The organism is Virgibacillus sp. CM-4 (assembly GCF_000445495.1).
Classification (GTDB): Bacteria; Bacillota; Bacilli; order Bacillales; family Amphibacillaceae; genus Virgibacillus; species Virgibacillus salexigens.
Genome location: NZ_AUQA01000002.1, coordinates 1,211,102 through 1,268,772 on the forward strand (window position 1 = coordinate 1,211,102; position 57,671 = coordinate 1,268,772).

55 protein-coding genes (2 of these 55 running past the window's edge) are annotated in these 57,671 nt (G+C 37.8%); 22 read left to right on the top strand and 33 right to left on the bottom strand.

The features are described from left to right. On the bottom strand, window positions 1-3,489 hold the 5' portion of the coding sequence (gene gltB, locus M948_RS29155; RefSeq protein WP_021289973.1) for a glutamate synthase large subunit. It extends 1,119 nt beyond the left edge of the window; 3,489 of the gene's 4,608 nt are visible here — the first part of the coding sequence; the start codon lies at window positions 3,487-3,489; its stop codon lies beyond the left edge, outside the window. A gap of 436 nt (window positions 3,490-3,925) precedes the next feature. Between gltB and M948_RS29160 the strand changes: the two genes are divergently transcribed. Continuing rightward, the gene (locus tag M948_RS29160; protein WP_021289974.1) at window positions 3,926-4,939 is read left to right on the top strand and encodes an LLM class flavin-dependent oxidoreductase; all 1,014 of its coding nucleotides are present in this window, start codon (window positions 3,926-3,928) and stop codon (window positions 4,937-4,939) included. Between the two features lie 61 nt (window positions 4,940-5,000). Here M948_RS29160 and M948_RS29165 read toward each other — a convergent pair whose 3' ends face one another. The 3 genes from M948_RS29165 to wrbA all read right to left on the bottom strand — a co-directional run bounded on the left by M948_RS29165 (window position 5,001) and on the right by wrbA (window position 8,036). Next, window positions 5,001-5,786 carry an ion transporter gene (locus M948_RS29165; RefSeq protein ID WP_021289975.1) on the bottom strand — a complete coding sequence of 262 codons (786 nt, stop codon included), beginning with the start codon at window positions 5,784-5,786 and terminating at the stop codon, window positions 5,001-5,003. A gap of 273 nt (window positions 5,787-6,059) precedes the next feature. Then, entirely contained in the window at window positions 6,060-7,316 is a 1,257-nt protein-coding gene (locus M948_RS29170; RefSeq protein WP_021289976.1) for a cytochrome P450, read from the bottom strand. 117 nt (window positions 7,317-7,433) lie between these two features. Further along, a complete protein-coding gene (gene wrbA / locus M948_RS29175) occupies window positions 7,434-8,036 on the bottom strand; it encodes an NAD(P)H:quinone oxidoreductase (RefSeq protein WP_031335223.1) in 603 nt (200 codons plus the stop codon). Between the two features lie 338 nt (window positions 8,037-8,374). Here wrbA and htpX point away from each other — a divergent pair, with 338 nt between their 5' ends. Further along, a complete protein-coding gene (gene htpX, locus M948_RS29180) occupies window positions 8,375-9,250 on the top strand; it encodes a protease HtpX (protein ID WP_021289978.1) in 876 nt (291 codons plus the stop codon). Between the two features lie 41 nt (window positions 9,251-9,291). On the opposite strand, the gene M948_RS29185 is transcribed toward htpX, so the two are convergent. From M948_RS29185 to M948_RS29195, 3 genes are all read right to left on the bottom strand, one after another. Then, complete coding sequence (locus M948_RS29185; protein WP_021289979.1) at window positions 9,292-9,891, bottom strand: response regulator transcription factor; 600 nt, start codon at window positions 9,889-9,891, stop codon at window positions 9,292-9,294. Next, a complete protein-coding gene (locus M948_RS29190; RefSeq protein WP_021289980.1) occupies window positions 9,892-11,022 on the bottom strand; it encodes a sensor histidine kinase in 1,131 nt (376 codons plus the stop codon). It lies immediately after the preceding gene. 115 nt (window positions 11,023-11,137) lie between these two features. After that, window positions 11,138-12,178, bottom strand: a complete 1,041-nt coding sequence (locus M948_RS29195) for a fatty acid desaturase (protein WP_021289981.1) — start codon at window positions 12,176-12,178, stop codon at window positions 11,138-11,140. Window positions 12,179-12,529: 351 nt separating this feature from the next. Here M948_RS29195 and M948_RS29200 point away from each other — a divergent pair, with 351 nt between their 5' ends. After that, complete coding sequence (locus M948_RS29200) at window positions 12,530-13,162, top strand: undecaprenyl-diphosphatase (RefSeq protein WP_021289982.1); 633 nt, start codon at window positions 12,530-12,532, stop codon at window positions 13,160-13,162. Window positions 13,163-13,379: 217 nt separating this feature from the next. On the opposite strand, the gene M948_RS29205 is transcribed toward M948_RS29200, so the two are convergent. After that, window positions 13,380-13,922, bottom strand: coding sequence for a D-glycero-alpha-D-manno-heptose-1,7-bisphosphate 7-phosphatase (locus tag M948_RS29205; protein ID WP_021289983.1), 543 nt, complete (start codon window positions 13,920-13,922; stop codon window positions 13,380-13,382). A 211-nt stretch (window positions 13,923-14,133) separates the two neighbouring features. On the opposite strand from M948_RS29205, the gene M948_RS29210 reads away from it, so the two are divergent. The 3 genes from M948_RS29210 to M948_RS29220 all read left to right on the top strand — a co-directional run bounded on the left by M948_RS29210 (window position 14,134) and on the right by M948_RS29220 (window position 17,867). Beyond that, complete coding sequence (locus tag M948_RS29210; protein WP_021289984.1) at window positions 14,134-14,835, top strand: polyphosphate polymerase domain-containing protein; 702 nt, start codon at window positions 14,134-14,136, stop codon at window positions 14,833-14,835. A gap of 23 nt (window positions 14,836-14,858) precedes the next feature. Beyond that, the gene (locus M948_RS29215) at window positions 14,859-15,548 is read left to right on the top strand and encodes a DUF4956 domain-containing protein (RefSeq protein WP_021289985.1); all 690 of its coding nucleotides are present in this window, start codon (window positions 14,859-14,861) and stop codon (window positions 15,546-15,548) included. A gap of 69 nt (window positions 15,549-15,617) precedes the next feature. Beyond that, window positions 15,618-17,867 (top strand): carbohydrate-binding domain-containing protein, encoded by a 2,250-nt coding sequence (locus M948_RS29220; RefSeq protein ID WP_021289986.1) that lies wholly within the window; start codon window positions 15,618-15,620, stop codon window positions 17,865-17,867. A 452-nt stretch (window positions 17,868-18,319) separates the two neighbouring features. Here the strand turns inward: M948_RS29220 and M948_RS29230 are convergent, their stop codons facing one another. From M948_RS29230 to M948_RS29240, 3 genes are all read right to left on the bottom strand, one after another. Continuing rightward, window positions 18,320-19,726 (bottom strand): HAMP domain-containing sensor histidine kinase, encoded by a 1,407-nt coding sequence (locus tag M948_RS29230; RefSeq protein ID WP_021289988.1) that lies wholly within the window; start codon window positions 19,724-19,726, stop codon window positions 18,320-18,322. Beyond that, window positions 19,716-20,390 carry a response regulator transcription factor gene (locus tag M948_RS29235; RefSeq protein ID WP_021289989.1) on the bottom strand — a complete coding sequence of 225 codons (675 nt, stop codon included), beginning with the start codon at window positions 20,388-20,390 and terminating at the stop codon, window positions 19,716-19,718. The genes M948_RS29230 and M948_RS29235 overlap by 11 nt, the downstream gene beginning before the upstream one ends. 68 nt (window positions 20,391-20,458) lie before the next feature. Further along, complete coding sequence (locus M948_RS29240) at window positions 20,459-20,992, bottom strand: DUF6944 family repetitive protein (protein WP_021289990.1); 534 nt, start codon at window positions 20,990-20,992, stop codon at window positions 20,459-20,461. Window positions 20,993-21,535: 543 nt separating this feature from the next. Between M948_RS29240 and M948_RS29245 the strand changes: the two genes are divergently transcribed. Further along, on the top strand, window positions 21,536-22,597 hold the full coding sequence (locus M948_RS29245; protein ID WP_021289991.1) for an NAD(P)/FAD-dependent oxidoreductase: 1,062 nt from the start codon (window positions 21,536-21,538) through the stop codon (window positions 22,595-22,597). A gap of 66 nt (window positions 22,598-22,663) precedes the next feature. Here the strand turns inward: M948_RS29245 and M948_RS29250 are convergent, their stop codons facing one another. The 6 genes from M948_RS29250 to M948_RS29275 form a co-directional block, all read right to left on the bottom strand. Then, the gene (locus M948_RS29250; RefSeq protein WP_021289992.1) at window positions 22,664-23,353 is read right to left on the bottom strand and encodes an LrgB family protein; all 690 of its coding nucleotides are present in this window, start codon (window positions 23,351-23,353) and stop codon (window positions 22,664-22,666) included. After that, the gene (locus M948_RS29255; protein WP_021289993.1) at window positions 23,346-23,717 is read right to left on the bottom strand and encodes a CidA/LrgA family protein; all 372 of its coding nucleotides are present in this window, start codon (window positions 23,715-23,717) and stop codon (window positions 23,346-23,348) included. The genes M948_RS29250 and M948_RS29255 overlap by 8 nt, the downstream gene beginning before the upstream one ends. Before the next feature lie 228 nt (window positions 23,718-23,945). Further along, a complete protein-coding gene (gene argH / locus M948_RS29260; RefSeq protein ID WP_021289994.1) occupies window positions 23,946-25,379 on the bottom strand; it encodes an argininosuccinate lyase in 1,434 nt (477 codons plus the stop codon). Continuing rightward, window positions 25,376-26,635, bottom strand: a complete 1,260-nt coding sequence (locus M948_RS29265) for an argininosuccinate synthase (protein ID WP_021289995.1) — start codon at window positions 26,633-26,635, stop codon at window positions 25,376-25,378. The genes argH and M948_RS29265 overlap by 4 nt, the downstream gene beginning before the upstream one ends. A 421-nt stretch (window positions 26,636-27,056) precedes the next feature. Further along, the gene (locus M948_RS29270) at window positions 27,057-27,722 is read right to left on the bottom strand and encodes an SDR family oxidoreductase (protein ID WP_255326115.1); all 666 of its coding nucleotides are present in this window, start codon (window positions 27,720-27,722) and stop codon (window positions 27,057-27,059) included. A gap of 78 nt (window positions 27,723-27,800) precedes the next feature. Continuing rightward, complete coding sequence (locus tag M948_RS29275) at window positions 27,801-28,445, bottom strand: endonuclease III domain-containing protein (protein ID WP_021289997.1); 645 nt, start codon at window positions 28,443-28,445, stop codon at window positions 27,801-27,803. A 277-nt stretch (window positions 28,446-28,722) separates the two neighbouring features. Between M948_RS29275 and M948_RS29280 the strand changes: the two genes are divergently transcribed. The 4 genes from M948_RS29280 to pstB all read left to right on the top strand — a co-directional run bounded on the left by M948_RS29280 (window position 28,723) and on the right by pstB (window position 32,487). Beyond that, entirely contained in the window at window positions 28,723-29,700 is a 978-nt protein-coding gene (locus tag M948_RS29280; protein WP_021289998.1) for a PstS family phosphate ABC transporter substrate-binding protein, read from the top strand. Window positions 29,701-29,794: 94 nt separating this feature from the next. Continuing rightward, window positions 29,795-30,751 carry a phosphate ABC transporter permease subunit PstC gene (pstC, locus tag M948_RS29285; RefSeq protein ID WP_021289999.1) on the top strand — a complete coding sequence of 319 codons (957 nt, stop codon included), beginning with the start codon at window positions 29,795-29,797 and terminating at the stop codon, window positions 30,749-30,751. Between the two features lies 1 nt (window position 30,752). Then, entirely contained in the window at window positions 30,753-31,637 is an 885-nt protein-coding gene (gene pstA / locus M948_RS29290) for a phosphate ABC transporter permease PstA (RefSeq protein ID WP_021290000.1), read from the top strand. 16 nt (window positions 31,638-31,653) lie between these two features. Further along, window positions 31,654-32,487: a phosphate ABC transporter ATP-binding protein PstB gene (gene pstB, locus M948_RS29295; RefSeq protein ID WP_021290001.1), complete on the top strand. Its 834-nt coding sequence runs from the start codon at window positions 31,654-31,656 to the stop codon at window positions 32,485-32,487. 91 nt (window positions 32,488-32,578) lie between these two features. On the opposite strand, the gene M948_RS29300 is transcribed toward pstB, so the two are convergent. Both M948_RS29300 and M948_RS43460 read right to left on the bottom strand, forming a co-directional pair. Continuing rightward, window positions 32,579-34,288, bottom strand: coding sequence for a methyl-accepting chemotaxis protein (locus M948_RS29300; RefSeq protein WP_021290002.1), 1,710 nt, complete (start codon window positions 34,286-34,288; stop codon window positions 32,579-32,581). Between the two features lie 187 nt (window positions 34,289-34,475). Then, window positions 34,476-34,613 (bottom strand): hypothetical protein, encoded by a 138-nt coding sequence (locus M948_RS43460; RefSeq protein ID WP_021290003.1) that lies wholly within the window; start codon window positions 34,611-34,613, stop codon window positions 34,476-34,478. A gap of 212 nt (window positions 34,614-34,825) precedes the next feature. Here M948_RS43460 and M948_RS29305 point away from each other — a divergent pair, with 212 nt between their 5' ends. Together M948_RS29305 and M948_RS29310 are read left to right on the top strand one after the other, a co-directional pair. Next, on the top strand, window positions 34,826-36,307 hold the full coding sequence (locus M948_RS29305) for a potassium/proton antiporter (protein WP_021290004.1): 1,482 nt from the start codon (window positions 34,826-34,828) through the stop codon (window positions 36,305-36,307). A gap of 208 nt (window positions 36,308-36,515) precedes the next feature. Beyond that, complete coding sequence (locus M948_RS29310) at window positions 36,516-37,313, top strand: N-acetylmuramoyl-L-alanine amidase (RefSeq protein WP_021290005.1); 798 nt, start codon at window positions 36,516-36,518, stop codon at window positions 37,311-37,313. A 50-nt stretch (window positions 37,314-37,363) separates the two neighbouring features. Here M948_RS29310 and M948_RS29315 read toward each other — a convergent pair whose 3' ends face one another. After that, on the bottom strand, window positions 37,364-37,585 hold the full coding sequence (locus tag M948_RS29315) for a hypothetical protein (protein WP_021290006.1): 222 nt from the start codon (window positions 37,583-37,585) through the stop codon (window positions 37,364-37,366). Between the two features lie 565 nt (window positions 37,586-38,150). Between M948_RS29315 and M948_RS29320 the strand changes: the two genes are divergently transcribed. Next, window positions 38,151-38,420, top strand: a complete 270-nt coding sequence (locus M948_RS29320; protein WP_021290007.1) for a hypothetical protein — start codon at window positions 38,151-38,153, stop codon at window positions 38,418-38,420. A 60-nt stretch (window positions 38,421-38,480) separates the two neighbouring features. On the opposite strand, the gene M948_RS29325 is transcribed toward M948_RS29320, so the two are convergent. From M948_RS29325 to M948_RS29340, 4 genes are all read right to left on the bottom strand, one after another. Then, on the bottom strand, window positions 38,481-39,458 hold the full coding sequence (locus M948_RS29325; protein WP_021290008.1) for a ring-cleaving dioxygenase: 978 nt from the start codon (window positions 39,456-39,458) through the stop codon (window positions 38,481-38,483). A 340-nt stretch (window positions 39,459-39,798) separates the two neighbouring features. Then, a complete protein-coding gene (locus tag M948_RS29330) occupies window positions 39,799-40,221 on the bottom strand; it encodes a DUF1801 domain-containing protein (RefSeq protein WP_021290009.1) in 423 nt (140 codons plus the stop codon). 178 nt (window positions 40,222-40,399) lie between these two features. After that, the gene (locus M948_RS29335) at window positions 40,400-40,825 is read right to left on the bottom strand and encodes a pyridoxamine 5'-phosphate oxidase family protein (protein WP_021290010.1); all 426 of its coding nucleotides are present in this window, start codon (window positions 40,823-40,825) and stop codon (window positions 40,400-40,402) included. 71 nt (window positions 40,826-40,896) lie between these two features. Then, window positions 40,897-42,273: a DUF2254 domain-containing protein gene (locus M948_RS29340; protein ID WP_021290011.1), complete on the bottom strand. Its 1,377-nt coding sequence runs from the start codon at window positions 42,271-42,273 to the stop codon at window positions 40,897-40,899. 231 nt (window positions 42,274-42,504) lie between these two features. On the opposite strand from M948_RS29340, the gene M948_RS29345 reads away from it, so the two are divergent. From M948_RS29345 to M948_RS29380, 8 genes are all read left to right on the top strand, one after another. After that, the gene (locus tag M948_RS29345; protein ID WP_021290012.1) at window positions 42,505-43,509 is read left to right on the top strand and encodes an ABC transporter ATP-binding protein; all 1,005 of its coding nucleotides are present in this window, start codon (window positions 42,505-42,507) and stop codon (window positions 43,507-43,509) included. Next, entirely contained in the window at window positions 43,506-44,486 is a 981-nt protein-coding gene (locus M948_RS29350; protein ID WP_021290013.1) for an ABC transporter ATP-binding protein, read from the top strand. Before M948_RS29345 ends, M948_RS29350 begins: the two co-directional genes overlap by 4 nt. Before the next feature lie 63 nt (window positions 44,487-44,549). Beyond that, the gene (locus tag M948_RS29355) at window positions 44,550-46,187 is read left to right on the top strand and encodes an ABC transporter substrate-binding protein (protein WP_031335227.1); all 1,638 of its coding nucleotides are present in this window, start codon (window positions 44,550-44,552) and stop codon (window positions 46,185-46,187) included. 107 nt (window positions 46,188-46,294) lie between these two features. After that, a complete protein-coding gene (locus tag M948_RS29360) occupies window positions 46,295-47,299 on the top strand; it encodes an ABC transporter permease (RefSeq protein WP_021290015.1) in 1,005 nt (334 codons plus the stop codon). A gap of 145 nt (window positions 47,300-47,444) precedes the next feature. Then, window positions 47,445-48,362: a nickel transporter permease gene (nikC, locus tag M948_RS29365; RefSeq protein ID WP_021290016.1), complete on the top strand. Its 918-nt coding sequence runs from the start codon at window positions 47,445-47,447 to the stop codon at window positions 48,360-48,362. A 119-nt stretch (window positions 48,363-48,481) separates the two neighbouring features. After that, window positions 48,482-49,072: a DUF6305 family protein gene (locus M948_RS29370; RefSeq protein WP_021290017.1), complete on the top strand. Its 591-nt coding sequence runs from the start codon at window positions 48,482-48,484 to the stop codon at window positions 49,070-49,072. Between the two features lie 45 nt (window positions 49,073-49,117). Next, window positions 49,118-50,512, top strand: a complete 1,395-nt coding sequence (locus M948_RS29375; protein ID WP_021290018.1) for a sensor histidine kinase — start codon at window positions 49,118-49,120, stop codon at window positions 50,510-50,512. Then, the gene (locus M948_RS29380) at window positions 50,484-51,095 is read left to right on the top strand and encodes a response regulator (RefSeq protein WP_021290019.1); all 612 of its coding nucleotides are present in this window, start codon (window positions 50,484-50,486) and stop codon (window positions 51,093-51,095) included. The genes M948_RS29375 and M948_RS29380 overlap by 29 nt, the downstream gene beginning before the upstream one ends. Window positions 51,096-51,135: 40 nt before the next feature. Here the strand turns inward: M948_RS29380 and hxlA are convergent, their stop codons facing one another. The 9 genes in view from hxlA to M948_RS29425 are tightly spaced (at most 27 nt apart) and all read right to left on the bottom strand, a layout consistent with a single transcriptional unit that may run on beyond the window. Further along, window positions 51,136-51,765, bottom strand: a complete 630-nt coding sequence (gene hxlA, locus M948_RS29385) for a 3-hexulose-6-phosphate synthase (protein ID WP_021290020.1) — start codon at window positions 51,763-51,765, stop codon at window positions 51,136-51,138. A 15-nt stretch (window positions 51,766-51,780) separates the two neighbouring features. Beyond that, a complete protein-coding gene (locus M948_RS29390) occupies window positions 51,781-52,731 on the bottom strand; it encodes a sugar kinase (protein ID WP_021290021.1) in 951 nt (316 codons plus the stop codon). Window positions 52,732-52,755: 24 nt separating this feature from the next. Further along, window positions 52,756-53,442, bottom strand: a complete 687-nt coding sequence (gene rpiA, locus M948_RS29395; RefSeq protein WP_021290022.1) for a ribose-5-phosphate isomerase RpiA — start codon at window positions 53,440-53,442, stop codon at window positions 52,756-52,758. Window positions 53,443-53,456: 14 nt separating this feature from the next. Beyond that, window positions 53,457-54,731: a TRAP transporter large permease gene (locus M948_RS29400; RefSeq protein ID WP_021290023.1), complete on the bottom strand. Its 1,275-nt coding sequence runs from the start codon at window positions 54,729-54,731 to the stop codon at window positions 53,457-53,459. Continuing rightward, entirely contained in the window at window positions 54,731-55,216 is a 486-nt protein-coding gene (locus M948_RS29405; RefSeq protein WP_021290024.1) for a TRAP transporter small permease, read from the bottom strand. The genes M948_RS29400 and M948_RS29405 overlap by 1 nt, the downstream gene beginning before the upstream one ends. Before the next feature lie 10 nt (window positions 55,217-55,226). Beyond that, the gene (locus M948_RS29410; RefSeq protein ID WP_021290025.1) at window positions 55,227-56,252 is read right to left on the bottom strand and encodes a TRAP transporter substrate-binding protein; all 1,026 of its coding nucleotides are present in this window, start codon (window positions 56,250-56,252) and stop codon (window positions 55,227-55,229) included. 27 nt (window positions 56,253-56,279) lie between these two features. Then, a complete protein-coding gene (locus tag M948_RS29415; protein WP_021290026.1) occupies window positions 56,280-56,909 on the bottom strand; it encodes a bifunctional 4-hydroxy-2-oxoglutarate aldolase/2-dehydro-3-deoxy-phosphogluconate aldolase in 630 nt (209 codons plus the stop codon). An 18-nt stretch (window positions 56,910-56,927) separates the two neighbouring features. After that, window positions 56,928-57,485, bottom strand: a complete 558-nt coding sequence (gene hxlB, locus M948_RS29420) for a 6-phospho-3-hexuloisomerase (RefSeq protein ID WP_021290027.1) — start codon at window positions 57,483-57,485, stop codon at window positions 56,928-56,930. A gap of 25 nt (window positions 57,486-57,510) precedes the next feature. Further along, window positions 57,511-57,671, bottom strand: the 3' end of a protein-coding gene (locus tag M948_RS29425; RefSeq protein WP_021290028.1) for a LacI family DNA-binding transcriptional regulator. 841 nt of this gene lie beyond the right edge of the window; the window shows 161 of its 1,002 coding nt (coding positions 842-1,002); the start codon falls outside the window, past its right edge; it ends in the stop codon at window positions 57,511-57,513.

Consider the following 57,671-nt stretch of genomic DNA (forward strand, 5'->3'; position numbering starts at 1 on the left):
AACCACGTGATCTGGATCTCCCATGAATTTTTTTCGAAGTTCTGGGTTTTGCGTAGCAATCCCAACCGGACACGTATCTACATGACAGACGCGCATCATTACACAACCTAGTACCACGAGTGGCGCAGTAGAAAAACCATATTCCTCTGCCCCTAGTAAACTAGCAACAATAACATCTCTTCCTGTCATCATCTTACCGTCTGTTTCTACAACAATTCGATCCCTTAAACCATTTAATAATAGGGTTTGATGTGTTTCTGCAAGACCTATTTCCCAAGGCAATCCAGTATGTTTTAAACTAGTACGAGGAGCAGCACCTGTACCACCATCATACCCACTAATTAATACTAGGTCGGCACGCCCTTTTGCTACGCCAGCAGCAATTGTACCAACACCTACTGCAGAAACGAGCTTGACACTTATACGAGCTTTTGGATTCGTATTTTTTAAGTTATGGATTAATTCTGCCAAATCCTCAATCGAATAAATATCATGGTGTGGCGGTGGAGAAATAAGTTCAACCCCTGGAGTAGAACCACGCACTTCAGCTACCCATGGATATACTTTCTTCCCTGGCAAGTGCCCACCTTCTCCAGGTTTAGCTCCTTGTGCAATTTTGATTTGAATTTCGTCCGCATTCACTAAATAATGACTATTCACACCGAATCTACCTGACGCAACCTGTTTAATAGCACTTCTTCTTAATTCGCCATTTTCATCCCTGGTAAATCGGTCGGTTGATTCGCCGCCTTCTCCACTATTGCTTCGACCGCCAATCCGATTCATCGCAATTGCTAACGATTCATGTGCTTCTTTACTAATAGATCCGAAAGACATTGCACCTGTCTTAAACCTATGACAAATCGATTCTACTGATTCTACCTCCTCAATAGGTACAGGTTTTCTGTCTTTAAATGAAAGTAGACCACGAAGGGATTGCAGGTTTTCTTTTTCATCTGTTAATAGCTGAGAGTATTCTTTAAACAATTCATAATTTCCTGTTCGACAAGCATGTTGCAGTTTGTGAATTGTTTTTGGATTATACTGATGATCTTCTCCGTCTTTGCGGTATTGATAATCGTCACCTGCTTGCAAGGTGTTATTTCCTCCACGATTTTCAACAAATCCAGCTTGGTGACGCATACGTGTTTCTTGTTCTATTAAATCTAACCCGATACCACCAAGTCTTGATGCTGTATTTGTAAAATACGTATCTATTACATTTTGTTGAATGCCAATCGCTTCAAAAATTTGCGCCCCACGATAACTCTGAATCGTCGATATACCCATTTTAGACAAAATCTTAATAATACCGTCGGTAACCGATTTAATATACTTTTCAATGGCTTGCTTCTCTGATAAGCCTTCAATTTCTTGGCGCTCTACTAAATCTTCAATTGAGTGGTAGGCCAAATAAGGATTAATGCCTTCCGCACCATAGCCAATCAATGTTGCAAAATGATGTACTTCCCTCGGTTCTCCTGATTCGAGTAGTAGGCTAACTTTCGTACGCAATCCTTTCCGAATTAAATGATGGTGTAGTCCTGAAACAGCTAATAATGCTGGTATAGCAGCTTTGTCTTTGGTAATGCCTCTATCAGACAAGATAAGAATAATAGCACCTTCGTCAATCGCAGCATCTGCTTCGGTAAATAGACGATCTAATGCTTTTTCCAATGCATTTTCACCATCATTTATATCAAAATGCATAAATAATGTACTTGCCTTAAATCCTTCTAATTGCTGGATTCGTAACTTTTCTAACTCTCCATTTTTCAAGACCGGTGTTTTTAGCCGTATATGTCTACAGCTTTCTGCAGTTGGTTGTACTAAATTCCCTTCGGAGCCTATCGTTGTTTCTACCATCGTGATAATCTTCTCTCTAATTGCATCAATCGGGGGATTCGTTACTTGCGCAAACAACTGCTTAAAATAGTTATAGAGCAATTGCGGCTTCTTTGATAGTACTGCTAATGGCGAATCATATCCCATTGAACCAATTGGGTCCTTCCCATCCGTTACAAGCGGCTTAATAACTTTATTTAATTCCTCTCTTGTATAACCAAAGGCAAGTTGCTGCGTAATTAATTTTTCTTCACCAAATACAGGCTGTCGGTACATAACCTCTGGAATGTCGTCTAAATCGACTTTATTATTCAGCCATTCTTTATATGGCTGCTCAGATGCGATCTGCATCTTAATATCTTCGTCTGGTACAATTACTCCTTTTTCCAAATCTACTAATAGCATTCTACCTGGTTCTAGTCTTCGCTTATATAAAATGTCATCAGCAAATATATCTAAGGCGCCAACTTCTGAACCAAGCACAATCATGCCGCTTTTTGTTACATAGTACCTGGCTGGGCGAAGCCCATTACGGTCAAGACAAGCACCAATTTGTGTACCGTCAGAAAAAACAAGTGCTGCTGGACCATCCCAAGGTTCCATTAATGTACTATGGTATTCATAGAAATCACGTTTTTCTTCTTTTATCGCGTCATCATTCGCCCACGGTTCTGGTACCATCATCATCGCTGTATGTGCCAATGAACGACCTGATAAGTGAAGAAATTCAAAAGTATTATCAAATATTGATGAATCACTGCCTTCGTAATCAATCACAGGTAGGATTTTTTCCATATCTTCATCTGTAAAGTATTCTGATGAACAAAGCTGCTCTCTTGCACGCATCCAATTCACATTTCCTCGTAACGTATTAAATTCTCCATTATGAATGGTATAACGGTTTGGATGAGATCTTTTCCAACTCGGGAAGGTATTTGTACTAAAGCGAGAATGAACTAACGCAAGAGCAGATTTAAAATCAGGATGGTTTAAATCGATATAAAAGGCGTCCAGTTGTTCAGGAACTAACATCCCTTTATATACGATTGTACTTGAGGATAAGCTACTAATATAGACATCCTCATATTCAGGGGATTTTGCAGCTTCTTGTTCGATTCGTTTACGAATGACATATAACTTTCGTTCAAAAGCTTTTTGATCCTTAACATCCTCGGGTTTCTTGATAAAGATCTGGCGAATCGTCGGCATGCTTTTCGCTGCAACCTTCCCAATAAAAGATTCATTTATTGGAACTGGTCTCCATCCCAGTAACTGTTGTCCTTCCTCGCGAATAATCCGTTCGAACATCCTTTTGCATTCCATTCGTATGTCATGACTTCGTGGAAGAAATACCATTCCAACTCCATATTCACCTTTATCCGGGAGATGAATTCCTTCCTTCGCACACTGTTTTTGGAAGAATCGGTTTGGAATTTGGGTTAGTATTCCAGCACCATCACCTGTACTAGTATCAGCTGACTGACCCCCGCGATGTTCCAGGTTACAAAGAATATTAATCGCATTCTGTACGATATTGTGGGTTTTCTTGCCATTTATATTTGCTATCATCCCGATTCCACATGCTTCATGCTCGAAATCAGGATGATAAAGACCCTGTTGTTCAGGAAATCCGTTCTTCGGCATCCCAACATCCCCTTTCTTGACATTAAAATATGCCTTTAAATTTTAAATTGTCGAATAATTTACCGCAATCTAAAATACTCCCATAAAAGTTTTCAAACTGTTCTACGCATTCGGAAAAAGGTATAGTAGGATTATAATATCATAAAACTAATTTTACCTCAAAATTCAGATAAGTTATTTTAATACAAAATTATTAAAATTTAATAAATGAAAACGCTGTCTTTTTCCTATTTTAAAAAACTTTATTCATCTAAACTGCATGCAATGCCAAGGTTTTTGGGGAGTTTACAAAATATTTCACAAAAATTTTATTTTTTATCGAAAAATTTCTTTTAATTCCTTTTTTGAAAACGCTTAAATAAATGAGCTGATTATTGGACGGTTATATGAAATACTCGTATCATTTCTTCATAAGAAATGATTAGGAGTGAATAAAATGGCAAAGCATTCAAGAACATTTCAAAATATACCCCTCTCTGTCTTGGATTTGGCTCCTGTAAATGAAGGAAGCACCCCAAGAGAGTCCTTCAAAAACAGTGTAGACCTCGCCAAGCATGTAGAAAAACTTGGTTTCCATCGCTATTGGTTAGCGGAACATCATAATATGCCTGGTATTGCAAGCTCTGCAACATCTGTTATTATTGGCCATATAGCTGAAAATACGAATCACATACGAGTTGGTGCTGGTGGAATAATGTTGCCAAATCATGCAACATTAGTAATTGCCGAACAATTCGGAACACTTGAATCCCTTTATCCTGGACGCATTGATCTTGGATTAGGTAGGGCACCAGGTAGTGATCAAGCTACCGCTTATGCATTACGACGGACATTAAACATGCGTGTAGAAGATTTTCCGATGCAAGTGAACGAATTACAGGATTACTTTTCGGATCATCCGGTTTCAAACGTCAAATCAGTTCCAGGTCAAGGTTTAGATATCCCAATTTGGTTACTTGGTTCTAGTGACTTTAGTGCAAGATTAGCTGCACAAAAAGGGCTCAGCTTCTCCTTTGCAAGTCATTTTGCACCAGCATATACAATTCCAGCATTAAATCTATATCGAGAACAATTCCAGCCTTCAGAAGTAATGGAAAACCCGTATGCGATGGTAGGAGTGAATGTGATTGCTGCCGACACAGATGAGAAAGCACATTATCTGGCTACCTCCCTTCAGCAGCAATTCTTGAATATGCGGAGAGGGCAACCTACCAAACTAAAACCGCCAATCAAAGATATTGAAGCCCATTTTTCAGCAATGGAGCTTGAAGCAATTAAGCAATCACTTGATCCACGAACAACCATCATCGGAAGTAAAGAAACCGTCCGAAAAGGGCTGGAGAACTTCTTAACGGAAACACAAGCGGATGAAATGATTATTAGTGCCCAAATATATAATCAAGAAGACAGAGAACGTTCCTTTGAGATCATATCTGAATTGATGGATTAACATCTAATTATAAGAGCAAACATAAGCCCCCAATGTATTAACACATTGGGGGCTTATGTAATTATTTTTTCTCTTTTAATAGTTCTTTGACTTCCTGTAATTCCGCTTGTAATTCTGCTAATTTAATATCAGTCGGTGATGGTGTATCCTCGCGATTCGCTTCCTCTACATTATTTACTACAACACCGACAAACAGATTGACGATGACAAACGCCCCAATCAAAATAAAAGTCACAAAATACCACCAAGAAGATGGATCTTCTGCTAAAATTGGACGCATCACGCCACTTGCCCAAGACTCTAACGTAATAACTTGGAAAAGTGTTAATAAGGATTGGTGAAGTGTTCCGAAATATTCTGGTGCTATGGACTGATACAGCATTGTACCAATGACACCGTATATATAGAAGAATATGCCAAGCAACAACATAATGGTACCCATCGATGGGATCGTTAATAATAATGCATTAACCATTTTTCGTAATGAAGGAATAATAGATATAGCTCGAAGCACACGAAGGACACGTAAGATTCTTAAAACCATTACATAATGTGACCCAACTAATAAGTGACCACTTAATACAATCACAAAATCAAAAACGCTCCATGGATCTTTGAAAAAAGCCTTCACAGATGAACTACCTATTAAACGGATAACAATCTCTATCGTAAATATCCACAACAGGATACGATCTGCAATGAAAATCCAATTCAAATAATTTTCCGCAATGTAATTATATGTTTCTAAACCTACCAAAATGGCATTCAAAATAATTAATATAATAATTGTGTTATAAAAAGCAGGATGATCAGCAAGCACTGCACATTTTTTACGAATCGTACGCATATGGAAGTGTTCCTCCTTTTCTCTCTGTAGTAATTTTACTGATTTCACCGTGGTTTGTCACCTATTCAAACACTTCATTATGTTAATTTTTAGTGAACAACTACAGCGAATTTATATATGTCTTATAGAGAATAGGAGTGGTTGCTGCCTGCTAATTATAGTCTAATAACATATTTTCTAAAGTAGCTGGGTACTTACTTACAAGATCAATTTAGGGTAACGATGACAAAAGCGAGAGCTATCCCAACGATAGCTAACTTAGAGGAGCATAATCTAGTACGAACATCTTCGAACATGATTTATGATCAATCTATTAGCTGGGATTGCTGGCATACGTTTCAAACTATATCTTAAATCTTGTTCTGGAATCTCGTAACTCATACGCTCCGTTAGAAAATGTAAGCTCGACTTCATTAATTCAATCGTGATCCATTCTCCTGCACAACGATGCCCCAAATCATACTCCCCACCTCCTTGTGGGATAAAGTTAAAAGGATTTCCTTCCCATTTCAAAAAGCGTTTAGGGTTAAACGTATATGGGTTTTCCCATAGTGTACTATCGTGATTGGTTCCGTAAATATCAAGTAAAACTAACGTATTCTTTTTAAACAAAACATGATTCCAGGTAAAGTCTCTATTCACTCGTGCACCTGTAAACGGAGCAAATGGATAATATCTCCGAACTTCTTGTACAAACATTTCCTTATTCTGATCACGATTGTCTCCAGACATTATTTCCTGTTTTGCTTCTGGAAATTCGTATAGAGCCAAAGTAGAAAACGTAATAAAACGACCGATTGCCGTAATAGGACGTAATAAATTTAGAACTTCTACTGCCGCTGTATGCACATCTAGCAACTCTCCCGATAAATCACGATGCCACGTTATCTTGTAAAGCGGTGTATTCGAATCAATGATGATATTACTATGCCTAACTTCTTCAACGATATAAGTAATCCATTTTTCTGCCCGTTTTCGTGCGATGCGTCCTCGCCAGTGTCTCGGTCCAGCTGCACCAAAAGCATCAATCATTGCCGATAAATCAGACGTTCTTGTGTGAAGATTGATTGCACGAATCGGCACCCCTGTCCATTGACAAGCGGTAATACACATGAGCTTCTCTAACTCATGAAACAATTCTACTTCTTCTATAGCCTCCCATCGCTTTATTGCAATCTCCCATTGTTTTTCTGCAATTTGCTTTATTTTCTTTAAACTATCACAAGTCATTAGGTCCATAAATAATGCTTTCCTATGTTTATGTGCTTGTTCATCCAATCCCTGAACACCACCTTTACCAAATAAACTCTTTAAAATCCGGCGGGGAGCCGCTCCTTGACGCTTAAATAAATCTTGATTATAAAAAAGTTCCGCTGCTTCCTGTCCACGAATACAAATGACTTTTTGTCCCAGCAATCTCGTTTGAATAACAGAAGTGTTGGAAGCACGCATTCGATTAGGAATAAAGCAATACCCCTCTTTTAAAAGGTTGACGCTATGATCCAACCCCGACTCTTTCGGTAATACCACTGTCAGACAACTCCTTTATTTCATATTGTTTGTAGTAGCATTCCCTATCGAAAACAACATCCATTCACTGATAGATAAAAAAACTGAATCGAAATCATCGATTCAGCTTTTTCCTATTTATTGATTTACTTTTTCTGCAACTTCAATTGTACGTTTTGTTTGATGCTTGACTGCTGCTTCTACGTCTTCCACCATGTTACCATCTTGACCCTGCGTGACACTTGTACCATATGGATTACCACCAGCTGCATAAGCAACATCATCCGTATAGCCTGGTGGTACAATAATTGCACCCCAATGCATCATCGATGTATATAGTGATAAAATCGTTGCTTCTTGTCCACCATGTGGATTTGATGCGGATGACATCCCACTTACTACTTTATTTACTGTTTTGCCAGAAGCCCATAGACCACCCTGCAAATCTAGAAATTGCTTCATTTGTGAAGCTACGTTTCCAAAGCGTGTTGGCGTTGAGAAGATGATTGCATCTGCCCACTCAATATCGTCAGAAGTAGCTTCTTTTACATCTTTTGTTGCATCATAGTGTGCCTTCCAAGCTGGATTAGATTCAATTGCCGCCTCTGGTGCAAGTTCAGGAACCTTCACTAACCGTACTTCCGCGCCTGCAGCCTTGCCAGCTTCTTCTGCCCATTTTGCTAATTGATAATTGATACCAGTTGAACTGTAATAAATAATAGCTAATTTAACATTACTCATCTGTTTCTTCTCCTTTATAAAAAATATTTTATCAAGAAATCCCATATTGCTTACTGTCTCCTTGCTGTAAATAATTATTCGATAAAGTAACTAACAACTGTTAATCACATACTACTTTTTAACAACCTAATTACTTTATGTAACTATAGTAAACCAGTATATAACTTATGTCAAGTAAATTTGTTATCAAAAGTAATTTTAGTGATATATAGATTCATACCCTATTTTGTAACAAATCCTACAAAAATACAGTGAATTATTGGTTGTACGTGTTGTTTTAGCATAATATAATTAATGTGAAAGATTCACAAAAAAGACTATTGGTAAAGGGTGAGATTGTGGGAAAACGAATTTTTTACTTTCTGTTAACAAATGTTCTTGTTCTAGCAACCATCACGATTATCTTTACACTCATTCCCGGAACATGGAACTACATTGGGCAGGACGGTCAGCTTCATTTAGGTACATTACTCTTATTTAGTGCTGTCATCGGTTTTACAGGTTCCTTTATTTCCTTAGCGATGTCACGTTGGATGGCGAAACGAATGATGGGTGTTCGCGTCATTGACCCAAATAAGGAAATGTCGCAGCGTGAAAGAGAAGTTGTTGAGAAAGTTCATCGCTTATCTCGTGCAGCAGGGCTTATGCACATGCCGGAAGTAGGGATCTATGATTCGCGAGAAGTAAATGCATTTGCCACCGGTGCGACAAAGAAGCGTTCTTTAGTAGCAGTATCTACTGGATTATTGTATGAAATGGATGATGACGCTGTTGAAGGGGTAATTGCTCATGAAGTTGCACATATTTCAAATGGAGATATGGTTACCATGACTTTATTACAAGGAGTTGTAAATACATTTGTTGTCTTTTTAGCTCGTATTGCAGCGTTTGTTGTGAGTCGCTTTGTAAAGGAAGAGTTAGCTCCAATCGTACATTTTATTGCGATTATCCTGTTCCAGCTTGTTTTTTCCATCCTTGGTAGCTTAGTGGTATTTGCTTATTCTAGACATAGGGAATTCCACGCTGACCGTGGTGGGGCAGACTTAGCTGGTAAAGATAAGATGAGACATGCTTTAGAATCGTTACGTGTATATTCAAACCGCGTACGAGGAGAAGAAACTTCAATTGCTACGCTAAAAATTAATGGGACGAAAAAGACATCGATCTTTTCAACGCATCCTAGCCTAGATGAGCGCATTGACCGATTAGTATAAACAAACCCTCCTTAAATAAGGAGGGTTTTTGGTTCAGCTAATTACTCAAACCAACCGGATTCCTTGTATTTAGCTATTGCTTCAATGCGATTTCCAACTTCTAATTTATCAAGAATAACAGATATATAATTACGGACTGTACCTGTAGTAATGTATAATCTCTTGGCAATCTCCTTTGTACTCGCTCCAACAGCTAACAGGCGCAGGACCTGCTCTTCTCGTTCTGTTAACGGATTTTCGTTATTATACGCTAAATCAATAAGCTCTGGAGAATAAACCTTACGACCACTAACGATAACTCTGATCGAATTTGCCAATTCTTCACTCGGACTATCCTTAAGTAAATAGCCACTTACCTGTGCTTTCCTAGCACGCTCAAAATAACCAGATCTTGCAAAGGTTGTTAAGATAATTACTTTACATTGCTCATCTTTTATTGCTTCTGCAGCATCTAGCCCACTCTTTAGCGGCATTTCAATATCCATCATACAAACGTCCGGTTGCTGTTCCTTAACTAACCGAATAGCTTCTTCACCATTACTCGCTTTACCAACTACTTTCATGTCCTCCTCTAAATTAAGCAAGGAACCAAGCGCGCCCAACAACATTGTCTGATCTTCAGCAAGTACAATTCGAATCATCTAAGCCCTCCCTTCTGATTGTTTGATTACGGTTGGAATACGAATTGTTATTTGAGTACCCTCTGAACCAGTTATTTTCATACGGCCATTTACAAACTCCAAACGCTCCTTTATACCACGAAGACCGTTGCCTTCATTTTGCTGCAAAAGATTAGAATTGCCGATCCCGTTATCTTTCACCTCCATCACCCAATCACTTGCAGTTTGTTGTATACTAATAAAACACTCCGTAGCATAACTATGTTTTACCACATTAGTTACAGCTTCTCGTAAACACATACTTAATACATTTTCTAACAGAACTGGTGCCTTTATGAAATCTTCATCAATGTCTGTGTATAATTGCATTTGCGCAGCATCAATCATCTGCTTTGCATGAATAATTTCTTCCTTTAATTTTACATTTTTCATTTCGGATACCATATCTCTCACTTCTTTTAATGCGGTTCTAGCTGTTTGGTTAATATCACCTAATTCATTCCTTGCCGATTCTGGATCAATATGAACTAATTTCCCTGCTAAATCACTCTTCAACCCAATAAGCGATAATTTTTGTCCTAAGGTATCATGCAAATCACGTGCAATTCGCTGTCGCTCTTTAATAACCATTAGTTGTGCTATCTTCTTATTCGCGTCCTCCAACTGATGCTCTAGTTTGTCCTGTTTATTGCGGTTATAGCGTGTAAAAGGCAGAAGAATGACTCCGAAAACCGTGATGGCAATAAACGGCAATTGCGGTAAAAAGAGTTGCCCATGCATATAAAAACCAAAACTAACCGCTGAAAGCGTTGTGACTAAGTGAATGACATACAAAGTAATAAAGCCTTTTTTATTATCCATATTACCAATGAAAAAAGCTAAAAACAGAGAAAAATATACATACCCAAAGTATAGTGTCATTCCGATACTAATGGCTATTTGAATACTAACAGAAAAATATACCGTCCATCCTTTTTTAATAAAAGCAAGTCGATATGTGGTAAAGAAAAGCACAATGAGCGCTATTCCAATAGCTATTTCTATAAAATTTGACGAACGGACAATAAAATAAAAGGGCAATAAACAAAAAACAACCCACGCAAAAGCACTTAATCCTGTATTTTTTGGAAAAATATGATACCAGTTTTGCATTATTCGCCCTCCTTTATCCGATGTGTAAAGTATAGCAAAATATTTACCTGACAACTTCCCTTTTTTGAAATAAAAAAAGACTGACGTAAAAGTCAGTCCCTTGAAGCCCCATACATTACTTTTCTTGAATACTCGTTTTCATCGATACATTTGTCGTTTTTTTCTGTAACGCTTTGATATCTTTAAAACTCATAAATGTTTTTGAAGCTTCATCATAGACACGAAAACGAATTGATTGCAAACTCGTTCGTAATGTTATCGTTGTTGCTTTCTGAAGTGGCGGTGTTGACTCGTGTGCAGGTTCTAAATGATAGTTAGGTACCTTAGGACTTAAGTGATGTACATGGTGAAAACCAATATTCCCTGTCATCCATTGTAAGACCTTTGGCAGCTTATAATACGAACTTCCATCAACAGCAGCTTTTACATAATCCCATTCGGCTTCATTCTCAAAATAAGAATCCTCAAATTGGTGCTGAACATAAAACAACCAAATTCCTAGCGACCCAGAGATAAATAAAATTGGTAGCTGGATAATGAGAAAAGCACTCCAGCCAACTGCCCAAATTAAGCAAGCGTAGATAACTAGGATTGATAAATTAATCACATACGTATTGTATCGCTCTTTTCTCTTTGCGCCTTTTCGATTAAACCGATTCGATAGTAAGAAGAGATACAAGGGACCTAACCCAAACATAACAATAGGGTTTCTGTATAGACGGTATGCTAGCTTTCTCCAAAAAGAAGCTTCTAAATATTCATCCACCGTCATGATCCACACATCGCCTGTACCACGCTTGTCTAGATTACTGCTTGTTGCATGATGAATCGCATGACTGCGTTTCCATTTTTCAAACGCAAATAAAGTAATAACTCCTGTGATGGTTCCTATAATTCGGTTAGCTTTTGGGTTCTTAAAGAAAGAGCTATGGGTACAATCATGAAAAATAATAAATATTCGAATTACGAATCCAGATGCAACAACAGCTAAACCAAGTGTAAGCCAGATGGAAATGGCAAGACTTTGGTAAGCAAGGTACCATAACAGTATAAAGGGTAGAATTGTATTTATAAGTTGGAGTATGCTCCGTTTTACATCCGAATTCGCAAATCGAGCCACACTTTTCCTTAATTGAGCTTGTTTTTGTCTACTCATGTTTTCCTCCTAGTTTATAGCTTTTCTTTCATCTTAATACGATCTAAGAGAGACCTGAAGGCATAAATATCAAGGAGGATATATGACAAGTATCATATATCGACAATTAGTGCCTCTTCTGTTCAATTACCAGTAATACATAAACCCAAGATAAAACTTCCTAATCACCATTGAAGTTCATATCATCCTCCTTTTTTATGATATAAATCAGCTAAACGCAGTTGTTTATTTTTCATCAAGCCGACCAAAAAGCATTAGATTTGTCGAATTTTTATATTTCAGGCTTGGGTACTTGAAAAATTTTACAGCACCCATCGTCGTTTCACCGCTTTAGGAGGAAATAGTGATATTATGGAGCTTCTACAAATAAATCATAGCTTATTTCGTTTCATTAATAATTTAGGTAAGCAATTCCCTAGTCTCGACCCAATCATTATCTTTATTGCTGAATACCTTGCCTTTATCTTAGCGTTTGGTGTAATTATTATTTGGTTTACTCGACATAGACAGCATAGACGTATGATTATGAGTGCCTTGATTGCTTTCTTTCTTGCTGAGATCTTAGGAGTTATAGCTAGCAGTGTTCATTTTAATAACCAACCTTTTTGCGAACTAACAAATGTTAACCAGTTAATCACGCATGAAGTTGATAACTCTTTTCCAAGTGACCATACTATTTTATTCTTTTCATTTTGTCTTACCTTTTGGCTGTTCCAAAGAAAAGGTGGGTGGATGTGGATTAGCTTGGCTATAGGCGTAGGTATATCTCGGATTTGGGTTGGGGTACATTATCCTTTCGATGTAGCAGCGGGAATTATTTTAAGCACATTCGCAGCAATGATTGCTTTTCAATTCACAACAAGACTATTAGTTGTAGATAAAGTACTTATTTTCTATGAGAAACTAGAACAACGAATATTTCCCAACTTAAAAAAGAAGGATAGCCAACAGCAGCATAACAACGGCAAAACAACCCACGTATAACTGGACTAAGACATTACAAAAACGGATATTTCTTAAATTCCAAACATTGAGCTATTGAACCGCAATCCAAAATAGGCATGCTTTCCAGAGGAATGATCTTAGGAATTGCTTACTCGTTTGGAACTTGCCTATTTCATTCACTGTGATTTTCGAATAGTTATATTCCCTTTCTTTCGGCAGTAATACAACTTACTAGAACGAATCATGAAAATCATCTTTACTTTTTTGACTTATGAAGATCACATAAAAACACTGCTGCGGCTAGGAGATTTGGAAAAGTCCAATCTGCTTTGCTTGTTGTTTGCCGGTTTCCTACTAGAATTGTTTTTACACCCGCTTTCTTACCAGCCTCCACATCTACTTCTCGATCACCAACCATAAAACTATGTTGTAAATCAATTTGATGTTTCCTTGCTAGTGTATAGATCATTTCTGGTTTTGGCTTACGACAGGCGCAGTTAGCATCGGGCTTATGTGGGCAATAAGCAATATCGTCAATATGCCCATCAGATTTAGCTATTTCCTCCTTCATCTTTTTATGTACCGCATGTAAATTTTCCTCATTCATATACCCTAGTCCAATTCCACCTTGATTCGTCACAACAAACACCTTATAACCTAAATCATTACATATTTTTATTGCCTCAGCTACACCTTCTAACAGGTAAACATCTGCAGGCTGATTTACAAATTTCACCCGCTTTGTTAAAACTTCATTGACAACTCCATCCCGATCTAAAAAGACGGCCGACTGTTTCATACTGCTCCTCCTCACTATGCGTTATTACTTTATTTTGAACCAATTTGTCTTGTTTTATAGATGAATACTGTTTAGTGTTCTCTAAAAACGATTAACAATATCTTAACTTGACATTCACTTGACACATTTCCTATATACACTGTTATTGTCCACGGCATGAAGGAGGTTAACCCACATATTGTTTCAATGAACCTAGAAAGGAGGCAAATAAATGCCAATACAAACTTCTTTTAACCCAAAAGGACGTAATGAATTAAAACACGCGATATCTGTAGCAGAATATCACGTGTTACAAGATAAACTACAACATTACCTAAGAAGAGATCCAAACGCTAAACGAAACGGGAGATATCTTATTCGATCTACCTATTTTGATAACTTTGACAATAAAGTATTACAGGAAAAGAAAGAAGGATACTTGAATAGAGATAAATACCGTGTCCGTATATATGGAAAAAGCGGTAAAGTCATTCATTTAGAACGTAAAAGTAAGCGTAATAACCTCACATTTAAAACCAAATGCGAGATTTCAAGATCCGAGTTTGAAAAACTACGGATAGGCGATATTACCTGGATGGAAAACGACGAAAGGGCACTCATCCGTGATCTAATGTTCGAAATGAAGTACCATCAGCTAAAGCCGAAAGCGGTAGTTGATTATGAACGAGAACCGTGGATCTATCCATATGGCAATGTTCGCATTACCTTTGATATGAAGGTGCAGTCAAGTATACAAAATACAGATATGTTCAATAGACATTTGCCAATGATAGATGTATTAGAACCTCATTTAATTATTTTAGAAGTAAAATACGATGCGTACTTGCCAGACGTTATTAAACATCTCTTACAATTATCGGATACCAGACAGGAAGCGTATTCCAAGTATCAATTAAGTCGCATGTATGGTTAAAAAAAGCTAAAGGAGAGAGAAATATGGATTCAAACACAACAAACTTTTCAGATATATTCAAATCAAGTTTTTTAGAAAATACATCATCCTTTTCCATCGTAGATTCCTTACTTGGACTTGGATTATCATTCCTAATAGGATTATTCATTTACATGATTTATAAGAAAACATTTAAAGGCGTAATATACTCACATTCATTTAATATTTCATTAGTTATTATGACGATGGCTACAGCATTGGTCATTATGGGAATCAGTCAAAACGTATTATTATCACTTGGTATGGTAGGTGCATTGTCGATTGTACGGTTCCGAACACCCATTAAAGACCCAATGGACTTAGTATTTTTATTTTGGTCTGTAATTGCAGGTATATTATGTGGAGCAGGTTTTCTATTATTAGCTATTGTCGGTACCATCGTTATTGGCATTGTCATTGTATTATTTGGAAACAAAATTAAGGTAGAAAATCCTTATCTTTTAGTCGTTAAATACAATAATGATCGCCTTGGAAACCAAATAGAAAGTCTGATTAACGAAAAAACGAAACGATTTTCTTTAAAATCAAAATCTATCATACAACATGATGAAATCGAGGTTACATATGAAATCAGAGTTAAAGAGAATGACTCTGCCATCACATCCGAAATTTCAACAATGGATTGTGTCAATTCAGCAGTCATGTTGAGTTACGATGGTAACTTCACGGCATAAACAAGGCAACGAAGTAGTTCTATTCCATTAGGCTACTTCATTCCTATCATGATAAAGGGAGGTTATACAATGAAGGTAAAGAATATCTGGATCGTATTTTTTATTAGTATTCTATTAATGATCAGTGGTTGCGGAACCGAGCAAGCTGCAACAACTAGGCAATCAGATAAGCTGATTAGTAACTTAGTTACTTATGATAAGGAAGATGCGTATACAGATTGGGATAATGAAGATGTTACCCATATATATCTGGACAAAACAACTGCTAATGTTGATGGAAACGAAGGGGTAGTTGTTGAAGATCAAAACATATCCATCCGTACGACTGGTACGTATGTAATTGAGGGAACATTAGAAGACGGTCAGATTGTCATTGATGCAGAAGATGATGGGACAGTACGGCTCGTAATGAATGGTGCTACCATTAACTCATCAACGAGTGCTCCTATCTATATCAAACAAGCAGATAAAACCATCTTGTCTTTAGAGGGAAATACGGAGAATACAGTAACAGACCCTGAACAATATACGTATGAAGATGCCGACGAACTAAAAGCAGCCATCTTTAGTAAAGATGATTTAACCATCAACGGCACTGGCAACTTAACAGTGAATGGAAACTATAACGACGGAATCACGAGTAGAGATGAGTTAAAGATTACTGGTGGTACCATTGAAGTAACGGCAAAAGATGACGGCATTGTTGGACGAGACTTATTTACAATGAAAGACGCTGCTATTTCTGTTACATCTACCGGTGATGGAATAAAAGCCTCGAATGATGAGGATGAGCAAAAAGGAAATATCGTCTTACAAAGTGGTTCTTTATTCGTTGAAGCATCCAAAGGTGACGGTGTCCAAGCTGAAAAAGCAATAGTCGCTGTTGATGGGGAATATACGATAACATCAGGTGGCGGAAGTCCAGAAACAATTGAAACAAACCAAGCAGGCGGCGGTATGGAAGCGGGCGGCCCAATGGGTAACCAAGATATTTCCACCATGATTGATCGTTTATTGGAACAAATTGATGTTTCTGAGGAAGTAAAAGAACAGCTCCAAAACGCGGAAAGCTTTGAAGATATGCAAGCAATTATACAAGAAAATCCAGAAATCCAAGAACAAATGCAAACTTCTGGTGGAATGCCTGGTGGCCAGCCTCCTCAAGGAAAAGCACCTCAAGCACCAAACCAAAACAATAATTCCCAAAGCCAGGAGAATGCAAGAAACGCATCAAATACCGATGTATCATCACAATCAGCTAATGAAGAAACGGATTCTGAAAATACAGTTAGTACAAAAGGTATCAAGGCTGGAACCGATCTGACTATTGTTGGCGGCACATTCACGATTGATGCCTTAGATGATGCGATTCATAGCGATCAGGATGTTACCATTTCTGGTGGTGAATCATACCTTTCTACAGGCGATGATGCCCTGCACGGAGATGGAGACCTTACCATTGAAGGTGGAACAACTACGGTTGCTAAAAGTCTAGAAGGTGTTGAAGCAACAAATATTACAATCACAGAAGGCACAACCTATATTCATGCAGAAGATGACGGTATCAATGTTAACGGAGGAAGTACTGAAGGAGAGATGCCAGGTATGGGTGGCGCTGGTGGTGCGCCCCCTTCTGATAATGGGGGAAACGCGACTAGCGAGCAACAAGAACAAACATCTACAACAGAAGAAGTATCAAGCGAGGAAGGACAATTACTGATTGAAAATGGGTATGTCTATATTAACGCCAATGGTGATGGCTTAGATTCTAATTCGTCCATAAAAATGACGGGTGGTAAAGTACTTGTCTATGGTCCAACTCAATCAATGAATGGATCCTTAGATTATGATCAATCCTTTATTATTGAAGGTGGTATGTTAGTTGCTAGTGGAAGTAGTGGAATGGCACAAGGAATCTCTGAAGAATCCACACAACAAGCCATTATGATGACGTTCCCTGAAATGCAGGATGCAGATACATCTATATACCTAGAAGATAGTGCAGGCGAGCAAATACTTGGTATAGCTCCTGAGAATGCATTCCAGTCTGTATTGATTAGTACACCATCTCTTGAAAAAGACGAATCCTATACATTCAACGCAGGTGGTAAATTAACAGGTGAAAGTAACGATGGGGTATATCAAGATGCGACTTACCAAGAAGGTTCCTTAGCCGTCGATTTTCCGCTTTCTGAAGTTATGACGTATATAGATGAATCAGGAGTGACCGAAAATCAATCAAATAACATGTTCGGTGGAAATCGTGGAGGAAATCAAAGAAACGGTGACGGCAATCCACGGAGTAGCAATCAAAACTAAAAATAAACAAAAACGAGGCTGAGACAAAAGTATCTTATTCCTATAATAATCCGAACGATCGCATTCGAATCTGTTCGGATTATTTGTTTACCTATTTTGGTTTGGTTGTGTCCCGGCCCCATTTTGCAGCGAACGAAAAAATACTCTCGCTTTCCAAGGACGAACGCCCGAGCCCCCTCGCGAAATCCACACTGCGGGATCTCTGATCGTCCGGTTTTTTGTTGTTTTTGCTTTTGTATACGTTGTAAGTAAAGGACATTCTATATTTACGACCTGAATTATAGCGGCCAAACCAGTACGTAAGGATGCATAAGTGAGCACACTTCTCCTTGCCGAACGCTGCTATATCAAATCGGTTATTCGATGGTCGAGGTAGAAAACAATAAAAGGGAAAGAGATTAAATAAGGCTGCAAGAAAGCCTCTACAGTACGTATTTAGGAAAAAGCAATAATTATTTTGGTAACGATATTCGAAATATGGTTCCTGTATCACTGCTTTGTTTTAAACATAAATCACCGTTCATCGCCTGAGCGATCATTTTACTTAGAGACAGACCAAGACCAAGTCCCCTTGTTTTATATTTCTTTCCTTCTCCTCGATAAAATCGTTCAAAGATAAATAGTTGTTCTTCAAACGGTATTCCTGGACCATTATCTTCAATATCGATAAACACATTATTCGTATCACTACTTAAATTCACCTGAATTTCCCCTGCTTGCATCGCCTGCATTGCGTTATTAAGTAAATTTGTAATAATTTGTTCAAGCCGAATAACATCCACTTCTAATTGAACAGCAGATTCTAAGAAAGAAACCCTTGTTTCCATGTTTTCTTCCTCTTGAGAAATACTCCAATGATAAACAATATTTTTCACTACATCGTTCACATTTACCTGTTCCCTTGATAAGGGTACAGCATTTGCAGCAAATGAATTAAATGCTAGTAAATCTTCAACCATTGTTCGCATTTTTTCCGTTTCTTTCAAGGATATTGCTAAAAACTCTTTTGCCTCATCTCCAGTTACTACATCATCATTTACAGCCTGAAGTAACCCATTGATAGAAGTAACTGGAGTTTTTAATTCATGGGTAACTCCAGCTAATAATTGGGTTCGTAAAGATTCTAGTTGTTCTAGGCGATTCGCCATGTCTTTAAATGAAGACACAAGCTCGTATACTTCTTCTTCCTTATTATTTTCTGGTAGATCGATTCGATAATCCCCATCCTGCACCCGTCTAGCTGCTTGAGCAACTTCTTTGATTGGCCTTGATAAACGTCTTGTTAATAAATAAATAGCAACCCAGCCGAGTAATGCTAGACTGATAATCATGATTGCTAATAATGTATATTCTTGCTTTACTTTTGCCAATACGTTTTCTGATTCGACCATCATAACCCAACCAACCGTATCTTCATCGACAGCTATTGGTGCTTTTACCAAATAAAAATACGTATTGTTCTCACCAAGCTTCCGCTTTTGTACGGACGCTTCTGATTGTATCCATTCTTTCTTTACTTGATTTTCTAATGGTCCCATAGGACGGTTGCTGGAAACAATTTGACCATCCGACTTGATAATATATACAAACGGATCACTTTCTAAATCCATCCAGTGTCGACGTTCAGGGAATCCCCCTTCACCATCAGGGTGTGGTCCTATTTCGCCAGTATTTGTTATTTGATTCGCCATATCTTCTGTTAATAATTCCATGATATGAAGACGATTTTCTAATGTCGTATGGCGAATCCATAGTGCAGAAAGAATAGCTATAACAATTAAGCCAATACATAATGTCAATAAGTAACGGCTTGTCCAAAAGCGACTTAATGGAATTCGTTCTTTCTCTTTAATAAACACTTAACTGATACCCCAATCCACGAAGTGTTTTAATTTCTCCTTCTATCTTAGGCCAATCCTCTAACGCTCTTCTTATTCGCTTTATTGCCAAATCAACTGCTCGATCACTGCCTTCATATTCCCACCCCCAAACATGTTCAATTAATTGGTCCCTTGTAAACGTTTGGTTTGGATGATCAGCTAAAAATAAAAGTACCGAAAGGTCTCGGGGTGTTAATCGAATGATGTTTCCTGACAATTTAATGGAATGTGATTTCATGTCAATTTCGAGTTTACCAAAGCGTTTGACCTGAGAGTTCTCTGCTTTTGATCGACGTAAAACAGCTTTCACACGAGCTACCACTTCTTCTGCATTAAATGGTTTTGTGATATAATCATCTGCACCTTCATTTAATCCGTCTAAACGGTAGTTGATATCACCTAAAGCAGTTAACATGATTACCGCACATGTGTCCATGTTACGTATCTCTTTAAGTAAATCCCATCCGTCTTTACCTGGGAGCATGACATCTAATAGTACAAGGTCCGGATTAGTTGAATAAAAGGCCTCCATTGCCGCTTCTCCATTAAATACCTGATCCACACCAAAACCAGCCTTTTGTAAGTATGCTCTTAGTACTTGGCTTATTGAAAATTCATCCTCTATAATTAATATACGTTTCATTCTATTCATTCCTAACAAAGTAAACGTTTTTACCTTTTATTATAACCTCTGTTTATGTTAGGAATAAGTCAATTCTGTCCTTCAACTGACCCTAATGCTGAGATAACGGAACCAATTGCCTGAATCCAGCTTCCGATTGCATTAATTTCCTCTTCATTTTCTTCCACTCTTCCAGATAAAGCTTGGAGCGAATTACCAATGGCTTGCAAAAGATTACCATATATATTATAAAGCTCATCTTGACTTGGTTCACGACCTAATGCATCTCCGAATGCAATTCCACCTCCTAAGGCCTGCATAAGGTTGCCTTTTGTATTTAAATCATTTTTGGTTTGTTGATTAAAATCAATAACAATACCAGCAATGACTGTGGAATTACCAATCGCCTGAATTTCATTGGCAATTTTATTCAGGTTTACATATTCGATGCTGTCAGCTACTAATGCATTTCCTGTTCCTTGCAAGACATTTCCTATTAAATTCAAGTCGCTTGCTAATGATGTCTTTATAGGGATAGAGGGGGTTGAGCCAATAGCTGATAGTACAGTTCCAACCGCTTGGATCCATGAACCAACTGTCCCTTTCCAACTATTATCCCCCATCAACTGAACCCCCTAAATTAGCTCTCCCTATATTATAAACAATACCTCTACCACTTGTTACAAAGGAACTAAAAATGAATCATTCGTTTATTCAACTAAATTGTCATTCGATAGCATATAAAAAAGGCTTCATCTCTCTCCCATAAGAAACGAAGCCTTTTGGCCCAGCCTGTATGTTACCCCTTTATTCTCACAGACGGTGCTGCGATTTCCAAGATCTGCCCACTCAGAAACCGTTTCCAACCCATTATAACAGTTTATCCTAATAAAGAAAACCAACGAAATCTAACCCGCTTAGATTCGCGTAAGCAGTATATTATTGTTTATTTGAATCTAATACGGGTACAGCTTATGTCTACGATGCTGAAGCATCTGCTTTTAATCCGTATAGCATCATTGCATCTATTAGAATACTAGGAGTGAGAACACATGCCATCGATTGATTACTTATTCACTTGTCGAAAGGAATCAAATGGTGACATCTATCCATATCTTCGCTAGAATAAAGGGGAGAAGATTTTATCAGAGATGGGGTTTTGCGGCATGAAGAGATTGGTCATTCTTGGTGGGGGTTATGGTGGTCTAAAGGCATTATTAGGGATCCTTGATTACCAATTACCAGAAGAACTAGAAATTACGTTAGTTGATAGAAATCCATACCATTCGATTAAAACAGAATTCTATACAATAGCGGCCGGTACATCTGCGGAAAAGGACGTTCGTTTAAGCTTTCCAGATGATCAACGGGTTCGCTACTTTTATGGAGAAATTAAAAAGATTGATACTGACAAAGAGGAAATTTTATTCTCTAATTCCAGTGAAGTGATTCCTTATGATTATCTTGTCATCGGATTAGGATGTGAAGATAACTATCATGGCATTGAAGGAGCGAAAGAATTCACTCATAGCGTACAAACATTCGAAAAAGCTCGTAAAACAGGACTTGCCGTCTGTAACCTAAAAGCTCATGGAAAGGTTTCTGTAGTAGGTGCTGGCTTAAGTGGTATTGAAGTAGCTTCCGAAATTAGAGAAAGCAGACCGGATCTCAATATTCGATTACTTGACCGAGGCGCGAGTGTATTAAAAGCATTCGATTCTAAGATTCAAGCGTATGTATCAGAGTGGTTTGTTCGAAATGATGTAGATGTGATCCATCATGCAAACGTGGAATACGTTGAAAAGGATGGTGTTTGTAATAACGGTATCTGTTATGTAAATGATGTGACGATCTGGACTGCTGGCGTTCGCCCTAATTATTTAGTTAGAGAATTGCCATTTGCTAAAGACGATCAAGAAAAAATGATTGTAAACCAATTTTTCCAAATTCCTGAGCAGCCCAATATCTACGTCGTTGGCGATTGCGCTTCTTCTGAGTATTCACCTAGTGGTCAACTAGCTGGACAGCAAGGAGAAAGAGTTGCAGAGGTATTATTAGCTGTTTTAAATAATAAAGAACCGAAAAAACCAAAAGAAATTAAATTAAAAGGAACGTTAGGATCCCTCGGAAAATCAGATGGCTTTGGTAATATGATGCAAAAACCAATGACAGGGCTATTACCACGATTAGCAAAATCTGGTGTTCTTTGGTTAAATAAACGACACTAGGTGTACAGCATAAAAAAGCCGAAGCAAACAATAGCGAGCTGCATTGCTTCTTCGGCTTTTTTTAAACTACATTAAGATAAGCACTAGCCCTGGGGTAATAACGGAAACTACAATCGCACTAACTACCATTGCTATCGTGCTAATCGCCCCTTCCAATTTACTGGATTCCATGGAAGTAGCTGTACCAATCGCATGCGATGCACTGCCCATCCCTACACCACGGCCAAGGTAATGGTCAATTCGGAATAAGCGTAGTACATAAGTGTGCATAAGCACCCCGCCAATACCAGCAATCATGACAAATACTGCAGACAATGACATGACGCCACCTAACGTCTCTGTAACCGCCATTGCCACAGGGGTGGTAACGGACTTTGGTGTTAATGAGTAAATGATAGAAGAATTAAAACCTGCCCATTTTGCCAGTAGCAAGCCAGTTGAGATTCCTAAGATTGCTCCAAAGGAAGTCCCAACTAAAATCGGACCGGTTAATGTTCTTAATGTATCTCTATGCTGATATAAAGGATAGGCGAGCGCAACTACAGCAGGTCCAAGTAATTCATCTATCCATTTACCACCTGACATATATGTTTTATATGGGATATGAAATATTACTAATATAATAATGATAATTGCCGTTGCGATTAAAACAGGAGCAGTAAAGGGATGATTCCACCTTTCATGAATTTTCAATGCGAGATGATAGATTAAAAACGTCCCTAGTATTATTACAACGGCTAACATAACCTCATTCATGCTTATATTCCTTTCTACGAACAAGCCACTGACTGACAATGCCTGATCCAGCCATTACAAAGATGGTACTAATTAATACAATGATAATTAATAAAAAGCCTTTGCCCGAAAATAATTGATAATAATTTAAAACTCCTACGGTTACAGGAATAAAAAAGAATGCTAGATTCTTAACAATAAAATTAGCACCTTCCGCAATCCATGAAACCTGAATAATATTTGTTATTAACAAAAGGAATAAGATTAGCATACCAATGACGCTTCCAGGAATAAATAATCCTAACGTATGTTCTATCCAATTTCCCAATAGGAAAATAAGATAAAGCAAACAAATATGCACTGCAATTTTACCTAACTTTACCAAGATTGTCACTCCTACTCTTCTGTGATGTCAGGGTAAAATCTCCTAAAAAATGATCTGAAGAATATCTTAACATAATACATTAAAGTTACTCACGTATGAAAACACAATATAAGTAGTATAGCAGGTATACTATCCATCAGGAAACGAAAGGCTTTTTATCGATCGTCCATAAATAGATTTCAAGTAAAAAACCAACTGAACCTCATATGTCCAGTTGGTAAAAATAGTTTAAATTGATCGGTAGCTGCGACTAGATAGAATTTCATTTTTAGCTGAAACCCATTGGTTATTTTTTTCAATTGCTTGTGTTACCTTCTTCAATTGTGCAGTTACTTGATTCTTCGCAGTACCTCCTGTTGCATTACGTGCCTGCACGACAGCTTCAGGTGCTAAGTAATCATAAATATCTGATTCAATTGCATTCGAGAAGGTTTGAAACTCTTTTATTGTTAAGTCAGTCAAGTATTTATTTTCTTTGATACAATAAAGGACCGTCTCTCCTGTAATGGCATGGGACTCCCTAAATGTAATACCTTTGCCCACAAGATAATCAGCAAAATCAGTAGCATTTGAATAATCATTCTGCACTGCTTTGTACATAGCTTCTTTATTCACGTTCATTGATTCAATCATTGGGGCAAATAACGAAAGTGCACCTCTTAGTGTTTCCACGGTATCAAACATACCTTCTTTATCTTCCTGCATGTCTTTGTTGTACGCTAGAGGGAGACCTTTCAATGTTGTTAACATCCCCATTAAATGACCATATACACGTCCAGTTTTTCCTCTTACCAATTCAGCAACATCGGGGTTCTTCTTTTGTGGCATCATGCTGCTGCCTGTAGAAAATTCGTCATCAATCTCAATAAAATTGAATTCTTGACTAGACCATTGCACAATTTCTTCGCAAAGGCGAGAAAGATGCATTGAAATCATGGACGCATCACTTAAAAATTCTACCACAAAATCTCGGTCACTTACCGCATCCAAGCTGTTTTCACAAATTCCTTCAAAGGCAAGCTGCTGCGCAACATATTTTCGATCAATTGGAAATGTTGTCCCAGCTAATGCGCCTGCACCTAAAGGGGACTGATTAACCCGTTTCCAACTATCTATCAGACGTTCAATATCACGCTGAAACATCCAGGCATATGCTAGCAAATGATGGGCGAATAAAACTGGCTGTGCTCTCTGCAAATGCGTATATCCAGGTAAAATCGTATCCATGTTAGCAGTGGCTTGTTTCACTAGGGCTTGCTGAACTTGAACAGCCAATTGTGTTATTTCTACGAGTGCATCACGGAGATACAGGCGCATATCAAGGGCAACTTGGTCATTTCTACTTCTACCAGTGTGAAGTTTCCCACCAACAGGGCCGATCGCTTCAATGAGTAAACGCTCGACATTCATATGAATATCTTCATGCTCTTCCCTTAATATTGCTTCACCACTTTCAATAGTGGATGCAACTTTTTGAAGACCTTCTGCTATTGTCTTCGCTTCTTCTTTCGTAATGATCTCACATTTACCAAGCATAGCAACATGGGCTAAGCTACCTTCAATATCATAAACTGCTAATTTCTTATCAAAATAGATAGATGCTGTATATTCATCTACTAGTTGACTTGTTGGTTTTGTGAAACGTCCTCCCCAGAGCTTCATGGTTTTACAGCTTCTTTCACATCTAATACCGCTTCTTTTACTGATTCATCCATATTAGCATGTGTTTGATTGACAGTTGCATGGACTTTTGTCGGTAGCCCCCATAGTTTGATAAAACCTAATGCTGCTTCATGATCAAATGCATCTTTCGCATTATACGTAGCTAAATCAAAATCATATAACGATTGTTGTGATTCACGCCCAACGACTTGAGCAAGGCCTTTATATAACTTTACTTTAACTGTTCCTGATACATATTGCTGAGTTTCATTAACAAATGATTTTAATGCATCCGTAAGAGGAGAATACCATAGACCATCATAAACAGATTGGGATAACTTTTGCTCAATGGTTGGTTTAAACTGAGCCACTTCTCTCGGTAATGTCAATGCCTCTAATTCTTGATGTGCAGTAATCAGAGTAAGTGCTGCTGGCGCTTCATAAATTTCACGAGACTTTATACCAACTAAACGATTTTCCACATGATCGATTCGACCGACACCATGTTTTCCTGCAATGGAATTCAATTCCAAAATAAGCTCTTCTAAAGGCATTGATTTTCCATCCAATGAGATGGGTTTTCCTTGTTCAAATGTAATCTGCACCGTTTGCGCTTCATCTGGCGCTTCGGTTGGATCCGTGGTTAAATCATACGCTTCTTTCGGTGCCTCAGCCCACGGGTCTTCTAAAATACCACATTCATTACTGCGTCCCCATAGGTTTTGATCAATGCTAAATGGATTATCTAAATCGATCGGTACTGGGATATTATGTTGTTTCGCATATTCGATTTCTTCTTCTCTTGACATAGCCCATTCACGTACTGGAGCAACAATTTTTAATTCCGGACTCAAAGCAGTAAATGCAACATCAAACCGTACTTGGTCATTTCCTTTTCCGGTACAACCATGAGCAACTGCAACAGCGCCTTCTTCCTTGGCAATATTCACTAAAATCTTTGCAATCAATGGACGGGAAAGTGCAGATATCAATGGATATTTCCCTTCATATAATAGATTGGATTGAAGGGCAGGCAGTACAAATTCCTTGGCAAATAAAGCTTTTGCGTCAACGACATAAGACTTAATCGCTCCTACTTGTAGGGCTTTATTTTTCACAAATTCAAGGTCTTTTCCTTCCCCGACATCAAGTGCTACCGCAATAACATCATAATTATATTTATCCTGTAGCCATTTCACAGCAACAGATGTATCTAATCCGCCTGAATAAGCTAAAACGATTTTATCTTTACTCATTTTCACCACTCCTGTGCTTATTTCCTTATTGAATTATTATGCATCAATATGAATAATTATTCAAGGGGCAAATACAATATTTTTGTAGAAATTATTTACCAGTTTGTTTTTCACTACCTTTTATTCCTGTCCACATTTTATTGTTCATGTTCAGTAAAACGAAAATTGCAGATAAACTAATAAGGGAGAGTGTAGCAGTATGTGAGATAAAAGAGGGAAATTTCCGACTTCCCTAGGTGCTGAAAACCAAACTTGTGTCAAAGAGAATTTCATGGTTTAACGCGATTTGAGAAAATGACCTGTAACAAAGCTATCGTCACTAGTAAAATGAAGGAAAAACCAAATGTAAAATAAAGCTGCTATTATTTGTTTAGGCAATATAAAAACGCTAGCCTCTTTTTCCTGGCTAGCGTTTGTTGGTTTATAATTTTTGTAATGCGTCATCTATCTGAATCTCACCAGAAATGAGATCAAACGACTGATGGTACGTCTTTTCATTCGTTAGTGAGGACACTACTGTTGTTGCAACATCCTCTCTTGGTATGGAACCTCTTTCTAGATTTTCTGCGGCTGAGATTTTTCCTGTCCCCGGTTCATTTAATAAACCACCAGGTCGAACAATGGTATAGTTCAACTTACTTGCTCGTAAAACTCGATCTGCGTAATGCTTTGCTACATAATATGGCTTAATTTTTTCATTCCAGTTTTCGCGATGATGAGACTGATGGGCACTGACAATAATATATCGTTCAAGACCTACCTCTTCAGCTGCCTCAATTGTTTTAACCGCCCCATCTAAATCAATTAATAACGTTTTATCTGGACCCGTACTTCCACCTGACCCAGCAGTAAAGATAACAGCATCTGATCCCTTCATTGCTTTCGCTAATTCATCTACGCTATCTTCAAGATTTGCTACGACTGTTTCAATTCCTTGATTGTTTAGCTCATCTGCTTGTTCTTGTTTTCTAACCATTGCCTTAACTGTATGTTCGCTGCTAGTTGCTAATTGTTTTACGACATGCTGACCAATCTGACCATTGGCTCCTACTACAAGTACTTTCATTGACTGAACCCCTTTCTTAATTGAGTGTTCTAATGATATTATTTCAAACAATACGATCAGAAGCAAAATACTTGTTTGTTCTTCTGATTAAGAAAAAACCTAGGAATGAATTAATCGACGACAATATGTAGATAATGGACAGCCGGTACAAATAGGATCTGATTTACAATGTACCTTCCCATGCTCTACTAACAATGCATGATATTCATTATATAAATCCACATCGCTGGATGATAATGCTTCTTCTACATCAATGCGGAAGGCATCATATCCTTTTGGTATATTATATCCAAACCGATGAAAAATCCTTCTCGCGTATGCATCTGCTATAAAAATTGATTTGTCAAAAACATAAAGCAAAATGACGTCTGCCGTTTCATGACCAACACCTTGAATGGATAATAGTTCTTTTCGTAGCTTATCTCGATCGAAATGCCTGATTTTTTCGATTTGGAATTGATACTTTTTAAACCAATCTAGGAAGGTTTTGATCCGTTTTGCTTTTATGTTGTAAAAACCACTTGGACGAATCCGATAAGCTAACTCCTCCAACGGCATATTGTCCAACGCTTCCGCGGTTAAAACGTCTTTTATATTTTGCAAGGCCTTCTCCGCATTTCTCCAATTTGTATGTTGCACAAGAATGGACCCTACGATCATTTCGATTGGTGTATCCGCTGGCCACCAGCCTTGTGGTCCATAATAGCAATACAGATTATCATAAACTTCTTTAAAGGTAAGCATCTATTAATCCTTCCATCAAAACATTAGATTATAAAACCTATCGTAACAAACAAATTGAAGTATCTCTACTACCTTTTCTCCTAAAAATTACCTATATCGACATTCCTTTACCAGCTTTTATACATCTTTCAAGTTAAAATGGTACTATTTTTTAGCAATTTACAAAAGCTTTACATTCCAAACATACTTCCTTAATATTCGCCTACTATACTAGCAGTTGAGAGGGGAAAAACTCCTCATAAAACTATCCACATATTTATAGGGGGAGGCAATTTTAATGAAGTTCAAGAAGTATCTTATGTTCCTTCTTATCGCAGTAGTAGCTATCGTAATTACAGCTTGTGGCTCAAATTCAGAAGGAAATGATTCCGGAAATGCTAACGCTGAAAACGAAGGTGAATCAGAAGAACTAGAAGGTAATGTTGTCATAGATGGATCCGGAACCGTTTATCCGTTAATGTCACGCCTAGCTGAAGAATACATGGTAAACGAACAACCAAATGTATCTGTCGAAGTTAGTCGCGCAGGAACTAGTGCTGGATTCGAAAAGTTCCTTGTAGAAGATGGAACAGACTTTAATGATGCTTCTCGTAAAATTAAAGATGAAGAGCAAGCAAAAGCCGATGAATTAGGAATGGAAGTAAAAGAATTAAAGGTAGCGCTAGATGGATTAACAATTGTAACACATCCAGACAACGACTGGGCTACTGAATTAACAGAAGACCAAATCAAAGGTATTTTCCTTGGAGAGTACACGAACTGGTCTGATATTAACCCAGAATGGCCAGATGAAAAAATTCAAACTTATGGTCCTAATGAAAATCATGGAACCTATGAATTCTTCTATGAAAACATTATGGAAGAACAAGATTTAGTTAGCGATATTAACCTTCAACAAGACTACTCAACGCTAGTAACACTAGTTTCAGAAGATAAAAATGCTATTGGATTCTTCGGATTTGGTTACTACGATAGTAATAAAGATAAAATACAAGCAGTAAATGTTGACTTCGGTGATGGTCCTGTCGAGCCATCTCTAGATACGATAGCAGAAGATGGAGACTATGCTGGTTTCACAAGACCTGTATTCACTTACTTGAACGTAGATCATGCAAAAGAAAAACCTGAGGTATTAGATTATGCACTATTCATAATGAATAATATCAATGAATTTGCTGGAGAAACTGGATTTGCACCAATTCCAGATGCTGAAGCAGAGGAATTAATCAGCGAATTAGAAGGATTAAAGCAATAATACCCTCAGAAAAAAATTTAAAAAAACAGGACAAGGTGAGAGCGGCATGCTCTCATCTTCTTGTGACTTAACGCTCTGAAAGGGGGCGCCAATTATGGCATCAAACAGCAAGATAGACGACCAAGACGACTTAAAAATACAAGAAATGATTGCCCAAAAGAAAAATGGGCGGAATCTTAGTCGATTCACAGAAAGGATTATTCCGGTTCTCCTTTTCTTGATAGCGTCCGTCTCTATTCTAACGACGATCGGTATCATTTATACACTATTAACAGAAACGATTGAGTTCTTTAAACGTGTGCCTATTGCTGATTTCTTTACAGGTACTATTTTAAAACCCTTAAGCCAAAACCCTGAGTTCGGTGTACTTCCACTTATTAATGGAACGATCATATCTTCCGTAATTGCTATGTTAGTAGCTGGCCCAATTGGAATTATGACTGCTGTCTATTTAAGCGAATATGCTTCGGATCGTATTAGACGGACATTAAAACCACTATTGGAAATCCTAGCAGGGATTCCTACTATTGTATATGGTTTTTTTGCTTTTACGTTTGTCACTCCAATCATACGAGAAATCTTCCCAACCGTAGAAGCAACCAATATCTTAAGCCCCGGTTTAGTAATGGGGGTCATGATTATTCCAATGATTGCATCATTATCGGAAGATGCGATGACCTCTGTTCCTAATTCGATGCGAGAAGGTGCATTGGCATTAGGTGCTACCAAGCTAGAGGTTGCATTCCGTGTTGTGATTCCTGCTGCATTATCAGGAATAATTGCCTCGTTTGTACTAGGAGTATCACGAGCGATTGGAGAAACCATGATTGTCACAATTGCAAGTGGGAGTTCCAAGAACTTCACTTTCGATATCACACAATCCATGCAAACCATGACTGCCTATATCGTTGAAGTATCAGGAGGAGAGGCACCTGCCGGATCTACTATCTATTACAGTTTATATGCAGTTGCTTTCACATTATTTATCTTTACATTGCTAATGAATCTACTTGCAAGATATGTCTCTCGTAAGTTTAGGGAGGAATATTAATATGAAATATGTTGACGCAGCCCAAGTACAGAAAAAAATGAATGGACGCATTCTAAAAAATAATATATTAAAAACATTATTTCTTGCAGCTACTCTATTTGGATTAGTCATCCTAGCTATATTAATTATCCGTGTCTTACTCCAAGGTGCAAGTTGGATTAACCTGGACTTCTTAACTGGAAAACTCTCTACTTCTGCAGATCGTGCAGGTATAATGGGTGCCATTCTTGGAACGTTTTGGCTTATGGTTGTTGTTATTCCAGTCACCCTATTCTTAGGTGTTGGTACTGCGATTTATTTAGAATTATACGCCAGGAAAGGCAAATTTCAATCATTCGTCCAAACAAATATCGCAAATTTAGCAGGAGTTCCTTCTATTGTTTACGGAATACTAGGTATGACTTTATTTGTTCGAGCTCTAGATTTTGGAAATATCGTATTAGCAGGCGGTTTAACCATGTCCTTGCTCGTACTTCCCATCATTATTGTGGCAGCACAGGAGGCTGTTCGAGCTGTACCGCAAGATTTGAGTGAAGCCTCTTATGGGATGGGTGCAACAAAATGGCAGACGGTTAAAAATATTATATTGCCAGCAGCTTTACCTGGTATTCTTACAGGATCGATTTTGTCACTTTCGAGGGCAATTGGAGAAACGGCACCATTAGTAGTCATTGGTATTCCAGCATTGCTTATCCCGTTTCCTGGTGGAATTATGGATAAATTCACTGTCCTCCCAATGCAAATTTACTATTGGACGTTAGATTCTTCATTAGTGGCAGAATATGCAAATTTAGCTGCAGCGACTATCATTGTATTACTTGTACTCTTATTCTTATTAAACGCTACGGCAATCATTATCCGTAACAAGTTTCAAAAACGATATTAATTAAGGAGTGTGTGATATGAGTACCTTAACAAAGCCAAAATTTGATGAAGAGCTTACGATTTCAAATGATCCGCGAAATAATAAAGATACACCAAAAACTACCGTTTACGATACAAAGGATTTAAATTTATGGTATGGTGATACACATGCATTGAAGGATATTAATTTATCCATCTACGAGAAAGAAGTAACAGCCATTATTGGTCCTTCTGGCTGTGGTAAATCTACGTATTTAAAAACACTGAACCGGATGGTAGAACTCGTTCCAAGTGTACGTACCTCTGGCATGATTACCTATAAAGGAAAAAGTATATTAGATAAATCCTTTAAAGTAGAGGATTTACGTACCAAAGTAGGAATGGTTTTTCAAAAGCCTAATCCTTTCCCTAAATCGATTTACGATAATATAGCGTACGGTCCAAAGATTCATGGCATTCGGAATAAAAAAACACTTGATGAAATTGTTGAGAAAAGTCTCAGAGGTGCATCCATTTGGGATGAGGTTAAAGATCGTCTCAAGGAGAATGCATACGGGCTTTCCGGCGGTCAACAGCAGCGCATTTGTATTGCACGTTGCTTAGCCATCGAACCAGATGTCATCTTAATGGATGAGCCTACTTCCGCATTAGACCCGAAATCAACATTAAGAGTAGAAGAATTGATTCATGAACTCAAAAAGGAATATTCAATTATTATCGTAACCCATAATATGCAGCAAGCTGCTCGAATTTCTGATCGTACTGCCTTCTTCTTAAATGGAGAAGTAATTGAATTCGATGAGACAGACAAAATCTTTACTACACCAACCGACAGCCGTACAGAAGATTATATCTCTGGACGATTCGGCTAATTCATTCATTAACTCCCCCATTTCAATAAATAAACCTGACCACTAACGTGGTCAGGTTTTTATTTATATCGAAGGGTTTACGTATCATCTGCTATTGAATGTCATAACGTTGGGTATGAATAGCAAGAGAGTCTGCTAAATCAGTAAGTTTATTTCCAATTTCATCATTATTCCTCAACAGATGTAATTGTTGACTGCTGCCTAAAAGCATTTCTTCTGCACGGATTAAATTATCTGCTGACATGGAGGAATAATCAATTGCTGATTGTTGCAATTGCGGGAGTGTTTGTTCAAATTCTTGAAGATCCTTTTCTATGGACCTTAATTGATTATTTACTTTCTCGATTTCAATTAACAGCTCATTAAATGAAGACTGGGAAGTAGCAGCCATCGTAAGTGTTGATTTTGTTTTTGATAGCATTTGCTGAAACTCATTAGACGCTTCTATTGTTATACATTCCATTCTCGATGTTGATTCAGTGATATCACTAGCTGCTCGAGAAGATTGTTCTGCTAGTTTTCTTATTTCCTTGGCCACTACAGCGAATCCTTTACCTGATTCACCTGCACGGGCGGCTTCGATAGCTGCATTTAATGACAATAGTTTGGTTTGTTCTGCAACCTCTTGAATCATATCCACCATTGCTGTAATGGATTTAGACTCCGTTTGCACCATGTTAACCGTATTTGTAAGTTGTTCAAAATCGGTTTCAAAAGAAGTTATCGTTTGGTTCAATTTGTTTATTTGCACATCGCCTTGCTGCGCAGAAGCAATCATTTCTCCAGAACTTTGAAAAATAATCCCCATATTCATCATTTCCAACTTACCTTTGATTTGGAGAACCATTTCTACACTACTTTTTGAACTCGATGCCGTTTGCTCTGCTCCTGTCTTCACTTCATTAATTGCTTCCATTAGCTGTTGACCTGATTCTAACGTGGTTGCAGATGAACGTTGTAATTCTCTGCCTGTGTTATTCAGATGATCGGTTGTGACTTTGATTTCCTGAAGCGTCGTTCGCATATAAGAAATCATCGTTTCATATCCATTTTTCAGTGCTATAAATTCAGGCAATGTCGTCTTAATAGGAAGGACTTTTCCTAAGTTTCCAATTTTTACTTCTTGCATAGTATCTCGTAATACCATAATGGGTTTGGTTAAACTTCTTACAAAAATAGTAATCAATAAGGTCGTGAGCAAACCACTAACCATAATAATCGCAATGGTATAATAGCCCATTGATTGCACGGGTTCCATGTAAGATGATGTTGGAACAGCTAAGACATAGATTCCTTCTATTTCTTCCATTTCTTGAAAAGTAAATGTATATTCTTTGTTATCTATCGTTTTATGTATAAGACCGTTTTGGCGTACCGATATTTCCTCTATAATAGCTGTTGATAATCCTGGCAATGCATCTTCACTACTTTTAAATGGGGTCACCCGCTCTCCTTTAACATAAAAATATTCAGAAGCAATGCCATCATCAGCTAATTTGTTTTTTTGAGTACGAATATTACTTTCAAGTTGTTGCATAAAATAATTATTATCGCTTACGTATAAAAATTGAAGGTTATCAGCGATGTATCCCATTAACTCCGTTTCTCGTTTAAGTCTGTTCTCGATAGCTGTCATCGTTGTTCCTTTCGCCTTTAGATAGGAACTTATCCCTACTGCCGTACTGGAAATGAATATCAAAACGATAAACAAGAGCAACAAACGGCTACGTAAGCTTAGTTTTTTTAACATCGTATTGCTAAATTGCATTATCCATTGCTTGTATTTTTGATAAACCTTCAATCAATCTCCCCCTACGATCCTTTATCTAGCAATAAGTATAGCAATCAAGTTTTAAGATACTGTAAATTTAATGTTAAAAATAGTACATTAGAACCAGGATTATTGTATAGTTATCTAGGCGAAAATTGCACTTTTACCTAAAAAAGAGAATGGCTGACTACGGCTATCAACCACTCTCTTGCAAAACCTACTGCTTTTTCTGGTTCACATATTGGTTTGGCTCCTCACCGCCATGAGAGTTACTGTTTTTATATTGGCTTTTCCGTCCATTGCGATGCTCTCCGTGATTCGTATTTTCTTTAAATTGATTATTCTTGTTTCCCATTTCACGTCCTCCTTTCAGGCTACAGCTTGCCTATAGTTTGTGGGATATTTGTGCTTTTATGCTTATTTGATAGAAGTCCATTAAATGGGTTCTCTCGTTCCATATATCAAAACAATCACAAAATAATTCATAATTATGATTCGTCTTTTTTCTCAAATCCATTTATAACCTTTATAATAGAGATAGATTGTTCTTTGGAAGGACTGTTCAACATGGATATATCTTTAGAAATGCTTGTTTTTCTCTTTTCTGCAATGCTTATTGTCGGAGCTTTGGCAACAAAGTTCTCCACAAAGTTAGGACTACCAGCACTCGTATTATTCCTCTTAATTGGCATGGGGCTAAATCAATTCATCTTCTTCGAAAACGTTCATCTCACACAACTAATAGGAATTATGGCCTTAATTATTATCCTATTTGAAGGTGGAACCCAAACAAAATGGGAGAATGTCCGCCCTGTTATTGGTGCAGCAGGATCCTTGGCTACCTTAGGTGTGCTACTGACTACGGTTATTACTGGGTTAGCTGCCATGTATATTCTTAACTTATCCTTATTAGAAGGTATGTTATTTGGGGCGATTGTTGGTTCTACTGATGCTGCTGCTGTATTTAGTGTGCTAGGAAACAAAAACATTAAATCCAAACTCACCTCTACCCTTGAAGCAGAATCAGGATCTAATGATCCAATGGCGGTTTTTCTCACTGTTGCTTTAATTGAATTAATACAAGTGCCAGATGCATCGATATGGCTAGCTATTGGCAGCTTTTTCGTCCAAATGGGGCTTGGCCTATTAATCGGATTATTGCTTGGAAAACTGACTGTATTACTCATAAATAATATAAATTTAGACACCTCTAGTTTATACCCTGCTCTTGCAATAGGTATGGCTACTGCTACCTATTTTATTTCTGACTTTTTAGGCGGAAGCGGCCTACTGGCTGTTTATGTAATGGCTGTATTCGTTGGGAATAGTGACCTCATGTATCGCTTTTCGATTTTACGTTTTAATGAAGGATTTGCCTGGATGATGCAGATCGTTATGTTTATCCTGCTTGGTTTACTTGTATTTCCAAGTCAATTACCTAGTGTATTCTGGCAAGGGGTTTTATTAACGCTTATCCTAATGTTTATCGCACGTCCAATTGCAGTCTTTGTTTCCATGCTATTTATGAAATATAACGTAAAAGATAAATTATTTATTTCGTGGGCAGGATTAAAAGGTGCCGTACCTATCGTATTGGCAACTTATCCAATTATTGCTGATATAGAAAATAGCGATCTTATATTTAATGCTGTGTTTTTCGTCGTTCTTATTTCAGCACTGGTACAGGGAAGTACGTTATCCTGGTTAGCAACAAAGCTTGGTCTAACAGGCGGAAAGAATGATCCGAGCAAACCAACAATGGAATTAATTAATCTAGGAAATACCGAGGCTGAAATAATGGAAGTAAGAATGACCCCGCGATCAGCTGCCTTAAATCGTACACTGATTGATTTGGAACTACCAGATGAAACGCTGGTAATCGGAATAATCCGAAATAAGCAATTGATCACACCAACAGGCACCTCCGTTATCCAAGATGATGATATACTCTATGTATTGAGCAATAAGCGGAATAGAGAAAAAGCAAAACGGGTTCTCTTAGGGAAGAAAGAAAATAAACCACCGAAGAAACCATTAGCTACTGAATAAAGGAAGTGAGCCAAACCGGCTTACTTCCTTTATTTTTTTGTAATCACCATTGCCACTTCCTTACGTAATGATCCGATTATAGTTATAAGAACGGGCAGTGGCATCTATGGAATTTCTATCAAATAAAGATGTTTGTCCAATTGGAAGAATATATGCTTTCATACGCTGTTATGGAAAGAGAATATGAAGAAGACTGGAGGTATAAGTAATGAGACTTTATTTAGATCCAGGTCATGGAGGGTCTGATCCAGGTGCAACAGGAAATGGACTATATGAAAAAAATATTAATTTAGATATTGCCTTACGAATTAGAAATATCCTTACCAGTGAATACAATAATGTGCAGGTACGAATGAGTAGAACAACCGATGCTACGGTTAGTCTTAATCAACGAACGAATGATGCCAACACATGGAATGCTGATTACTTTCTATCCGTACATTGCAACTCTTTTAATGGTTCTGCTAGGGGCTATGAAGATTATATTCATTCGTCACTATCTGATGGTTCACAAACAGCACAGTACCGTAATCAAGTACATTCAGAAGTCACGAAAGTAAATCAACTGCGTAATAGAGGGAAGAAAAAGGCCAATTTTCACGTTCTACGTGAATCTGCAATGCCTGCAATACTAACGGAAAACGGATTTATAGATAATCCGAGTGATGCTGCATTAATGCGTAGTGCTTCTTGGAGACAAACCGTTGCTCGTGGGCATGTCAATGGATTAGCAAAAGCTTTTAATCTAACAAAAAAGCCAGGTTCGGGTAGTATTTATCGAGTGGTAGCTGGATCTTTCAAATCCCGAGATAATGCAGAACAACGTGTTGATATGCTACAGTCGAAAGGGATTAATGCCTTTGTCGACTTAGTAACCATTTCCGGACAGCAATGGTATCGTGTTCAAGCAGGAGCTTTCACCAATCGATCAAACGCTGAAGAACAATTAACAAAAGTGAAAAACGCTGGTGTAACGGATGCTTATATTGTTCATGAAAGCCGCTAGGTCATAGTAATAAGAAATGGGCATGTTGAATGCCTGTTTCTTATTACCGGCTATTCTCCCCCGGAAACATGCCAGGTTACACCAAATTGAGCAATAACTTGATCATAAGCTGGGCTCCAAAATGCTTCTTGCATTGGCATTGCCTCAGCTCCATCATTTGTTAATAGTTTGTTATAAATATCCTCTGCCTCTTCCTTTCCATCGAATATTATCGTAATAGTAACATTCGTTCCCATTTCAAACGGGGTCCCTGGTAGCGTATCAGAAATCATTAAATCAAAACTACCTACTTTTAAATGGGCGTTAAGAATAGGTCTTTAGCTTGATCAGGAATCCAGGTTTACTCACTATCTGGCATACATTAGAAATTTTACTGTTCTACACGGGTTTAATAAACACCATAGCCAAAGAATGAAACATTCCTTTACAAAAGTCATTTATTGTTATCATACTTTTCAAAGATAGGAAGTAAGATAGGATAAACTCCCTTATGCCTTAAAATAGGGAGTATAGTATATGTCTACCCTGATTCGGAACCAAATTAATTCCATTTTATACTAGCAATCTAAAAAAGTTGATTAATGATATTGTAGATGCTTAGGCAGGGTATTCATCTTAATATAAATGAATTGTCGTAACTACATGATTATGGATCATGATATCAAGTTCTCCACAATCATTATTTAATTTTCATACGATGATATTCGGTCTGCATTTCTATGATGTTAACGATCCAGTTATAACGTTGGAAGGAGTTCCTTTAAGGGACCTCGATGAAAATATCATTATGGTATGTAATGGGTAATGAGAATCCTTAATTATCTGGGGGATGAAAATATGACAAGGATTCTTCTCGAAGGATGGACGCCTTTTATCCTTACAGGATTAATAACAGCATCCGTCATTATTATTTTAGCAAGGTTGATTAATCGGGTAACATTGTACATCATTACTACGCTTCTAAGCCTTGCCGGTTTTATTATATTCATTATCAGTATCTTTGCTATCGGCGAATGGACGGGAATGGGGATAGGCTTGTTTTCCATCTTTACTTTAATAGGTGTTAATTTAGGCCTGGTCTTTAGTTTTTTTATCAAGAAAAACTAAAAAAGGCCATGCAGTAATCTAGATGCACGACCTTACCTGATAAAAATGTATACCATCTGGTTATTCTTTTTTAAATTCTTTCGTGCTTCTTACCGTATCAATCGGGCGCACCATTTTCTCAATTTCTTCACGATTTGGCTCGAGGAATGGTGGTAGCGATAAGCTCTCTCCGAGTGTTTCATATGGTTCATCTCCCATAAACCCAGGACCGTCAGTGGCAAATTCAAACAGAATTTGGGGAGCTACACGGGCATATAATGATTCAAAGAAATGGCGATTAACATAACCAGACGTTTGAAATCCGAAATTCTCCATTCGTGTGATCCATTCCTCTAACACATTTCGGTCGTCAACACGAAATGCAGCATGATGCACCGTACCATACCCTTGTCGACCGTTTGGCAGTACCGGGTTATATTCAACAATGACTTGTGCTCCATTGCCCCCTTCCCCCACTTCAAACAAATGAAAAGCACCATCTTGGTCTATTTCATTGAAAGCAAGTACTTTTTCCATCATTTCTTTAAAATATTCAAAGTTTGCAACTCGAACAAATATCGGCCCCAGACCTGTTATTGCATAGTCTAGAGGAATTGGTCCATCCTGCCATGGAACCCCCGCTTCGACACCAATATTCTCTTCGTCAGAAATTAATTGATACTGCTGATCATCAAAATCCACAAAGGATAATGTTCGCTTACCAAACTGTTCTTTAACACCTGTATGCGTTACCTCTAAGCGGTCAAAACGTTTGACCCAATAATCAAGAGCAGCATCAGAAGGAACGCGAAAAGATGTTTTAAAGATTTCATTTGTTCCATGCGAACCTTTTGGAATACCCGGAAAATCAAAAAACGTCATATCGGTCCCAGGATTTCCTCTATCATCTGCAAAGAATAAGTGATACGTTTGAATATCATCTTGATTTACTGTCTTCTTGACTAAGCGCATCCCAAGAATATAAGTGAAAAACGCATAGTTCTTTTCTGCACTACTTGTAATTGCTGTAACATGATGAATCCCTTTCAAACCTTGCATCATTGATCCTCCTATAGCTTTAGATATTTATTTATTCTTAATTCATTTATCTTTAATTAAATATAAATATACCATGTATTTTTTATAATGTCCACTTATTTTACTCACCACATGGAAAAACACACCCCATAGGATGTGTTTGATTCGAAATTTTTATTTTTCATTAAGATGTTCATTCAATTCTTGAGCCGTTCGACTTTCATCCAGCACCAGCACCCTGATAGAACTGCGAAAAACTATAGTGACTGAACGGTAATACTCTATTCTCAAATAACGCTGTATGAATTTGCCTGTATTCATACTTTCTTTCCTGAAAAAAAGCACCCCTTTTATGGGTGCTTTACGTTGTTGGGTATTTCTCTTTCAAGAAGGTAACAGACTGGTTAATTAATTGTTTAAGAACATCAATATCAATATCTGCTAGCTTATTGGTATAGACACACGCTTTCCCACTTGTATGCTTTCCTAGTTTCTGTAATAAATCTTCACGTTCTTGATCTCCTGTTGCAAAATACAAGCTAAATTTTGCTTTTCGTGGTGAAAAACCAACTAATGCTGCGTCTCCTTCATGGCCACTTGCATATTGATAATGGTAGGAGCCAAATCCGATTATACTAGTACCCCACATTTTTGCAGGATAACCGGTAGTTTCTGTAAAAATATCTAGTAATCGGTAAGCGTCTTCTTTTTTCTTTGGGCTTTCCACTTGTTCAATGAATTCTATAACATCGTCCTCATTTTCTTTGGTTTTCAATTCGTACATCGAATCCCCCTCAAAATAAGTATAATTATAACATTAGTTCGATATAACTGAATGGAATTCCTTCCATCTTCGGATATAGGGGACACCCTTGGTCTCTAACTACTCTACAACGAATCAAAGAAATAAGCCTTATGAAAATAATTAGCCAGATGTGTAACTGACCACATCTGGCTATTCCTTAACTAAGATTCAATTCTTGTGGACTTTCTCCCTTTTTATTCATTAAGCGAATATGCAAAGGTTTAATTTCTAAGATAGTGAGTTTTGGATCGTTTGGTCCGTCAAAATACAGCTTCATGCGATCATTCCAAAGTTGATCTTTCAACTCTTGCGACTCATTAAACGAAACCTTTCCTTCATATTCTACATACGTGTCACCAAATCCTTCACCCTCATAGCCCAAAATAATATGGGTATACGGATTGGCTTCAATGTCTTCTGCTTTATCCGTCTCCTTATTTGTCGGGGTATAAAGCGTTAGATTTTCATGAAAAAAAGTCATGTATCTTGAATGAGGCATCTGCTTTTTCACCGTTGCCATCGTTCCTACTGAACTATCCTCTAATATATGTTCGATTTGTTGTTTTAATTTTTCTTGACTCATTTTCGTCACTCCTTGTAACCTCGTGTATATCATTATTATTCCTTTATCATGAAATCCTAAACCCTTATCCTTTATTGTGCATATCCTTTAAAATGCTGTTCGATATAATGGTAGTTTTCGAAGTTGCCCGTTATTTCAGCGAGCTTGTATAAGTTTCTCAACAACAATCGGCGATCAATATCAAAAATAAACTCGGTGTAAATATGATCAATTGTATTACTAGCAAATCCCCAAATAACATCATGATGTTTTTCATCGACGGCTCCCGCCAATCTTGTAAGTGCAGCAATAATATCGGTGATAATTGGATAATTCTTCTGAGCATAGTGCCTAATAACACCTAAGCCCTGATATAGATGGTACTCAAAATTATCTACCCCTAAAATCAAGCGAACCTGCTTGTACTCATCAACTAAATATGGAGAAAACGTGACATTCTTTTCTAATGTTAATAACAAATCGGTCACTTGGAAAATGGTATTAGATGCAGTTTTAGGATCATCATTCCCTATCGCTTTAATTGCTATTTCCCCCAGTTTATTGAGTCCAAATTTCAAATCCTGAATCTCCGTTTCCTTATGACCAATTCGGATTAATTGAACATACTTCGCTTCATCTACATTATCTGCGCCCGGTCCCCAATAGGTAAATAGTTGATTTCCATTTAAAACAAAACTGCCCACTCGTACTTCCATTTTAATTATGATATTATCTTTCCTTGCCTCTTTAATCAGATCCTTAAAAAGAATTAGCTGGATATAACCAGATTTAGGGGACATTACCGTTTTACTTTGCGGATAATCATGTTCCAACATATCCCCAGGTTGACTCGTTCGTATTTCTTCTAGTTCTTGGGAGAAAACACCGTTTAATATTCCTTCAGAAACATCATTCATCATATCGGTAATATTATGAACTTGCATCCACGTGGTTGCATGATTAATGAAATAGATGAAGACAATGGCTGCGAAAAAGGCAATCAAAACTGTCACAAATGGTACTGCGGTATAGTAGTCTACAGGTTTACTGCTGATAAATAAAAACATGATTAGAACATAAACAAAACTGCCATTAAACACTCCAAGAATATGTTGCGTTTGCTTATCTTTCACAAAATTTTGCAGCAACCTTGGCGAGAATTGTCCACTAAATGTAGTAAGGACAACAAGCAAAGAATTCAATGTAAAAGCACTTAATGTTAAAACGCCTCCAATTAACGAGCTAATAAGTAGACGAGTGGTTTCAAATTCCGCCTTAAAAAAAACAGGCATATATTGTGCCAGCCCGATACCAACATCAAGATACAATGTAATAGCTGCAAATAAGAATGTAACAATCACATAAAGTAGCGGTGTCCACCATAATGTTAAACGAAGTTCGTATTGTCTTTCTGGCTTAGACATTTGCAAATACTTACTGATTGAAGGTGGTAATAATTTTACAAGCATATTCTTTTCTCCTCTATTTTGTTTTTAACACCGGTGTTGTTTCTTATAGCTCTTACCCCGAATCGTAGTTTTTAACACATGTGTCTTAGTCCTACCGTGATTTTACTTTGTCCATTATTTTTTGAGAAAAAAGAGAAAAAAACATCCCAAGCTAGAAATTTATGTATAATGATAATTAATTCTAAAAAATCTAATTATTTTAAACTGTTACAAAACTGAAGGAGGATACATATGCATACGGAGTCCCCCATTCTACAAGTAGAAAATTTACATACGCATTTTATTACCAAAGCAGGCATTGTGAAAGCCGTAGATGGCGTTGATTTTGATATTAAACCTGGGGAGACATTAGGTATCGTTGGTGAATCTGGATCTGGGAAAAGTATGACAGCCATGTCGATAATGGGATTGATTCCTTCTCCGCCTGGAAAGATTGTAGAGGGAGAAATCCGATTTAAAGGGGAAAATTTGCTTACCAAAACCAAAAAACAAATGCGAAATATTCGGGGAAAGGAAATATCAATGGTGTTCCAGGATCCGATGACTTCTTTAAACCCAGTATTCACCATCGAGAAGCAACTAATTGAAACAATACTGGCTCACGAAAGTTTTTCAAAAAACCAGGCACGATCAAGAGCCTTGGAATTACTTCATTTAGTTGGGATTCCTGATCCAAAAAAACGATTAAAGAATTATCCACATGAATTCAGCGGTGGGATGCGACAGCGGGTTATGATTGCTATCGCATTAGCCTGTAACCCTTCCGTGCTAATTGCAGACGAACCAACCACAGCATTAGATGTAACCATTCAAGCACAAATACTTGAGCTCTTCAAAAAAATGCAAAACGAGTTAAATATGGCCATTATTATGATTACCCATGACCTTGGTGTCGTAGCAGAGGTTTGTGATCGTGTAATGGTTATGTATGCCGGCAAGCCAGTTGAATATACAGAAACAAACCACTTATTTGACCAAGGAAAGCATCCTTACACTTTAGGATTAATGAATTCTATACCAACGATTAATAAGCAAAAGAAAAAACTTGAAGCTATTGATGGGGTGCCACCAGATTTACGCTCCCTTCCAAAGGGATGCAGTTTCGCACCTCGCTGCAAGCATGTCATGGAGGCGTGTTTACACATTGACCCGACTCTAACGGAAGTGAATGATCATCATTTCGTCCGTTGTTTATTATATGAGGAGACGAACTCTGAAAAGGTGGTCAGCCCATGAGTACATTATTAGAAGTAACTAATTTAAAAAAGCATTTTCCATTAAAAGACAGTAAATTATTTTCCAGGGAAAAGCCTGTACTTAAAGCGGTTGATGGCATTTCCTTCTCTATTCAATCAGGGGAAACGCTAGGATTAGTTGGCGAAAGTGGTTGTGGAAAATCTACTGCAGGAAGATCAATATTGAAATTAATTAATCCAACCGAAGGAGACATCTATTTTAAGGGAGAAAATATTTCTCATTATCGCGGGGAGAAGCTTCGTAAATTAAGAAAAGATATGCAGTTGATCTTTCAAGATCCATACGCATCCTTGAATCCTAGAAAAACAATTGCCCAAACCATTACAGAACCGATGAAGATCTTTCAATTATCAAAAGAGGAGCAATATAAAAAGTTAGGACGGTTGCTAGATGTCGTTGGTTTACGTTCCTATCATAAAGATCGTTATCCCCATGAATTCAGTGGAGGTCAACGTCAACGAATCGGAATCGCCAGATCACTTGCCCTTGACCCTGAACTTGTCATTTGTGATGAGCCAGTGTCTGCACTGGATGTATCCATCCAAGCACAAGTCATTAATTTAATGGAAGATTTGCAGGAAGAGTTTAACCTTACTTATATTTTTATCGCACATGATCTAAGTGTCGTTCATCATATTAGTGATCGAGTTGCCGTTATGTATCTAGGAGAGATTGTTGAAATAGCCGAAGCAAACGAGCTATATCAGGACCCAAAGCATCCGTATACCCAAGCACTGCTTTCAGCAGTACCAGAGGCAAATCCTCATTTAGAAAAGCAGCGGATCATTCTAAAAGGCGATCTACCCTCTCCTGCCAATCCTCCTAGTGGTTGTAAGTTTCACACTAGGTGTCCATTTGCAGAAGAAATTTGCCGTCAAGAGAAACCAGAGCTAAAACAAGTCTCATCCAATGGACAAATGGCTGCATGCCATTTCGTTAGGGAGGTGGTTAGCTAATTACATCAACCAATACCAAACCTTGGAAAGTGTCATCTAAAACATAGGATCAGAGGGGGAATTATGTTGAAAAAACGTTCCATTTTAGCATTATTTGGTTTACTTTTTATTTTACTCTTCATTTCCGCTTGTAGTAATAATACAAGTTCTACAGGTGAGGAAAGTGAAGGTTCAGGTGGAGAAGATCAAACAACGGAAGAAGCCTCGGGTGAAAAAACACTTATATTTGGTCGAGGTGCAGATTCCATCCAATTAGACCCTTCAAAAGTTACTGATGGGGAATCGATTTATGTTACGAACCAAATTTATGACACGCTTGTTCGTTACCAAGAGGAAAGTACAGAGGTTAAACCAGCGCTAGCAACAGAATGGGAGACCAGTGAAGATGGGCTGACATGGACATTTCAATTGCGTGATGATATCAAATTCCATGACGGTACTGATTTTAATGCTGAATCCGTTGTATTTAATTTTGAACGTTGGGCAACTTCAGCAGAATATATTTATTATGGATATATGTTTGGGGCTTCAGAAGAAGACTTGGGTGGCATCATTGAAAAAGTGGAAGCAACTGGAGATTATGAAGTAACCTTCACACTTTCTGAACCAAATGCACCATTTTTACAAACGTTAGCCATGCCACCATTTGGTATAGCTAGCCCTGATGCAGTAGAAAAACACGGAGAAGATTACTTCAAAAACCCCGTCGGTACAGGTCCATTCGTTTTTGAAGAATGGCTTCCAGATGAAAGCATCACCCTATCCAAAAACGAGGAATACTTTGGAGAAGTAGCTAATGTAGACAAAGTTGTCTTCCGTACGATCCCTGATAATGGTGCACGATTTATGGAATTACAATCGGGTTCAATAGATTTAATGACAGGTTTAAACCCACAAGATATTCAAACAGCAGAAGATGACCAGAATCTACAAATTATCCGCAGGCCATCCATGAATGTTAGCTACCTTGCGATGAATACTGATAAAGAAGGCCCTTTATCCGAAAAACTAGTACGCCAAGCTATTAATTTAGCGATTGATAAAGAACGGTTAATCAGTCTGTATGAAGGTATTGGCAAACCTGCCAAAAACCCGCTTCCACCATCTTTATGGGGATACAATGATGATATTGAAGATTATGGTTATGACGTCGAAGAAGCAAAGGCTCTCCTAGCAGAAGCAGGTTATGCCGATGGATTTGATATTACCTTGTATACATTTGCCAATCCTAGACCATATATGCCGCAGCCAAAAGTATCTGCTCAAGCCATACAGGAAATGCTCAAAGAAATCAATGTAAATGTTGAAATAATTGAAAATGATTGGGATACCCATCTAAATGTTACAGAGAATGGAGAACATGATATGGCGTTTCTAGGCTGGACTGGTGATAATGGTGATCCAGACAACTTCCTATATGTATTATTAGACAAAGATAATGCGAAAAAGGGATCTGCAGGTAATATTGCATTTTATAAAAATGATGAGGTACATGATTTACTAAAACAAGCACAATCAGAAATGGATCAAGAAAAACGTACCGAACTTTACTTAAAGGCACAAGAAATCATTCATGAAGATGCTCCTTGGTTCCCAATTGCGCATACAACACCACCAATTGCTGCAAGTAAAAATATCGTCAATTATTCACCACACCCTACGGGCAGTGAACCATTTAATCTATTAGATATTGAACAGTAGAAAAGATACAAACCACGCTTAGGTTGATCCTTACGTCAAATACGTAAGGATCTCCCTTAAGCTGAACCAAAGTATATGTTAAAGACATTATTCGGAGGAATTTTACTATGCTTAAATACATTATCCGAAGACTATTCATGCTCATTCCTGTCTTAATAGGTGTTTCCATATTAACCTTTTCACTTATTCACCTCATTCCTGGTGATCCAGCCAGAAGTATGCTAGGAGAAAAAGCAACAGAGGCACAATTAGAATCCTTACGGGAAGAACTAGGACTAAATGATCCTTACATTGTCCAATATGGTCGGTTCTTAGGAAATATTGTACAAGGCGACTTGGGGGAATCTATTCAATCAAAAGAAAACATCGCTGAGCAATTACTCTATAAGTTACCCGCTACCGTAGAATTAACCATTTTCGCTATGATTTTGGCAATTATCGTCGGTGTTCTAGCTGGGGTAATTGCTGCTGTTAAACAATATTCCTGGTTTGACAATATTAGTATGACTGGCGCCTTATTCGGTGTATCCCTACCTATCTTCTGGTTAGGTTTAATGATGATTTGGCTTTTTTCTGTTGTATTTAACATTCTGCCACCTTCTGGGAGACTCACTTCTGGTATGGAATTAACCACGATTACGAATTTTTATTTATTAGATAGCTTGCTAACTGGTAACTGGGCTGCCTTTAAAGATGCTTTCTCCCATCTATTAATGCCTGGTCTTGCCCTAGGTACCATCCCCATGGCAATCATCGCAAGAATGACCCGGTCAAGCATGCTGGAGGTTATGCGCCAAGATTACATACGGACAGCAAATGCGAAAGGATTAAGAACGAGATTTGTTGTTTTTCAACATGCTTTAAAAAACGCATTTCTACCAGTTCTAACCGTGATTGGGCTGCAATTTGGATTATTGCTAGGTGGAGCAGTATTAACAGAGACGATATTCTCATGGCCTGGAATTGGACGTTATGTCTATTTAGCTGTGCTTGGTCGTGATTACCCAGTCGTTCAAAGTACGATCTTAATTGTCGCAACGATTTTTGTATTGGTTAATTTAATCACGGACATACTTTATAAATATTTTGATCCACGTATCCGTTTTGATTAAGAATAAGGGCGCTCTCTATTAAGGACGTACGATAGTTGGCCTATGAATTGTGGTTCATTCACATTTGCAAAACAAAATCTTTTTTCTTGTTTCTAATACATTGCGTAAGCTTCAAGAAGTAGATTTATATGAAAGGATGTGCATCATGTCACTTCAACCGAACCCAACACCAGAACCGAATCCCGCACTACCTGATAGCCATGATCTCCAGCAAACGAAAGCTCGAAAGCTTTGGGTAGATGCACTAATACGAATTGTGAAAAGCAAAACCTCGCTAATTGGTTTATGTATTATTTTGGTTCTTGTGTTAACGGCTATCTTTGCCCCGGTAATAGCAACGCATAGTCACACTGCTCAAGATATCATTAACCGTTATCAGCCTCCCTCTGCCGAACATTGGCTAGGTACGGACGAACTTGGCAGAGATATTTTCTCTAGAATTGTTTATGGAACTCGTATATCTATACAAATTGGCGTGATAGCCGTTGGAATTGCTATGATAATAGGTGTAGTATTAGGTAGTGTTGCTGGTTATTTTGGTCGTTGGATTGACCAGATCATCATGCGAATAATTGATATTATGATGGCCTTCCCTAGCATTCTACTAGCTATCGCATTAGTAGCCGTTTTAGGCCCCAGCTTAACCAATGCAATGATAGCCGTTGGGATCGTAGGGATCCCCCAATTTGCTCGGATTGTCCGATCAGCTGTGTTATCAATTAAGGAAACCGAATACATCGAAGCATCCAAAGCAATTGGAGCAAAACACGCTAGAGTATTATTCCAGCATGTGCTACCAAATTGCGCCGCACCCATCATTGTACAAGCTACCTTGAGTATAGGCACTGCTATTTTAGATGCAGCTGGATTAAGCTTCTTAGGTCTCGGCGCTCAACCGCCAACGCCAGAATGGGGAGCGATGTTAACCGATGGCAGGGCTGCTATCCAAAACGCTCCATGGGTTGTTGCATTTCCTGGGTTAGCCATCTTCTTAGTCGTACTTGGATTTAATCTATTTGGCGATGGCTTACGAGATGCACTAGACCCGAGACTAAAAGAATAGAAGATTGTTTTGGAAAAGGTAAGGCAAAACATGCTTTACCTTTTCCATATCTAACTGAACCGGTTTACTGATTTAAACAGCGACGAAAAAATAGCAAAAAGTAGGAGAGGTGGACAAAAATGAATAAATACATGCCGTTCTTCCTATGTTTATTACTTGCCTCCATTATTACGATATCCACGCGAAGCGCCCCCAACCCGAATCACATAAATACATACCCAAATTTGCCAGCCCCAATCGGCGAAGAGAGAATTCTCATTACATCGGCAGGACAAGCACCAGAAAGCACGATTATCAGTAACATAGCTGATAACTTAAATCTTGAAATGGATTATCGCCCCAGGGCTCTCGCAACCGACCTTTATGATTATCAAAGCTTAATTATCGTTATTGGTTTTAGTGCCAATGGTATGCTGCACACACCTCGTAGCTTGTCTGATGAACTGAAACGAACGAAACAGCTAGTAGAAGAGGCCGCGATTCAAGATGTACCTATTATTTTAGTCAATCTGGTAGGTAAGCATCGCGAAGATCCAAATTCAATGAAATTGTTTCAAGCTGCCGTTCCCTATGCCAATTACTATATTGGTATAAAACAAATGGAGAACAAGGAAAATGTTCTAGCTACGTTACGATCTTATAAAATACCAGCTACTCTTGTACATCAATTGCAAGATATTTCTGTCCCATTAAATTCAGCATTTCGTTAGTAACATGCAATATACATATTAAAATAAGAAGGTTGATGACAGATAATGAAAGTAAAACACCCTTATCTCACAGGAATAATTGGGCTTCTATTGATGATATATGGTTTCTTTCTTCCATACTTTGTTAAAGATTGGACATTATTTATTGTTGATGGAATACAGCATAGTATTGTACACCAGGATAGCGGGCAATTGATGATTACTTCCTTTGCTTATGTGGGTAAGTATACACTTATTTTTTTTCTTATTTATTTTGGTGCATTGGTAATTTCTTTCGCATTATATAGTAAATTGGATTCGCCTCATTTTTCTTTTCTATTCATTGGTATTGTTTTCATTGCATTCTTTCTTTTCAACATTATCTTTGGTGAATATTTCTCCTATATAAACTGTTTCGTTAGTCTAGCGATTATTATATTTCTGCAAATATATATTCCCAAGCAAAAATTTTTCTTTCTTATTTCATCCATTATTATCATTTTGATTTTATTTGCTACGCAATGGATTCAGTTAGTCCCAGCACTTTCCAAATTTGGTTTTGGAACAAATGATTTAGCAATCAGCATTAAAACGGCTGACTTATACTTTACAAATAATAAATTGTATAATACATTAGCAACTCTGTATTTCTTGGTATTTCTTGTCATCGCTATTATCCTTACGTTTCTTATTCATTTACTAAACAAGCAGTTCTTTACACTGAAAAAATACCAGCAACAGGAGGAGGAGTTGAAGGAAACAAGAATTGCCCTTATCGAGTCAAAAGTTTATGAAGAAATTACAACATTAGTACATGACTTAAAGACGCCCTTAGTTACAATAGAAGGACTTCTGTCTTTATTAGAGATGAAATCACAAGTGAACATGCATTCGACTTTCAGCAACTATTTTGTTCGGATTGGAGCTTCTTTAGATAACATGAAAGATATGATTTCGGAAATTTTATATGAGAATATTAAAAAGCATATTTCAGTAGAGGAACTGTTTGCCTACGTAACAAGTCACCTAGGCTTAGATAACCATGAAAAAATTCATCTAAGAATTGATATTGACCAACACACTCCTCCAGTTTTTGTGAATAAGATTCGGTTTTCACGGGCTATTTCCAATATTATTGAAAATGCGATAGCTTCATTTGCTCATGAGGCAGGATATATCCATGTCCGTGTCAAAAGAATAAATAGTGGTATTTTATTTCGAATTCAAGACAATGGCCCGGGTATTGAAGCAATACATATGAAAAATATTTGGCATGAAGGGTTCAGCACAAAGAACTCATCTGGAATAGGTCTTTCGTTTGTTAAAAGTGTAGTCGAAAATCATGGGGGGAAAATCTCGGTAAAAAGTGAACCAGGGAATTATACGCAAATGAATATCGTGCTTCCGGTTCCTAAAGAGGGTGAAAAGAAAGGTGAAGTCAACGATTTTAATTGTAGATGATAATGAGGATATACGATTTACATTAAACGAAGTTTGCAGCTTTGGAGGATACGCTGTATTAGAAGCTTCTACAGGAAAAATGGGGGTAGATGTATGTAAAAAGATGGAACCTGATCTCATTTTACTGGATTATCATATGCCTAATTGGGATGGCTTAAAAACAACAAAAGAAATTCGGAAATTTAATGATAAAACGCCAATCATCATTCTTACCGTCGATGAAAGGCAGGAAGTAGCTAATATGTTTCTACATGCAGGTGCTACCGACTTTGCATTAAAGCCCTTTAGAGCTCCAGATCTATTGTCTAGAATACGAATTAATTTAAAAATTGGTAGACTAACTGCTAATCAAGAGAGTGTCTTTGTTGAAAAGGGAATTAACCAAGGAACATTAATGTCAATTAAAAATTTTTTGTTACAACAAGGAACAGCAAGAACCATAAATGAAATTCAAGAAGAATTACCGATTGCATATCAGACTGTACACCGTTATTTAAACTATTTGGAGGGAAAGGGAGAAGTAGAGATTATCTGCCATTACGGAAAAAAAGGAAGACCTAAAAATCTGTATAAGCTCGTTTAAAAGAAGAAGCAGAGCATCACAAATGCCCTGCCTCCTCTTTTTATCCCCTCGTTTGCATTATCTTTTTCATATGCTGTGCTGTTTGCTGTGGATGAGGAGATTTGGAAATAGCACTTCCAACAATAATAATATCTGGATTCTCTCCCACAACCTCTGGCAAGGTATCTTCCCTAATTCCACCAGCTACAGCAACTTTAAACCCATATCCATTTACAAAAGAAAACAATTCCGTATTAAAATGATTCCCTTTTGTTTGTTGATCCTTTCCGACATGGAGACTAACTAACTCTACTCCTAACCGCTTCAATTCTTCCATGCGTTGATGAGAGGAAAGCTCAAGTAAATCAATCATTATTTGCTTCTCTACTTGTTTGGCTACATCTAATGTATCCTTAATGGTAGCATCTGATGAAAAGGCCATGACAGTTGTTAGATCTGCGCCAGCGTCAAACGCCTGCTTGGCCTCATGCTTTCCAGCATCGCATGTCTTCATATCCGCAAGAATCGTCTTGTCCGGATATTTCTCTCGGATTTCTCTTACAAATGCCATTCCATACTCTTTTATAACACCTGTACCTATTTCTATAATGTCTACGAATTCTTTGGTTTCGGAAATAACATGCAAACACGCTTCTTTTGTTAACCTGTCCAGAGCTAATTGTAATTTCACTTCTGACACCTCTTTTTATCGTTCAATCCGTTCTACTTCTCCAAGCCGTTGCTGAACTTCTTCATAATAGGGCAATCCTTCATTGTCTCCAATGACTCCAACAACCATTGATCCAACCGTATTAGCAAAATGCATGGTTTTAGCTAATGTCCATCCATTCAAAAACCCATAAAGCACTCCAGCATTAAAACCATCCCCAGCTCCTACTGTATCCACCACTTTTGCTGCTTTTACAGGTGAGGCTTCGATCGTCTCACCATGATAATACCCTACTGAACCTTTATCCCCTTGTTTGACCGCAATGTAAGAAATGCCGAGTTCTATTGCTTTTTCTATAATTTTCTTTGGGTCCCTTTCCCCCATCACGATTTCCATTTCTTCATCACCAGTTAGCAATATATCAACATGTGGCAATAGTTTGCTAATTACAGTTTTTGCTTTGTCCTTACTCCACATGCGAAGGCGAATATTCGGATCAAAGGAGATTTTTACATCATGTTTTTTAGCTAATGCTATCGCCTTCTCTATGACAGCTATATTTCGATCATCAATTGCAGGATAAATCCCAGTTAAATGAAGTATTTTTGCATTTCTAATATACGATTCATCTAAATCTTCCGCAGTAAGCGTAAGGGTAGGGGATTTATCTCGATAATAAAAGGTACGAACACTACCACCCTCCATGATTTCTTTAAAATTCAAAGAGGTTGGATATCCCTCAATTTCATCGATTTGAGATACGTCTATTCCTTCTCCACGGGCGAAATTGTGTATATGCTTCCCAAACTCATCTTTGCCTAATCTTGTCATATATCCTGTTTTCAATCCTAACCGAGAACAGCCAACTGCCAAATTCAGTTCTGCTCCGCCAACTTTCTTTTCGAAGGTATTGACGAATTTCAGTGGTCCTGTCATTCCTGGATTAAAAACAATCATTGCTTCTCCTAATGTAATCACATCATTCACGTTTATTCCTCCAGATTCTTTCTCTTACTTTTCTTTTGTAAGCTTTTCTACTTTACCTTCTTCTCCAGCTATAACTATATCAGCCATAGATGTAAACAACCCTGTTTCAATAACTCCTACCAATTGCTTTAATTGTTGATGCAGCGAATGTGGATCTTCGATAAGCTTGAATGGGCAATCTAAAATATAATTACCATTATCTGACACAAACACATCTTGTTCAGATAATTTCCTTAACTTTGGTTCAACACCAAATGCCGCAATTGCTTCAGCTGTTTTCTGCCATCCGAATGGTACGATTTCAATTGGAAGTGGATATGTTCCTAATTGAGGCACTTTCTTTGTCTCATCTATAATAATGATCAATTGTTGCGCATTGGCATCCACAATTTTCTCACGAACAAGCGATCCGCCTCCACCTTTGATTAAATGAAACGATGGATCCACTTCATCTGCTCCATCAATAGCCAGGTCGACCTTCGTAATGGTAGCGAAATCAACAATCGGTATCCCCAGATGTTTTGCTAGTTTTTCCGTCTTTTTTGATGTAGGCACACCCTGTACCTTCAATCCTTCTTTTACTTTTTCAGCCAATTTATCTAGCATATAGTCAACCGTAGAACCAGATCCTAATCCAACTGTCATTCCAGATACAATATAATCCACAGCAGCTGCTCCTGCAGCTCGTTTATTAATTACTGAATAATCCAAAGCTAAACACCTCTTTAACTAAATAGATTCGGTATAAAAAAAGTGACCTCGGGCAAGAAAGCAATAATCAATAAAACAACCACAATAATGAACAAGTAAGGAATGACAGCGATAAACGATCGCTCTACAGATAATTCCCCGATTTTCGCTGATAATAACAATACCAGTCCATATGGTGGTGTAGCTAAACCGATAGCTAATGTAATAACAACAATTAAGCCTAAATGAATAGGATCGATTCCAAATTCCAAAGCAGTCGGTAAAATAATGGGAACAAATAAGATCATAGCTGGAATGGCATCCATAAACGTTCCTACAAATAAGAAGAAAACAATTAGAATGAAGATAAATAGCCATTCAGAACCTATATGATCGCTAAAGAACTCTTGGGCGATGGTCCCAAGTTGATAATAGCTCATTAACTCACCTAAGGCACTTGCTGCCGCTAAGGCAAATAAGGATAAAGAGCTTAATGCTAGTGTATCCATTAATATTTTTGGTAAGTCTTTTAATTTTAATGTTTTATATACAAACATACTAATCAAAAAAGTATACAAAGATGCAACAGCTGCAGCCTCCGTAGCAGTGAAAAAGCCAAAAACAATGCCGCCAATAATAATAATTGGTGTTAACAAAGCTGGTACAGATTCAATGAATCGTTTTCCTACTTTTGTTAACTCCGGACGTGCAGCCTTTGGAAAGTTACGTTTAATTGCAATAACATAAACAAATAGCATCATCCCCAACCCAATAAGAATACCGGGTATAATTCCTCCAAGGAATAAAGCGCCAATCGAAACATTGGTTAAACCTGCAAAAATAATCATAGGGATACTTGGTGGAATAATTACCCCCACCGTAGAGGATGCAGCAGTTACTCCAACTGCTGTCTCCGTGTCATACCCCTGTTTTTTCATACTTGGTATAAGAATTTTTCCCACACCGGCAGCATCTGCTTGGGAAGCTCCAGAGACCCCGGCAAACATCATGGAAACTAGAATATTTGCGTGTGCCAAACCACCTCTAATCGGGCCCACAATCGCTAAGGCAAGATCAATTAACTTTTCTGAGATCTTGCCTGAATTCATCAGGTTGGCTGCTAAAATAAATAACGGTACAGCTAATAGAACAAATGAGTCCAGTCCATTTACCATTTTCATCGGAACGGCCGCTTCTGGAGTATAGGGCATTCCAAAGATTCCCAACAAGGCTACTATTCCAATAACGAAGGCAATCGGCATTCCTAAAAGCATTAATACAAGAAATAACCCAATTAATAGAAAGCCCATTATTCCATAACCCCCTTCGTTTTCCACGTCTCTATATGGTTAATCAAATGGGATATGGAGTAAATAACCATCGTACCTGCCATAATAGGAATGGACAACCATACATAACCCATTTTCATTTCTGGAATTGTAGCCCATGTATAATTCCAAAATTCAATGACTACTTGAATGCCAAGGCTAAATATAGCGAGATTAAAAGCAATTAACACAAGGTCATTAAAAATACTCAAGGTGATTCTACTTTTCCCTTTAAGCTTTCGTTGTAACAAGTCAAAATTAAAATGTTCCCTTCGATTAACCATTACCGCTGCTCCCATAAAAATTGCCCAAATAAATGAGTAATTTGCTACTTCTTCCGTCCAAATAACCGAAATTCCTATATATCTCGTAATTATTTGCAGCATAATAACTAGGAAGAAAACCGTTAGAAATGCTAATCCAATCGTGATTTGCGTTTTTTCAAGCATTCGTATCAACTGTTTCATAATATCCCCCCTATTCCTCTGCAAGTTGCCTAATTGCCTGTAACATTTGTTCTGCATCAATTTCTTCAGCGAAATTATTCTGAATTGGTTTAGCTAATTCAATAAACGGCTGACGATCAATTTCATTTACAACTGCACCTTCATCGATTGCTTTTTCTTTATAATCAATATCCTGCTTATTCGTTGCAGCTCTTTCTGCCTCTACAGATGCTTTAGCAGCTTCTAGAATAATAGTTTGATGTTCTTGTGAATAATTATCGAATTTCTCTCCATTAATTAATAGAAATCGTGTCGTAAAATCATGTGCTGTTTCCGTAATATACTTCCCGTTCGGTGTCGTATGATGGGATTGTTGGACAAAGAATGGGTAAGCGTTTTCGGAAGCGTCAACAACATCTTGCTGTAATCCTTGATACAGCTCTCCCCACGAGATGGATGATGGAATGGCACCCGTAGCTTCCCAGAAGTCACCGATCACTCCGGATGTCTGCGTCCGTAAAGAAACCCCTTTCAAATCATCCATTGATTCTAATGGTTTTTTTCCGTAGAAATGCCTTACTCCTGCCGTCCAATAGCCTAATAGTTTAAAGGCGTTGTTTGACTTTTCATTAATGATCTTCGCCATTTGCTGGCCAACTTCACCATCAACGACACGTAACCAATGTTCATAACTATTAAATAAGTACGGTGCTGAAAATAAGTCAACCTCTCGTATCCCTGTTTGAGTCATAAATCCTGGAGAAACAAGGACTACATCCGCAGCCCCCAGTTGTAGTTTCTCTACTAATTCTGATTCCTCCGTTCCTATCGTTCCAGCATGAACCTCTACTTCTATCGATCCACCTGATTTCTCCTCTGCAACTTCTTTAAATTTCAACATCCCTGTTTGGTATGGGTTATCAGGAGAAGTTTGGTTATGTGCAGCAATTATTTTTATCTTGCCGTCACCATCTGGATCAGCTTCTTCTGAACAAGCGGAAAGCAAAGAAACCGTTACCAAAATAAAGAAGATAAAAGCATATCTCCGATTAATCATCTTACATCCCTCCCCTTCGCTTACTTATTATTTATCCGCTTGTTTGCGATATTTTTTAGCGGTTTCGGTTAATCTTTGATAATCTTCAACCGTCTTTAATTGAGGAGCATTGACCAGATTACTTCCAATACCTACCGCTTTACATCCTTTTTCCAAGTAATCATTCATATTATCCAGGGTAATCCCACCAGTAACCATTGCTTCTACATGCGGGAGAGGCCCAAGTATATTCTTTACATAGGAAGGTCCAACAGTAGTAGCTGGGAATATTTTAACCATCTTAGCACCGTGTTCATAGGCGGTGAGGATCTCTGTAGGGGATAACACACCTGGAATTGCCAACACCCCATATCGATTCGCTAGTTTTAAGGTTTCAACATTTAGAGCTGGCGATACAATGAACGCAGCTCCTGCTAGTAGAACCGTTCTAGCTGTTTCCGGGTCCAATACAGTACCGGCTCCAATGCATACTTCATCTCCCATACTTTCATGCGCTTTTGCAATAACTTGAGCCGCCCGAGGTGTTTCCGCAGTAATTTCTACTGCCTTTACTCCTCCAGCTGATAAAGCCTTCAATATAGATACAATATTTTCTTCATTTGCTTTACGAATAACAGCTACCACTTTCGATTCCTTTATTACATGAATTGATTCCATTGACATGTCCTCCTTTATCTATTCCAAGTTTGCGTGTTTTTGATTTAATGCTGTATGATTATTGGCTTCCGGTAATCTCTCTAGAAGATAAGCTATTACTGCATCTAATACCAAGTGTGCCGATTGATCAAACTGACTTCCTAGTGGCTGTATTGTAGCTGGTTCTGATGACAATCGTTTTTTCGTTGCAGCAGGTACCACTATAATAGAATCACTGATCTTCCCAATCATCGATTCTCTATTCGTAGTAACTAATGCCACCTTCGCGTCTATAGCTTTTGCTTTTTCAGCAAAATACTTCAATGTACCTGTACTACCTGAACCGGAAAGAATTACTAATAAATCATCCGCTTCAATACTTGGCGTAATTGTCTCCCCGACAACGTATATTGGGAACCCAATATGCATCATACGCATTGCAAACACCTTACTAATTAAGCCTGATCGCCCAGTTCCTGCAACAAAAATACGGTTTGCTTGTTGTATTTTTTCAGCCAATGTGATGGCTTCATTTGCATCTATCCGATACAAGACCTCAGAGACTTCAGAAGCAATCGTAGTAATCGTCTTTCTCATTTTTCTCTACTTCCTTTCTATTATGTTAGCAAGATTCTCTTTCCATCAGCTGTGGTGCAAAGCGATATACGTTGGTTTCTGATCGAGAATCTCCCTGTATTTGATTAAATAATAACTGTGCAGCTTTTTTTCCCATGTCGAAAGCTGGCTGAGCAATCGTCGTTAACGTTGGACTATAAAAGGAAG

Bases quoted from the DNA above. Each gene is read 5' to 3' on its own strand.
- M948_RS29160 (WP_021289974.1), top strand. From the start codon at position 3,926: ATGGCAAAGCATTCAAGAACATTTCAAAATATACCCCTCTCTGTCTTG.
- M948_RS29165 (WP_021289975.1), bottom strand. From the start codon at position 5,786: ATGCGTACGATTCGTAAAAAATGTGCAGTGCTTGCTGATCATCCTGCT.
- wrbA (WP_031335223.1), bottom strand. From the start codon at position 8,036: ATGAGTAATGTTAAATTAGCTATTATTTATTACAGTTCAACTGGTATC.
- M948_RS29185 (WP_021289979.1), bottom strand. From the start codon at position 9,891: ATGATTCGAATTGTACTTGCTGAAGATCAGACAATGTTGTTGGGCGCG.
- M948_RS29190 (WP_021289980.1), bottom strand. From the start codon at position 11,022: ATGCAAAACTGGTATCATATTTTTCCAAAAAATACAGGATTAAGTGCT.
- M948_RS29195 (WP_021289981.1), bottom strand. From the start codon at position 12,178: ATGAGTAGACAAAAACAAGCTCAATTAAGGAAAAGTGTGGCTCGATTT.
- M948_RS29200 (WP_021289982.1), top strand. From the start codon at position 12,530: ATGGAGCTTCTACAAATAAATCATAGCTTATTTCGTTTCATTAATAAT.
- M948_RS29205 (WP_021289983.1), bottom strand. From the start codon at position 13,922: ATGAAACAGTCGGCCGTCTTTTTAGATCGGGATGGAGTTGTCAATGAA.
- M948_RS29210 (WP_021289984.1), top strand. From the start codon at position 14,134: ATGCCAATACAAACTTCTTTTAACCCAAAAGGACGTAATGAATTAAAA.
- M948_RS29215 (WP_021289985.1), top strand. From the start codon at position 14,859: ATGGATTCAAACACAACAAACTTTTCAGATATATTCAAATCAAGTTTT.
- M948_RS29220 (WP_021289986.1), top strand. From the start codon at position 15,618: ATGAAGGTAAAGAATATCTGGATCGTATTTTTTATTAGTATTCTATTA.
- M948_RS29235 (WP_021289989.1), bottom strand. From the start codon at position 20,390: ATGAAACGTATATTAATTATAGAGGATGAATTTTCAATAAGCCAAGTA.
- M948_RS29240 (WP_021289990.1), bottom strand. From the start codon at position 20,992: ATGGGGGATAATAGTTGGAAAGGGACAGTTGGTTCATGGATCCAAGCG.
- M948_RS29245 (WP_021289991.1), top strand. From the start codon at position 21,536: ATGAAGAGATTGGTCATTCTTGGTGGGGGTTATGGTGGTCTAAAGGCA.
- M948_RS29250 (WP_021289992.1), bottom strand. From the start codon at position 23,353: ATGAATGAGGTTATGTTAGCCGTTGTAATAATACTAGGGACGTTTTTA.
- argH (WP_021289994.1), bottom strand. From the start codon at position 25,379: ATGAAGCTCTGGGGAGGACGTTTCACAAAACCAACAAGTCAACTAGTA.
- M948_RS29265 (WP_021289995.1), bottom strand. From the start codon at position 26,635: ATGAGTAAAGATAAAATCGTTTTAGCTTATTCAGGCGGATTAGATACA.
- M948_RS29275 (WP_021289997.1), bottom strand. From the start codon at position 28,445: ATGCTTACCTTTAAAGAAGTTTATGATAATCTGTATTGCTATTATGGA.
- M948_RS29280 (WP_021289998.1), top strand. From the start codon at position 28,723: ATGAAGTTCAAGAAGTATCTTATGTTCCTTCTTATCGCAGTAGTAGCT.
- pstC (WP_021289999.1), top strand. From the start codon at position 29,795: ATGGCATCAAACAGCAAGATAGACGACCAAGACGACTTAAAAATACAA.
- pstA (WP_021290000.1), top strand. From the start codon at position 30,753: ATGAAATATGTTGACGCAGCCCAAGTACAGAAAAAAATGAATGGACGC.
- pstB (WP_021290001.1), top strand. From the start codon at position 31,654: ATGAGTACCTTAACAAAGCCAAAATTTGATGAAGAGCTTACGATTTCA.
- M948_RS43460 (WP_021290003.1), bottom strand. From the start codon at position 34,613: ATGGGAAACAAGAATAATCAATTTAAAGAAAATACGAATCACGGAGAG.
- M948_RS29305 (WP_021290004.1), top strand. From the start codon at position 34,826: ATGGATATATCTTTAGAAATGCTTGTTTTTCTCTTTTCTGCAATGCTT.
- M948_RS29310 (WP_021290005.1), top strand. From the start codon at position 36,516: ATGAGACTTTATTTAGATCCAGGTCATGGAGGGTCTGATCCAGGTGCA.
- M948_RS29315 (WP_021290006.1), bottom strand. From the start codon at position 37,585: ATGATTTCTGATACGCTACCAGGGACCCCGTTTGAAATGGGAACGAAT.
- M948_RS29320 (WP_021290007.1), top strand. From the start codon at position 38,151: ATGACAAGGATTCTTCTCGAAGGATGGACGCCTTTTATCCTTACAGGA.
- M948_RS29325 (WP_021290008.1), bottom strand. From the start codon at position 39,458: ATGCAAGGTTTGAAAGGGATTCATCATGTTACAGCAATTACAAGTAGT.
- M948_RS29330 (WP_021290009.1), bottom strand. From the start codon at position 40,221: ATGTACGAATTGAAAACCAAAGAAAATGAGGACGATGTTATAGAATTC.
- M948_RS29335 (WP_021290010.1), bottom strand. From the start codon at position 40,825: ATGAGTCAAGAAAAATTAAAACAACAAATCGAACATATATTAGAGGAT.
- M948_RS29340 (WP_021290011.1), bottom strand. From the start codon at position 42,273: ATGCTTGTAAAATTATTACCACCTTCAATCAGTAAGTATTTGCAAATG.
- M948_RS29345 (WP_021290012.1), top strand. From the start codon at position 42,505: ATGCATACGGAGTCCCCCATTCTACAAGTAGAAAATTTACATACGCAT.
- M948_RS29350 (WP_021290013.1), top strand. From the start codon at position 43,506: ATGAGTACATTATTAGAAGTAACTAATTTAAAAAAGCATTTTCCATTA.
- M948_RS29355 (WP_031335227.1), top strand. From the start codon at position 44,550: ATGTTGAAAAAACGTTCCATTTTAGCATTATTTGGTTTACTTTTTATT.
- M948_RS29360 (WP_021290015.1), top strand. From the start codon at position 46,295: ATGCTTAAATACATTATCCGAAGACTATTCATGCTCATTCCTGTCTTA.
- nikC (WP_021290016.1), top strand. From the start codon at position 47,445: ATGTCACTTCAACCGAACCCAACACCAGAACCGAATCCCGCACTACCT.
- M948_RS29370 (WP_021290017.1), top strand. From the start codon at position 48,482: ATGAATAAATACATGCCGTTCTTCCTATGTTTATTACTTGCCTCCATT.
- M948_RS29375 (WP_021290018.1), top strand. From the start codon at position 49,118: ATGAAAGTAAAACACCCTTATCTCACAGGAATAATTGGGCTTCTATTG.
- M948_RS29400 (WP_021290023.1), bottom strand. From the start codon at position 54,731: ATGGGCTTTCTATTAATTGGGTTATTTCTTGTATTAATGCTTTTAGGA.
- M948_RS29405 (WP_021290024.1), bottom strand. From the start codon at position 55,216: ATGAAACAGTTGATACGAATGCTTGAAAAAACGCAAATCACGATTGGA.
- M948_RS29410 (WP_021290025.1), bottom strand. From the start codon at position 56,252: ATGATTAATCGGAGATATGCTTTTATCTTCTTTATTTTGGTAACGGTT.
- M948_RS29415 (WP_021290026.1), bottom strand. From the start codon at position 56,909: ATGGAATCAATTCATGTAATAAAGGAATCGAAAGTGGTAGCTGTTATT.
- hxlB (WP_021290027.1), bottom strand. From the start codon at position 57,485: ATGAGAAAGACGATTACTACGATTGCTTCTGAAGTCTCTGAGGTCTTG.